Below are 56,683 nucleotides of genomic sequence, written 5' to 3'. Positions count from 1 at the left end.
CCTACTATTCCCCAAACCGTGGCGCTTTTTCGTCAAGGAGAGCGTTGACGGCAGCAATTACATGCGGCGCCTGCGCGGGATCGGCAAACACCGCCTTGTCGAGCGCCACGAACTCCGCGCCGGTCTCGGCTGCGGCAAGCGCCGACTGCGGATCCGTGCCGCCGAGCACGATGCAGGGAATTTCCACCATCGAGGCCCACCATTCGGCAAGCGCCAGGTTCTTCGGGTGCGCTTCCGGCTTGATGTCACCGCCGATCTTGCCGAAGAAGATGTAATCCGGCTGCACATCGCCGATCTCCAGCGCCTTGTGCCGGTCGGTGGCGTTGCCGCCGCCGACGATAAGCTGCGGCGTGAACTTCTCCACGGCCTCGGCCAGCTCCCCGATGGCACCCGTCACATGAATGCCATCGGCCTTCACACGGCCCGCGACCCGCGTATCGCCGGCGACAAGGGCCGCGGCGCCAGCATTCTGCACGATCGCCACCAGCACTTCGGCATGTTTCTGGAACAGGCCGTCATCGAGACCGTATTGCGGCAGGATCACCGAGGCAACGTCACCGCCCTTCAGCGCGCCTTCCAGCATTGCGGCGCGCGCGGAAAGGTCGTCGCCCTCGGGCAGGATCAACACCAGGCGGCAGCGGTTTTCGACGTCGGACATGAATGGGCACTTCCCTTGGGTTCAGATAGTCGGGGCTCGTCATAACAGATCAAAGCGGTTAGACGGAAGAACGAACAGGATCAATCGCCCTCCATGTCCATCGACCCCTCCATCTACTACGCTGCCATCCCTGCGGTTCTCCTGGTCGGCCTGACGAAGGGCGGGATGGGTGAGGCGCTGGCACTGATGGGCGTACCGCTGCTCGCCATGGCCGTGCCGCCGGTGCAGGCCGCCGCGATCCTGCTGCCGATCCTCGTCGTGATGGACTGCGTCTCGCTCTGGATCTGGCGCGAGCACAACGACCGCACGCTCTTGAAAATGCTGCTGCCCGGCGCCCTGCTCGGCATCGCCATCGGCTGGGCGACCTCGGCCTATGTGCCGCGCGATGCGTTGCGCCTCATCATCGGCCTCATCACCGTGCTCTTCGCCGTTCGCTATTTCTATATCAGCTGGCGTGCGCGCCACGGCCATATCGTGCAGGCGAAACCGCATCGCCTCCTCCCCGCCGCCTTCTTCGGCACGCTTTCCGGCTACGGCAGTTTCGTCGCGCATGCCGGCGGCGCACCTTTCCAGGTCTATGGCCTGCCGCTGAAACTGCCGCCGCGCGACTATACCGGCGCCGCCGTACGCTTCTTCGCCATCCTCAACTTCATCAAGCTCGGCCCCTATTTCGCGCTCGGCCAGCTCGACACGACAAATCTCACCATCTCTGCCACGCTCGTGCCGCTTGCCATCGTGGCGACGGCTCTCGGCGGGTTCATGGTCAAGCGCATGAAGCCGGAAGTCTTCTATCCCTTCATGTACGCCATGGCCTTCATCGCCGGCCTCAAGCTTGTCTATGACGGCGTGGGCGCCTTCGTCTAAAGCGTTACTTTGCAGCGCACAAAATACTTGCCGCAAATGCTGCTTTGCCATAGCGTTCAGCCATGGCGCACCCCGATCCCTTCGCTGCGATTGCCGATCCAAACCGCAGGTTCCTGCTGGAGGAACTGCGGCGTGCACCGCGCACCGTCAATGAACTCTCCGAAGGTCTGCCGATCAGCCGCCCGGCCGTCTCCCAGCACCTGAAGGCGCTGCTCGATTCCAATCTCGTCAGCGTGAAATCCCAGGGCACAAAGCGCATCTACGCGATCAACGCCAAGGGTTTCGATGGGCTCAATCTCTGGCTCGACCAGTTCTGGGCCTGAACAGAGCCCACCGCCCCGTCTTAAAACAGAACGCCCCGGCGCGCGTTTCAAGCGGGCCAGGGCGTCTCGACGTCTACGATTTCATTTTACGGAAGTGGTTTCGCGAAACGGGCTCCTACCCTGGTCCTCCCATACAGACCATGTGTATTCGCGACATGCCTCCCTTTAAATTTCTGGAAAAATCCCTGTCTTTTCAGTGAGCTGAGGAGCGAAGACGCTCAATCTCATCTTTGATGCGCAGCTTGCGACGCTTGATGTCCGCGATCGTCTGGTCCTCCGAGGAGGGGCGGATAACTGCAGCATGCAGCTCTTCCTCCAGAGCAAAATGCTTCTTTTCCAGCGTAGCCAGATGGGCCTCAATCGTCATGTGACAGTTCCTTCCTTTTGCTTACGCCCGGTCATTCACACGCCGGGTGGTCCAGGTTGCAACAGAACTAGTGTGCCATGTCATTTTTCATTTGTCGAAGGCGAAAACGTGGCAAGGGATAACTTCCCGTTACCAGGGGTTTCGTGGTAGGAGCACCCTTTATCGAGAATGGAGACAGGTGGGCGAACCACCTCTCCGCCGAGGGGAACGAATAGCATGCCAGACCAGGACCAGGCTGAATTGCGGCTTGCCGTTGCACGGCTGCGCCAAGAACACGAGGATTATGATGCCGCGATCAACGCCATGATCCAGATCGGCAGCGAAGCCCTCAGAATCCAGCGCATGAAGAAGAAGAAACTGGGCCTGAAGGACAAGATCTCCAGACTGGAAGACCAGATCATCCCCGACATCATCGCCTGAACCGGACGAGAAGCCTTGGACACAACAGAAACGCCCCCCGTCGCCATCATCATGGGTAGCCAGTCCGACTGGGAGACGATGAAGAACGCTGCCGATACGCTGGATGCGCTCGGTGTCGACTACGAGGCCCGCATCATTTCGGCGCACCGTACCCCGGACCGGCTCTACAGCTTCGCGCGCGGCGCCAAGGCGGAAGGCTTCAAGATCATCATCGCCGGTGCCGGCGGCGCGGCGCACCTACCTGGCATGGCGGCGGCGATGACGCCGCTGCCGGTCTTCGGCGTACCGGTACAGTCCAAGGCGCTGTCTGGCCAGGATAGCCTGCTCTCCATCGTGCAGATGCCCGCCGGCATTCCCGTCGGTACGCTCGCCATCGGCCGGGCCGGCGCCGTCAACGCCGCGCTGCTGTCCGCCGCCGTGCTTGCACTGAGCGATCCGGAACTGGCCCACCGCCTCGACGAATGGCGCGAAAACCAGTCGAACGCTGTAGCCGAATATCCCGTGGACGGCCCGCTATGACGGTCCGCACGATCGGCATCATCGGCGGCGGCCAGCTCGGCCGCATGCTGGCCATGGCCGCTGCTCGCCTCAACCTGCGCACCGTCATTCTGGAACCGCAGGCCGATTGTCCGGCTGCCCAGGTCGCCAACGCCCAGATCGTCGCCGCCTATGACGACCCGGATGCGCTCACCGAGCTTGCCCGCCTCTCCGACGTCGTCACCTACGAATTCGAAAACGTGCCCGTCTCGGCCGCCGAAGCGCTGGCAAGTGCCGTTCCCGTCTACCCGCCGCCGCGCGCGCTGGAAGTCTCGCAGGACCGGCTGGTTGAAAAAAGCTTCATCCGCGATTGCGGCATCGTCACCGCCGATTTCGCCGCCGTCGACAGCCAAGCCGACCTCGAGGCAGCGCTCGATCGCTTCGGCGGCGTCGGCGTCTTGAAGACGCGCCGGCTCGGTTATGACGGCAAGGGGCAGCGCCTCTTCCGCTCGCCGGCCGAAAACCGCGACGGTGCCTTCGAGGCGCTTGGTGGCGTACCGCTGATTCTCGAAAGCTTCGTGCCCTTCGAGCGGGAAATCTCCATTATCGCCGCGCGCGACCGCGACGGCACGATCGCCTGCTATGACCCGGCGGAAAACGTTCACCTGAACGGCATCCTACACACCTCCACCCTGCCCGCCCTGGTGAACGAATCGACGGTGGACCAGGCACGCAAGGCGGCACGGGCGATTCTCGACCAGCTCGACTATGTCGGCGTCATCGGCGTCGAATTCTTCGTGCTTGCGGATGGCGGGCTCGTCGCCAACGAGATCGCACCGCGCGTGCACAATTCCGGACACTGGACGGAAGCCGCCTGCATCGTCTCGCAGTTCGAGCAGCATATCCGTGCCGTCGCCGGTCACACGCTCGGCGATCCCCGCCGCCATTCGGATTGCGTGATGCAGAATCTCATCGGCGACGACATCGACGAGGTTCCCGCCTGGCTCGCCAAACCCGGTGTGCTGGTCCATCTCTATGGCAAGACAGAAGCCCGTCCCGGTCGAAAAATGGGGCATATCACGCAGATTCTCGACTGAGACAGGCTGGAAAACCGGCCGGAAGCGCGGAAAACCCGCCGCTTACGGTTGACAGGGCAAAGGCCACAGGGTACATGCCTGCCAACCCGAAAGCGCGCCCGAAACGGCGCGTTTTTGATTGAAGAAATCCGGCGAGCTCGTATCGCCCTGCAATACGCGGATCAGAAAAATGAAGATCAAGAATTCGCTCAAGTCGCTCAAGGCTCGCCACCGCGAAAACCGCCTTGTTCGCCGCAAGGGCCGCATCTACATCATCAACAAGCAGAACCCGCGCTTCAAGGCTCGTCAGGGCTGATCAAGCGTCGCGGTCACCTGTGGTGATCGAGAAATATTGATTTGAAGTTCGGCGCTGGCGGTCTACCATGGCCGCCATGCGCTTTTTCATGCTTTGTACAATCTGCCTTTCCCTCTCTCTCATCGGCTCCGCACCGACCGCTGCTTTTGCGCAGTCGGCGGACAAGGCCTCGCTTGACGCCTCCTCCGGCGCCTTCACGACGCCTGCCCAGCGCCTCGACAAACTGTTCGGCGAACTGAAGCGCGAGGCGAATCCGGACGCGGCCACCGGCATTTCGAACCAGATCCGCCGGGAATGGCAGGATTCCGGCAGTGCCACCATCAACCTGATCATCCAATGGGCCGACAAGGCCGTGAGCGAGGAAAAGAACGCCGCGGCGCTCGATTTCCTCGACGAGGCGATCCGCCTGAAGCCGGACTATGTCGAGGGCTGGAACCGCCGCGCGACGCTGCATTTCAAGATGGGCAACTATCGCAAGTCGATGTCCGACATAAACCAGGTGCTCGCCATCGAGCCACGCCACTTCGGCGCGCTCGCCGGCATGGCGGCGATCATGCAGCAAACCGGCCGCGACGAGATGGCACTGAAGGCGTGGGAACGCTTCCTGGAGGTTTACCCCACCGAGCGACAGGCACAGAAGGAGCTGGGCGAGCTCGCGGAAAAGCTGACCGGCCAGCGGACCTGATTGCCGTGCCGGAGCGCCGGCATTGCGCCGATCGCGGCGATATCGGTATCGATACTCCAACCCGGACCCTTCCTTGCCCTCCCCTATCCGCCTCATGCTGACAGTCCTTCTCGCCGCGCCCTTTGCCCTTGCGCTCGCCGGTTTCGTCTTCACCGCGTGGAAGACGCGCGCCATCGAACGGCAGTTCCCGAACGTCGGCGAACGCGTCGACGTGGGCGGCCTCACCATGAACAGCGTGTTCGTCCCGGCCGGTGCCACGGCCGACCTGCCACCCATCGTCTTCATCCATGGCGCGAGCGGCAACCTGCGCGACCCGATGCATGCCTTCCGGCAAAAGCTTGAGGGGCGGGCGGACCTGCTGTTCCTCGACCGGCCGGGCCACGGCTACTCGGACCGGGGCGGACCGGAGAACGCCTGCCCGGACGGGCAGGCCAACGCCATCGCGCGGCTGATGGACAAGCGCGGCATTGGCAAGGCGATCATTGTCGGCCATTCCTTCGGCGGTGCCACGGCCGCAAGCTTCGCGCTGGGGCACCCGGACAAGACAGCCGGCCTGCTCTTCCTCGCGCCGGCAACCCATCCCTGGCCCGGCGGCGTCGACTGGTACTATGATCTGGCGAAGATGCCGGTCATCGGCTGGCTGTTCACCCGCATCGCGGCGCTACCCGCCGGCCTGTCGCGCATTGAGACCGGCACCCGTTTCGTCTTCGCCCCGAACCCGCGCCCGGACGATTACATCGAAGCCACAGCCCCCGCACTCGTGCTGCGGCCGGCCACCTTCCGCAACAACGCAATCGACGTCGCGAGCCTGCTTGACTATGTCGGCCGCGTGCAGCCGCGCTACCACGAGATTCACACGCCCACGGTCATCGTCACCGGGGACAAGGATGGCGTCGTCTATGAGGAAATCCACTCCCGCGGGCTGGCGCGCGACATCGCGGGATCGGAACTCGTCTGGATCCGCAATCTCGGGCACAAGCCGGATTACGTCGTGACCGACCTTGCCATCGAAGCGCTTGAGAAGATCGCCGGCAAGGATCGCGACCTCCAGGAATCAGCAAGGCGGGCCGAAGCCCGCCTTGCAAAGGATCATGAAGAGTAAAACAACTCCGATCAGACGCCGCTGACACCGTCGGCGCCGATATAGGCGATGCGCAGCATGTTCGTCGCACCCGGCGTGCGCAGCGGAACGCCGGCCGAAACGATGATGCGGTCGCCCGGCTTGCCGAATTCTTCCGCAACGACGATGCGGCAGGCGCGGTTGACCATGTCGTCAAGATTTTCCGCGTCACCCGTGACGACGCAGTGCAGACCCCAGACGACCGAGAGGCGGCGTGCCGTCTCGATGACCGGCGACAGCGCCAGGACCGGTACTTCCGGCCGCTCGCGCGCGGCGCGCAGGCCCGTCGTGCCCGATGAGGTGTAACAGACGATAGCCGACAGCTTCAGCGTTTCGGCGATCTGGCGGGCGGCGAGCGAGATGGCATCGGCGCCCGTGGCTTCCGGTGCTGCGCGCTGGGCATAGATGATGCCCGGATAATGCGGGTCGCGCTCAACCGTGCTGGCGATCGAGGCCATGGTGGAGACCGCTTCGACCGGATAGTCGCCCGAGGCGGACTCGGCCGAGAGCATGACGGCGTCCGCACCTTCGAAGACGGCGGTTGCGACGTCCGACACTTCGGCGCGGGTCGGCACCGGTGCGGAAATCATCGATTCCAGCATCTGCGTTGCGACGACCACCGGCTTGCCGGCACGGCGGCAGGCGCGGATGAGCTGCTTCTGGATGCCGGGAACGGCTTCCAACGGCATTTCCACACCGAGATCACCACGCGCCACCATCAGCGCGTCGGAAAGCTCGATGATCTCGTCGATACGCTCGACGGCCTGTGGCTTTTCGATCTTCGACATCAGGCCGACGCGGCCGCGCGCGATCTTGCGCACTTCGACCAGATCTTCCGGACGCTGGATGAACGAGAGCGCAACCCAGTCGACGCTGCCGGTCGCAAGCACGGCATCGAGATCGATGCGGTCCTTTTCCGTCAGCGCACCGACGCCGAGAAGCGTGTCAGGCAGGCTGACGCCCTTGCGGTCGGAAATCTTGGTGCCGGAGACGACCGTGCAGACGATCGACTTGCCATCGGACGATTCGGCGCGCAGGTGCAGCTTGCCGTCGTCGATCAGAAGGCGATGGCCGGGCTTGACTGCCTCGAGGATTTCCGGATGGGGCAGGTAGACGCGGTTGTTGTCGCCGGGCTCGTCCTTGTTGTCGAGCGTGAAGGTCTGGCCGGGCTTCAGCTCTTCCGAACCGTTGGCGAACTTGCCGACGCGCAGCTTCGGGCCCTGAAGGTCGGCGAGGATGCCGATCGGCCGGCCGCAGCGCGCTTCGACCGCACGAATGCGGCTGATCAGCGAGCGCATCACATCGTGGCTGGCATGGCTCATGTTGATGCGGAACAGGTCTGCTCCCGCCTCATGCAGCTTCTGGATCATCTGCTCGTCAGACGATGCCGGCCCGAGCGTGGCGAGGATTTTGACTTTTCTGTTCCGTCTCATCAGTTCTGGCTCTCCTGCGTCCCTGGCGTATCGGAAAGCTGTACCATCCAGCTTCCCTGCCGTCCTGTGTCATATTCCTTGAAGCCCATGCGCTGGAACCCGCGCGCGAAGCAATCCTCGACGCCGGTGATCTTGAACTCGTTTTCGGCGACGCACATGTTGACGTCCCCGGTCCAGCGGCCGCCGCGGGCGGCGTCTTCGGCATAGAGGTAGTAATAGCGCGACTGCAATTCGCCCTCGATCAGCGTGGCGCAGGTCGTTGCCGGCACCTGCCACCAGCCTTCGGTCATCCAGCCTTCCTTGGCGCGATAGCCGATGGCAACGCCGACAAGGTTTTGCGTACCGTTGCAGACACGGAATTCCGCCTTCGCCTCATCCGGAACGGAAAGGGCGAAGAAGCCCGCAAACAGGAAAAGCCCAGCCTGGAAAAGGCGGCTGGCTTTCGGGAAAAACGGGCGATAGCTCTTGGTTCTCACGGCTTCCGATGGAACTCCGTTGATTTGAATAAGCGCTTTCTTGCGACGCCGGGGCATGAATGTCAACGCAACATCAATCGATTACATTTTCACAAAAGGAGAAGGAATCTTTCTGCAACCGCAGGCTCCCGAACCTTGCGAGCCGGGTCGCCTCATGCAATCAGTCGCAGGCGCAGCGCACAATCGGCAAAAGACATGCACGACCATTCCCCTTTCGAGATCATTGACGGCGACACGGGTCTCGGGCTCGTCGTTCTGGCAGACCATGCCACCAATCTTCTTCCTTCGCGTTACGGCCGGCTCGGCCTGCCGGACAGCGCTTTCGAACGCCATATCGCCTACGATATCGGCGTCGAGGGCGTGGTGCGCGGCCTGAACGCCCGGCTGAACGTGCCGGTCGTCATGAGCCGCTTCTCCCGCCTGCTGATCGACCCCAATCGCGGTGAGGACGACCCGACGCTCGTCATGCGCATTTCCGACGGCGCGATTGTTCCAGGCAACCACCCAATCACATCAGAAGAATGGCAATACCGGCTGGAAAGCTTCCACCGCCCCTATCACGATGCCGTGTCCCGCACGATCGGCGCGGTGGCAAAGAAGACCAACAAGGCGCCGCTCGTCATCTCCATGCACTCCTTCACACCCGCCTGGAAAGGCGTGGCGCGCCCCTGGCAGGTGACGGTTCTCTGGGATAGCGACCACCGCGCCGTCCGTCCCCTGCTTTCCGAACTGGAAGCGCTCGGCGACGTCGTGGTGGGCGACAACGAGCCCTACGACGGCGCACTGCGCGGCGACACGATGTTTCGTCACTGCATGAAGCCCGGCATCGCGCATGCGCTCATCGAAATCCGGCAGGACGAAATCGGCAGTGATGCCGGCATTGCAAACTGGGTCGAGCGGCTTGCCCCCATCCTCGGCCGGTTGAACGCCGACGAGACCCTGCACACATACGAGATATTCCCCTCCCGCACCGGGCCCTATTGAGCCCCGAGGACGAGACGATGAGCGATCTGAGCAAAGAGCAGCAGACGGAATTTGAGGCGGCGGCGTTCCGGCGCCTCGTGAACCATCTGCGCGAACGCAGCGATGTGCAGAACATCGACCTGATGAACCTTGCCGGCTTCTGCCGCAACTGCCTGTCCAACTGGTACCGCGACGCGGCAAACGAGGCGGGCGTTCCGCTCGACAAGGAAGCCTCGCGCGAAATCGTCTACGGCATGCCCTATGAACAATGGCGCGAACGCTACCAGCGCGAGGCGAGCGATGCCCAGAAAACAGCTTTCGAGGTCAACCGCCCGAAGGAATGACGCCGCGTGCGGGAAAATCCTTAGCGTATTTCCGCTTTTCTTCGAATCGCGAAAAAGCTCTACCTCTTTGTTTTTACGCAATTCCCGACGCAAGACCGCTACGCACTTTTGCTGGGATTGCTCCAGGCAACGCGCGATAGGCCTTGATCTTGCCGGAAGTTCGCGGCAAGTCACGGCACCTTTGAATTTCTAGCCTATCCAAGGAGAACATCATGTCGGATGCCCACGGCGTCGCACGCGACCAGCTTCGCGCATTCATCGAGCGCATCGAGCGTCTCGAGGAAGAAAAGAAAACCATCGCAGACGACATCAAGGACGTCTATGGCGAAGCCAAGGGCACCGGCTTCGATGCCAAGATCCTGCGCAAGGTCATCCAGATCCGCAAGCAGGACAAGGACGAGCGCATGGAGCAGGAAGCGATCCTCGACACCTACCTCCAGGCCCTCGGCATGCTCGAACTGCCGACGGAAGCTGAATAAGCGTCTCGCGAAGCACCCAAAGAAAAACCCCGCCGGATCGCTCCGGCGGGGTTTTTTATTGGATTGTTTCCGGCGCTTAGTTTTCGCGGCCTTCGAACTTGCGGACTTCCATGAAGTTGACCGCAGTGCCGCTGAAGCGGCCGGCATCGATCGACTTCTCCTCCGGCTGGAAGCCGGCCATGTAGACGGTGGTCGGTGCAGCCCGCAGTTTCCGGCTGACGAAGCGCGGTGCTTTGACCGGCTTGGACAGCGTCGCGACGCGGTCCTGGGTCAGCGCCCACTTCGAGAGAATCTTCTGGTTCAGCTTCGGCTCGGTGCGGATCGCGCCGCGGCTTGCCGCGTCAGCATCCTTCTTCTTGGGGCGACCGCCCTTGGACGCCGTCTCCTCGGCAGGCTTGCCGTCAAAGGCATCGAGGCCGGCAATCGAACGGCTACCGCTGTCTCGCGTCGAAACGAGCGCTGCCATCTCGACCGGATTGCCCTGCGTCTCGCCCACCGTCGGGTCAGCGAGCGCCGCAAGGCCGGAGCGATCGGCAGACCGCGGCAGTGCCACATCCGCTTCCGCAGCCGCCATCAGCGCCGTCTGCGACTGGTCCAGCTCGACCTGCGGACGCAGGCCCGGAACGGGAACCATGGCCAGTTCTTCGGCATCCTCGACCGCCGCCTCGGCAGTCATGACAGCGCCAGCCTGAGCATCGCCCGGCACGGCGTCGCCGGCCTGGTTGCGTGCACCAAGCGTGACAGGAACCGGGATCTTATAGGAGGCAAGGTCCTCGAATTCAGGCTTCTGCTCTTCAACCGTCGCCGCTTCGAGGGCCGCAACGGCGCCGCTCGTCGTTGGGGCAACAAGCGCAAGCTCGCTGGTCGTCGTCTCGGCGGCCTTGAAGGCCGGACGGCTGCCTGGAACCGGCGCGGTGAACGCCAATTCCGTTTCGGCCTCGGTCGCGATCGGCTTCTTGTCTTCAACGGCTTTCGCCGTCGCACCGCCCGATGCACCACCTTCATCGAAGGAATCGGCAATCGTGACGTTGCTGCTTGCAATCATTTCGGGTTCTTCATCCTCGTCGCCACCACCGCCGAAGAGCGCAGCAAGGAAGCCGCCCTTGCGCTTGGATGCGCTCGGCGTCGAGCCGCCACCGGCAACCTCGATGGTGTTTGCGCCGACGCGACGCTTGTAATCCGCAACCGCCTGCTGGTAGCCCGGCAGCGGCTTGCCATCGGTCGGCAGGTGCATGGTCTTGCCGTCCGGGAAGATGCGGGTGAGTTCCTGGCGGCTCATGCGCGGCCAGGCGCGCACGCTGCCGACGTCGAGATGCACGAAGGGCGAACCGGACGTGGGATAATAACCGACGCCGCCGACCTGGAATTTGACCGCGGTGGCGCGCAACGTCGCGAGCTTGACGCCCGGAATATAGAAGTCCATCGCCTTGCCGAGCATGTGCTGGCTCTTCTTCGCGACACCCTTGGAACGCGAACGCAGCATGCCGTTCGTCGCGGGCGAGCGATAGGCGGAGACGACGTTGATGTAACCCGTGCCGCCAGCCTTGGTGTAGACTTCCCACACGAGGTCGAAAAGCCGCGGATCCATCTTCGTCGGCTCGTTGCGGCGCCAGTCGCGCAGGAACGTATTGAGCTGCTTCAGGCCGCGCTGGTCATAACGGCCATTGCGCTTGAAGGTGATCTCGGCCTTTTCCTTGGTATGGATGAAATAGAGCTTGAGCGTGCGGTTGCCGCTCTCGGCCTGAACCGTCGCGGGAAAGGCCGTGGGCAGAATGAGGGCGGCAGAAAGCACGGCCGTAGACAGCGCCTTGGGCAGCTTGTGCAACAGTGCTTTGCAGAGGCTGCGCAGGGAGGCCCCTGGGCGCTTCATCGATGCGAACAAATTTGCCAACTCTTTCCCCGTCCGAAGGACAACGAACGTCCGTTATCCCAAATGACTGCCAATTGCGGTGAGAGCATGGCAAATCCGCCACACTCGTCATCCCGCACCCGTTATAGTGAACAATCCACTAACAGGAAATAAACGGCAATCGAGAAATCGCAAGTGGCCGGGATTCCAAGGGTTTTTACGCAGCTTCTTTCACAGGATTGTCTGGGTCGATGCCATAGTCCTTCAGTTTGCGATAGAGAGTCGAACGGCCAATGCCCAATTTTCGGGCAACCTGGCTCATCTGGCCATGATAAAATTTCAGGGCAAAGCGGATCAATTCCTCTTCCACTTCGGCCAGTTTGCGCACATGGCCGCCCTTGTCGACGCTGAGAATGGCGTTGTCCGGGCCGGTATCGGCGCTTGCTGATTCGGCCGGCCGGAAATCCGGATAGACGCTCGGCAGGCGGGATTCCGAACCGGGATCGGGCAGGCGCTGGCTTGTCGCCTCCCAGGTGATGGCACCGTCTTCGGCGAGCCCATAGCCCGGAACCTGCGCGGCGATCTGCGGGAAGTCGGCCGCATTCAGCTCGGCACCCTCCGACAGCACGACGGCGCGGAAGATCGCGTTTTCGAGCTGGCGAATGTTGCCCGGCCAGTCATAGGAGGTCAGCAGCGCCATGGCGTCGGCGGAAACACCGAGCGGGCGGGCAAGCTTCTGCTCGCCGGCAAAGCGCTGCACGAAGGCGCGCACGAGAACCGGAATGTCCTCCTTGCGCTTGCGCAGCGCCGGAATGGTGATCGGGAAGACGTTCAGGCGATAATAGAGGTCTTCGCGGAAGCGGCCTTCGCGCACCTCGTTGATGAGGTCGCGGTTGGTCGCGGAGATGAGGCGTACGTTGACCTTCTGCGGGAAGCGCGCGCCGATCGTCTCGATCTCGCCCTGCTGCACCGCGCGCAACAGCTTCACCTGCACCTCGAGCGGCAGGTCGCCGATCTCGTCGAGGAACAGCGTGCCGCCATCGGCTTCCATGAATTTGCCGGTATGGCGCTCGGTCGCACCGGTGAAGGCGCCCTTCTCGTGGCCGAACAGGATGCTTTCGACCAGATTGTGCGGGATAGCACCGCAATTGACGGTGACGAAGGGCTTGTGTGCCCGCTCGCTCGCCGCCTGGATGGCGCGAGCCACCATTTCCTTGCCGACGCCCGATTCGCCTTCCAGCACAACCGGAATGTTCGACTGTGCGGCGCGGCGGCCGAGTTCGATGACACGCAGCATTTCGGGGCTGGCCGAAACGATGTCGTCGAAATGCACGCTCTCGGTGCGGTTGCGGCGTCCGCCGCGGCTGCGACCTTCGCGCTGGTCCATCTTCAAGGCATTGCCGACGGCAACACCGAGACGTTCCGGCGAAACCGGCTTCACCACGAAATCGAAGGCGCCGGCGCGCATGGCCATGACGACCGTCTCGATGCCGCCCTGCCCGGTCTGCACGATCACGGGAATGGTATTCTCCCGCTCGGCGAGCGCGTCGAGGAAAGCCGAGCCGTTCATTTCCGGCATCATCAGGTCGAGCAGGATCACATTGATCAGGCCGCCCTTGCGATCGAGCATATCAAGGCCGGCACGGCCGTTTTCCGCCATATGGGCGACATGGCCGGAGCGCTCGATCATGTTCTTCAACAACCGGCGCTGGACAGGATCATCGTCGATGACAAGAATATGGGCCGTCACTGGAACCTCCTTGCCTCTAGACATGCATCATGCATGCCCAAGGGAACTGAACACCAGCGAACCTTGGCAGAAAGGGTTGAACATGCCGTTTTGAGAAAGGCTTGCATTTTAACCATTGCCGACGCAAGCAAGGCGACCGATCCGACCACCTGGAAGAGAGATGGAATATGACCCGAAATTTTGTTGAACCCCGTATCGACTTCGCACCGGCCGACGCTGCCGCTGCCGCCGAGCTGGGCGATCTTCCGGGCTGGAACCTCGGTGATCTCTACCCCTCGCAGGCCTCGCCGGAATTCCAGAACGACATGAAGAAGGCGGAAGCGGATTCGCTCGCCTTCGAAGCCAAATGGAAGGGCAAGCTGGACGCCGCGACGGAAAAGACCGGTGACGACGGCATCGGTGCCGCCGTGCGCGAATTCGAAGCACTGGAAGACGTGATGGGCCGCATCATCTCGTTTGCCGGCCTTACCTATTTCACCAACACGACCGATCCGGCAAACGGCAAGTTCTACGGCGACATGCAGTCGAAGCTCACCGATCTCGGCGCGCATCTCCTGTTTTTCTCGCTTGAACTCAACAGGATAGCGGATGACCGCATTGACGCGGCGCTGAACAATGATGCGCTTGCGGGACACTATCGCCCGTGGATCGAGGACCTGCGCAAGGACAAGCCCTACCAGCTCGACGACAAGACGGAGCAGCTCTTCCTCGAAAAGTCGATGACGGGTGCGGCCGCCTGGAACCGGCTCTTCGACGAGACCATGGCGTCGCTGCGCTACACGATCGACGGCGAAGAAGTGCCGCTGGAAATCGCCCTCAACCAGCTCCAATCGCCCGATCGCGACGCCCGCCGCGCGGCGGCGCAGGCGCTGGCCGCCACCTTCAAGGAAAACATCCGCACCTTCACGCTGATCACCAACACGCTCGCCAAGGACAAGGAAATCTCCGACCGCTGGCGCGGTTTCGCCGATATCGCCGACAGCCGGCATCTCGCCAACCGCGTCGAGCCCGAAGTCGTCGCAGCCCTCGCCGCGGCCGTGCGCGAAGCCTATCCGCGCCTCTCTCACCGCTATTATGCGATGAAGGCGAAATGGCTCGGAATGGAGCAGATGGAGTTCTGGGATCGCAATGCGCCCCTTCCCGAGACATCCGACGCGACAATCTCCTGGGACGAGGCGCGCGACACCGTGCTGTCAGCCTACGGCGCCTTCGCGCCTGAGATGGCCGACATTGCCAAGGACTTTTTCGACAAGGGCTGGATCGATGCGCCGGTACGCCCCGGCAAGGCGCCGGGCGCCTTCGCGCATCCGACCGTGCCGTCTGCGCACCCCTATGTGCTCGTCAACTACATGGGCAAGCCGCGCGACGTGATGACGCTCGCCCACGAACTCGGCCATGGCGTGCACCAGGTGCTCGCCGGCGGCCAGGGCGCGCTGATGGCCTCGACGCCGCTGACGCTTGCCGAAACCGCCTCCGTCTTCGGCGAAATGCTGACCTTCCGCAGCCTGCTCGACAAGACGAAGGACAAGCGCGAACGCAAGGCCATGCTCGCCCAGAAGGTCGAGGACATGATCAACACGGTCGTGCGCCAGATCGCCTTCTATGAATTCGAGCGCAAGCTGCACACCGCCCGCAAGGAGGGCGAACTGACCTCCGACCAGATCGGTGACCTCTGGCTCTCCGTGCAGGAGGAAAGCCTCGGCCCGGCGATCCGGATTTCCGAGGGTTACGAGACCTACTGGGCCTACATCCCCCACTTCATCCACTCGCCCTTCTACGTCTACGCCTATGCCTTCGGCGATTGCCTGGTGAACTCGCTCTACGCCGTCTACAGCCAAGCCGACGCGGGCTTCCAGACCAAGTATTTCGACCTGCTCAAGGCCGGCGGCACCAAGCATCACTCGGAGCTCCTGAAGCCGTTCGGCCTCGATGCCAGCGATCCGTCGTTCTGGAGCAAGGGACTGTCGATGATCGAGGGGCTGATCGACGAGTTGGAAGCGCTTGATAAGGCCTCCTCTTAGAAGAAGCCGGACGCCCGCATGACCGACCGCGAACGCTATGTGCTCCTCAGGGACGACCGCGAGGATCGGACGGTGGTTTTCGCCGATCCGATCGCGGTCGTCACCGTGCGCGACCGCGCCGGCTTCGAGCCCGCCTTTGCGGCCCTGCAGGCGGCGCACGAAAAGGGCCATTGGATCGCCGGCTTCATGAGCTATGAGGCCGGCCATCTCTTCGAAGAGAAGCTAGCCCCGCTGGCCATCGAAAACCGGCCGACGCCGCTAATGAGTTTCGGCATTTTCGAAAAGCCGGCGAGCGACCATCCGCTGACGAAGCCGCGCCAGCGCACCGAGAACGAGCCTTTTCTCACCGAGCCGAAAGCCCAATGGGATTTCGAGACCTACCGCAGCCGCTTCGACCGCCTTCACCAGCATCTGCGACAAGGCGATTGCTACCAGGCGAACCTCACCATGCCGATCCGCGCCCGCTGGACGGGCGACCCGCTCGCCGCCTTCTGGTCGCTGATCGAGCGCCAGCCGGTGCGCTACGGCGCGTTCGTCTCGCTCGACGGGCCGCAACTGCTTTCCCGCTCGCCGGAACTGTTTTTCGATATCGACAGGGACGGCTGGATCGAGACGCATCCGATGAAGGGCACGGCGCCGCGCGGCGCCAATTCGGCGGAGGATGTCAGGATCATCGCCGCCATGCAGGCCGACCCCAAGTCGCAGGCCGAAAATCGCATGATCGTCGACCTGCTGCGCAACGACATCTCGCGCATCACCGAGGTCGGCACGCTTCATGTGCCAAAACTCTTCGCCGTCGAGACCTACCCGACCGTGCACCAGATGGTGAGCCATGTGCGGGCGAAGCTCACGCCCGGCACCTCGATCCGCGACATCTTCGCCGCCCTCTTCCCCTGCGGCTCGATCACCGGCGCGCCGAAAATGCGCGCCATGGAAATCCTGCACGACCTGGAGGACGGCCCGCGCGACGCCTATTGCGGCGCTATCGGCATGATTGCGCCGGATGGCACCATGCGTTTCAACGTCGCGATCCGCACGATCTCGCTCTACGAAGACGGCGAAGCCATCTTCAACGTCGGCGGCGGCATCGTCTTTGATTCAACCGCAGAGTCCGAATACGAGGAAGCCCTGCTGAAGGCGCGCTATGCGGTGGGGGATCAATGGATCTCTCGCTGATCGAGACCTTGCGCTGGGAGCCGGACGTTGGCTTTGTGCGGTTGGAGCGGCATCTGGCTCGGCTTGCCCAATCGGCAAGAGACTTGAAGCTCACGAACAGCGAACAAGCACGCGATGCGCTGACCGCGGCCATTCCGACCCATGCATCAGCCGCTCTGCGCGTCCGCCTCGAACTGTTTGCGGACGGTCGTATAGACGTGCAGACAGCCGCGTTCACCCCTCTCGCCTCCGACGCGACATGGCGCCTGAAGGTCGCCACCACCCGCCTCGCCTCCACCGACCCGCTGCTGCGTCACAAGACCTCCCGCCGCGCGGCCTACGCTGCGGCCCGCGCCGAATTCTCGGCAACGGAGGCCGATGAGGTGATCCTCGCCAACGAGCACGGTGAACTCTGCGAGGGCACCATCACCTCGCTCTTCCTCGACGATGGTTCAGGCACCCTGAAAACGCCGCCACTCGCTTGCGGCCTGCTCGCCGGCATATTGCGGGAAGAACTGCTCGAAAGCGGCAAGGCCGTTGAGCAGGTCCTGCGGCCGGAGGACCTTGCCCATGGCATGGTTTTCGTCGGCAATTCTTTGCGCGGACTGATCCCGAGCGAGCGTGCAGGTTGACACGTAGTTAGCCGCCATACTATACGGCGACTTATGAACATTGAACAAAAACACCGCGCCATGCTTGAGGAGGCGCAGCGCCGAGGCCACTCCGGTGTCGGCGAGCTTCGACTTTGTTTTGAATTGCTGGCGCTGACCGCCGCAATTGATCGCGATTGTGCCGCGCGCCTGGCCCCGCACCAATTGTCCGAAGGCAGGTTTGTCCTGCTGTTCCTGTTGCGGGGCAAGCCGGACGGACTTTCCCCGCATGAGTTGGCCGAACGGGCAGGCGTGACGCGCGCAACGATAACCGGGCTTCTCGATGGCCTGGAACGGGACGGTTTCCTGACCCGTCATCATGCGACCGACGATCGCCGCAAGATCACGGTGCGCCTGACGGAGAGAGGCGAAACGACGGCCGCTGCCCTTTTCCGCCAGCATGCCGAATGGATCGACTCGCTTTTTTCGGATCTGAGTACCGATGAAAGCCGACTGCTGAGCACATTGCTCGATCGTATCTGGCAGAAGACCGACGCCGCGACCCGGCAGGAGCACAGTCTCCCCCCGACAAAACGGACAATCACTTGAATCTGCAAACACGCGCTCCGGTCCATCAACCGCGACCGCTGACATGGAAGAACATTGCATGACGCACTATCTGGCCGAACTCTACACGCCGAAACCCGCATGGCTGGCTCTCGGCGCGCAAGACCGGCAGAGCTTCTTCGCTGGCATCGGCGCCGGCATGGCCGGATTGTCGGCTCTCGGTGTCGAGCCGATCGCTCTCGGGGAGGTTGACGCAAAGGTTCCGCATGCCCCGCCGCAAAGCTTTTTTGCCCTGTGGCGCTGCCCCGACGAAGCAGCGCTCGGCGCACTTGTCTCCGGCATCGCAGCATCCGGATGGCACGACTATTTCGAAACCATCAACGCAGGCGGCGCGGGAACCGATCTGCTGGGGCACCTGGCACAACTCGCTGCCGTGTGAGAATCGCAAGACCGATTGAAGCGCGACCCGGCGTGGTTTGGACGATCGTCCACCGAATCGCATTCCTGGCCGGGTCGCGTGAAAGCTCCTCGCGTAAATCCAGCCTGGCAAGCAGAGCCCTGTCGTCAAACGGGCATTAAGAATATCGCTGCCGAAGACAGCGCTCTCCCTTTATTGTGACAGAAAACTGTGCTCTAGCGCTGTCATATTATGCTATGGGGCCCTCAGAGGCCCTGTTTTTGCGAAAAGCGGGCCGTCCGCAGGAGAACCAAATGGCAGACAGCACCTATCCGGTACATGGCGAAATCACCGGTCCGATCGTGATGATCGGTTTCGGCTCCATCGGGCGCGGCACGCTGCCGCTGATCGAGCGCCACTTCAAGTATGACCGGAACCGGCTGATCGTCATCGAGCCGCGTGAAGACGCTGCCGACGCCGAAATCTACGCCCGCCACGGCGTGCGCCACGTCAAGGCGCATGTCACCAAGGAAAACTACAAGGATATCCTGAAGCCGCTGCTCACCGAAGGCGACGGCCAGGCGTTCTGCGTCAACCTTTCCGTCGATACGGGCTCCGTCGACCTGATCAAGCTCTGCCGCAAGCTCGACGTGCTCTACATCGACACGGTCATCGAACCCTGGCTCGGTTTCTACTTCGACAAGGATATGAAGAACGCCGACCGCACGAACTATGCGCTGCGCGAAACGCTTCGCCGCGAGAAGGAAAAGCATCCGGGCGGCACCACGGCCGTTTCCACCTGCGGTGCAAATCCGGGCATGGTTTCCTGGTTCGTCAAGCAGGCGCTGATCAACCTCGCCAAGGATCTCGACCTGAAGGTCGAAGAGCCGGCGCAGGACGACCGCGAAGGCTGGGCCAAGCTGATGAAGAAGGTCGGCGTCAAGGGCGTGCACATCGCCGAGCGCGACACCCAGCGCACCAAGAACCCGAAGCCGTTCAACACCTTCTGGAACACCTGGTCGGTCGAAGGCTTCATCTCGGAAGGCCTGCAGCCAGCCGAACTCGGCTGGGGCACGCACGAAGAGTGGATGCCGAAGAACGCCAAGAAGCACAAGAAGGGCTGCAAGGCCGGGATCTACCTGGAACAGCCCGGCGCAAACACGCGCGTGCGCTCCTGGTGCCCGACGCCCGGCCCGCAATACGGCTTCCTCGTCACCCATAACGAGTCGATCTCGATTGCCGACTACTACACGGTGCGCGACAAGGACGGTGACGTCACCTACCGCCCGACCTGCCACTATGCCTACCATCCGGCGAACGATGCCGTGCTGTCGCTGCACGAAATGTTCGGCAATGGCGGCCATCAGCAGCCTGTCCTGCACGTTCTCGACGAGAACGAACTGGTCGACGGCGTCGACGAACTCGGCGTGCTGCTCTACGGCCACGACAAGAACGCCTACTGGTATGGTTCGCGCCTGTCGCTGGAAGAAACCCGCCGCATCGCTCCCTACCAGAACGCAACCGGCCTGCAGGTGACCTCCGCCGTGCTCGCCGGCATGGTCTGGGCGCTTGAAAACCCGAAAGCCGGCATCGTCGAGGCCGACGAGGTCGATTACAAGCGCTGCCTCGAAGTGCAGACGCCCTATCTCGGCCCGGTCGAAGGCCACTACACCGACTGGACCCCGCTCGAAGGCCGCCCGGGCCTCTTCCCGGAAGACCTCGACACGAAGGATCCGTGGCAGTTCAAGAACGTTCTCGTTCGCTGAACAGCACGATAAAACCCGAATGCAGACGCCCGCGGCAAACCCGCGGGCGTCTTCGCTTTCAATGGGATAATGCCCGCTCGCCGGGCAGCGCGTCTTGCTTTCGCCGCCTCTTCGCGGCATGGTCTGGCGAATTGGACAGGTGGTTCGCCCCGCCGTGACCCTGGGAGATGCGAATGAAGCCGATCACAGCCCTCAGCCTGCTGGCCGCCGCCGTGGCACTTACCGCGTGCCAATCGGACCGCGCGCCACGCGACTTGCCGCCTGTCCGCCAGCAGCAGACTGGTGTGGATGGCGCCTGGGTTGATCCGAACGGCATCGTTTCCACCTTCGCAAGCGGCACGTTCACGACGCGCACGACCGACACCAACCAGCTTCTCGCATCCGGCACCTACATTAAGACCTCGCCGACGCTGGTCGAGATCAACATGACTTCGCTGGTACGCAACACGCAATCAAAGGTCAATTGTGCGCTCGTCAGCCAGAGCCAGCTCAACTGCACGACCGCCGAAGGCGCACAGTTCTCGCTCGCCCGCCGCGCCTGAACGACGGCACCATCCGGATCAAAGGGCCGCAAGGCCCTTTTTTCGTTTCCGCGCATAAACAGGCGATCGGCTCAGCCCGCCGTCTTTTCTCTTGAAGTTGCCCGCGACCGGTGAAAACATCCACCGGCCGGCTGTCATGTTTCCAGTTTACCCAGGAACGGACAGGCCTTCCCGCGCCGCCGGCAGCGGGCAAACAAGGAGAACAGGACCATGACGATTTTCCGATCCGGCCTTCTGGCCGCCTCCCTTATCGCGCTCTCCAGCGGCTCGGCGCTTGCCGATTACGAGCTGAACATCCTGCATATCAACGATCTGCATTCCCGCATCGAGGCAATCAACAAGTTCGATTCGACCTGCTCGGCCGAGGAGGAAGGCAAGGGTGAATGCTTCGGCGGCGTCGCGCGCCTCAAGGCTGCGATCGATGCCCAGCGCCAGGCGTTGACCGGCAAGAATGTGCTGCTGCTGAATGCCGGCGACAATTTCCAGGGCTCGCTGTTCTACACGACCTACAAGGGTGCGGTGGAAGCCGAGTTCCTGAACCTGATGAAGTTCGACGCCATGACCGTCGGCAACCATGAATTCGACGACAGCGAGGACGGGCTGGCGACCTTCCTCGACAAGGTGCAGTTCCCGGTCGTCACCGCCAATGTTGCGGCCAGCGCAAGCTCGAAGCTCGGCGACCGTATCAAACCGTTCATCGTACTGGACCAGGGCGGCCAGAAGATCGGCATTGTCGGTGCCGTGGCAAACGACACGGCGGAACTCTCCTCCCCCGGCCCGAACGTGCTGATCGGCGACGACGTCGCCGACATTACCGCCGCCATCGGCGAGCTGAAGAAACAGGGCGTCAACAAGATCATCGCGCTCACCCATGTCGGCTATCCACGCGACCTGGCGGCAATCGCCAAAATCCCGGATGTCGATGTCGTGGTCGGCGGCCATACCAACACGTTCCTTTCCAACACCTCGGACAAGGCGGATGGGCCCTACCCGACGCTGGTCGACAATCCCGGCGGCTACAAGGTGCCCGTCGTGCAGGCCGGCGCTTATTCGAAATATCTTGGCAACCTGAAGGTCGTCTTCGACGACGCCGGCGTCGTGAAGGCATCGTCCGGTGAGCCGATCCTGATCGACAGCTCCATCAAGCCGGATGAAGCCGTGCTGGCCCGCATCAAGGAACTCGGTGGCCCGATCGAGGAACTGAAGAACAAAATCGTCGCCGAGAGTGCCTCGCCGATCGACGGCTCGCGCGAAGTCTGCCGTGCGGCCGAATGCGCCATGGGCAACCTCGTGACGGACGCCATCCTTGACCGCACCAAGGCCCAGGGCATGACGATCGCCATCACCAATGGCGGCGGTCTGCGCGCCTCGATCGACGGCGGCCCGGTTTCGATGGGCGAAGTGCTCTCGGTGCTGCCGTTCCAGAATACCGTCGCGACCTTCCAGCTCAAGGGCTCGGATATCGTCGCTGCCCTCGAGAACGGTCTCGGCCAGATCGAGGAAGGCGCCGGGCGCTTCCCGCAGGTCTCCGGCATGAAGTATTCCTTCGACAAGTCGAAGCCACCAGGCAGCCGCGTCGTCTCCGTCGAGGTCAAGGAGGGCGACGCCTTCGTGCCGCTCGATCCGGCCAAGACCTATGGCGTGGTCTCGAACAACTACATGCGCTCGGGCGGTGACGGCTACTCCGTATTCGCCAAGGCCGGCATGAACGCCTACGATTTCGGCCCGAACCTCGAACTTGTCGTTGCCGATTATCTAGCCGCAAACCGCCCCTACAAGCCCTATACGGACGGCCGCATCACCGAGGTCGCGGCTGCCACGGTCGTTGAAACCCCGGCAACCGCCGAGACCGCAACCAGCACCGAGGCCAAGCCAGCCACGAGTGAGACAGCAACCTCCACGGACACGGCGGCAAAATCCGTCGAAGGCGCTGCGACAACGGGTGAAGCTGCGTCCGGATCTGCCACCACCGCGACCGGTTCGGAAGCCACGACGACGGCATCCGACACCGCGGCGACGACGACCGCCGGCGGCAAGCATGTCATCGCCCGCGGCGACACGCTGTGGGATCTCGCCAAGGCCGCCTATGGCGACGGTACGCTGTGGCGCAAGATTGCCGAGGCCAACAACAATCCGCGGCCGCGCGCGCTGCATATCGGCACGGAGCTGTCGATCCCGACCAAATAAGGACAATTTGTCTCCACTTTTTCTGCCGGTCCGGGCTTTCCCGGGCCGGCATTTCTTTTTAGAACGATTCTGAACCAATCGGCTGCTACCGCGTAGAAGCGCTATGACCGACACCCCGCACGCACAGGATCGCCCCATGCAGGACCTCGCCGCAAAGCCCGCCAGCCACCCGCCCGTCAAGCACGGCAAGGTGGGTGTGCTGCTCATCAATCTCGGCACGCCTGACGGCACGGACTACACCTCCATGCGCCGCTACCTGAAGGAATTCCTGATGGACCGGCGCGTCATCGAATGGTCGCGCCTCGCCTGGTATCCAATCCTGTTCGGCATCGTGCTCAACACCCGTCCCGGCAAGGTCGGCAAGGCCTATGAGACGATCTGGAACAAGGAAAAGAACGAGAGCTTTCTGCGTACCTATACGCGCAGCCAGGCCGAGTTGATGGCAAAGGCGCTTGCCGAACATTCCGAGGTCGTCGTCGACTGGGCCATGCGTTACGGCCAGCCGTCGATCGCGTCCCGCATGGACTACCTCCAGAAACAAGGCTGTGAGCGCATCCTGGTGTTCCCGCTCTATCCGCAATATGCGGCAGCGACCACTGCGACCGTCAACGACAAGGCCTTCGAGACGCTGCTCAAGCTGCGCTGGCAGCCGGCGCTGCGCACCGTACCGCCCTATCACGACGATCCGGACTATATCGACGCGCTCGCCGTCTCGATCGAAAAACACCTGGCGACGCTCGACTGGGAGCCGGAGCGGGTGCTCACCTCCTTCCACGGCATTCCGAAGAGCTACTTCGAGAAGGGCGACCCCTATTACTGCCAGTGCCAGAAGACCACGCGCCTGCTGCGCGAACGACTCGGCTGGTCCGAAGAGAAACTGATGATCACCTTCCAGTCCCGCTTCGGACCGGAAGAATGGCTGCAGCCCTATACGGACAAGACCGTGGAAAAGCTCGCACAGGACGGCATCAAGCGCATCGCCGTGCTCAATCCCGGATTCGTTTCCGACTGCCTGGAGACGCTGGAAGAGATCGCCGAGCAGGCCGCTGAAAGCTTCCACCACAATGGCGGCGAGAAATTCACGCACATTCCCTGTCTGAATGACTCTCCGGAAGGCATGGCCGTGCTGGAAAAAGTCGTGCGCCGGGAACTCGGCGGCTGGGTTTGATCGATAAATCTTGTTCCCGTCCAAATAGACTGGCGTCGCGGCCCGTATTCCTTACAGTGGCGCCGCGCCGCATCTAAAGCGTTCGCACGCTTTAGCTTTTGGATTGACGCTTGTCGCTGCCGCAACCGCTGTGCACCGACCTGCTTTTGGGGAGAACGCCATGAATTTGGCCGGATTGGATATCGTCGTCATCGCCCTCGTGGTCCTGGTCATCCTGATCCTGTTTGCCGGGATCAAGACGATCCCGCAGGGCTATCAGTACACGGTGGAGCGCTTCGGCCGTTATACGCGCACGCTTGAACCCGGCCTCAATCTGATCGTCCCCTTCATCGACCGCATCGGTGCGAAGATGAACGTGATGGAGCAGGTGCTCGATATCCCGACGCAGGAAGTCATCACCCGTGACAATGCCAGCGTCGCAGCCGACGGCGTCGCCTTCTATCAGGTGCTCAACCCCGCCCAGGCCGCCTATCAGGTCGCCAATCTGGAAAATGCCATCCTCAACCTCACCATGACCAACATCCGCTCGGTCATGGGCTCGATGGATCTCGACGAACTGCTCTCCAACCGCGACGTGATCAACGACAAGCTGCTGCGCGTCGTCGACGAAGCCGCCAATCCCTGGGGCATCAAGATCACCCGCGTCGAGATCAAGGACATCGCGCCGCCGAAGGATCTCGTCGATTCGATGGGCCGGCAGATGAAGGCCGAGCGCGAGAAGCGCGCGCAGGTGCTGGAAGCCGAGGGCGCGCGCAACGCGCAGATCCTGCGGGCTGAAGGCGCAAAACAATCCGCGATCCTCGAGGCCGAGGGCCAGCGCGAAGCCGCCTTCCGCGACGCCGAAGCCCGCGAACGCCTCGCGGAGGCCGAAGCCAAGGCAACGAAGATGGTGTCGGAGGCGATCGCCGCCGGCAATGTGCAGGCGATCAATTACTTCGTCGCGCAAAAATACACCGAAGCCATGGCCGCGATCGGCAAGGCCCCGAACTCGAAGATCGTGCTGATGCCGATGGAGGCCTCCGCGCTCGTCGGCTCGCTCGGCGGCATCGGTGCGATCGCGCGGGAAGTGTTCGGTGACGGCTCGGCGCCTGCCGGCACCCCGGCGCGCACACGCCAGGCGACGTCGGCCGCGACCACCACAGCCTCGACGCCTGCCTTCCGCAACCCGTTTGATCCGACGTCGCAGGGAAGCTGAGCATGATCCAACGCATCGTCACCGAACTCGGCCCCTGGGCCTGGTGGGTGCTCGGCATCGTCCTGCTGATCCTCGAAGTGCTGATGCCCGGCGTCTTCCTCGTCTGGATCGGCATCGCGGCGATCGTGACGGGTGCCCTGTCGCTTCTCCTGTGGGAGCAGACGTTCTGGGCCTGGCAAGTGCAGTGGTTGGTCTTCGCGGTGCTGTCGCTGATCGCAGCCGTCATCGGCAGACGCATCGTCAGCGCCCGTGGACAAGTGACCGACCAACCGCATCTCAACCAGCGCGGCCAAAGCCTCATCGGCCGCACCGCCACGCTGGAGCATCCGATCACCGAAGGCCGCGGCCGCATTCGTCTCGACGATACGATGTGGAGCGTTCAGGGACCGGACCTGCCGGTCGGCGCGCGCGTGCGCGTCACGGCCAGCAATGGCCGTGATCTCATGGTCGAGGCGATCTGAGAAGGCTCAGGCGACGCCGATCCGGAGCAAGTCGTGGAAGTGCACGATACCGATGGGGCGGAAGGTCTCGTCGGTGACGATCAGCGCCGAAATGTTGTGCTGGTTCAACAAGCCGAGGGCAGCGGTCGCCAGTGTCGTCGGCTTCACCGTCTTCGGGCTGCGCGTCATGATATCGTCGACGTCGAGCTCGGCGAGGTTGCGCGAGAGATTGCGCGCTATGTCGCCGTCCGTCACGATACCGACGAGGGTGCCGTCGTCATCGATGACGCCAACGCAGCCATAGCGCTTCTGCGCAAGCAGCATGACGGCATCCGGCATCGAGGTGCCGAGCGCCACGAGCGGCATGTTTTCGCCGCTGTGCATGATGTCGCCGACATGCGACAGGCTCGCCCCCAGCTTACCGCCGGGGTGGAAGGTCTTGAAATCCGTTGCCGTAAACCCGCGCGCCTCGAGAAGGGCGACGGCGATCGCATCGCCAAGCGCGAGCTGCATCAGCGTCGATGTCGTGGGCGCCAGTCCGTGCGGGCAGGCTTCCTGCGCCTTCGGCAGCAGCAGCAGCGTATCGGCCTCGCGCGCCAGCGCCGAGCGCTCGCCCGAGGTCATGGCGATCAGCGGGATCGAGAAGCGGCGGGAATAGGAAACGATGCCTTGAAGTTCGGCGGTCTCGCCGCTCCAGGAGATGGCGAGGATGACGTCGTCGCGCGCGATCATGCCGAGGTCGCCGTGATTGGCTTCCACGGGATGCACGAAGAAGGACGGCGTGCCGGTCGAGGCGAAGGTCGCTGCGATCTTCGCGCCGATATGACCGGACTTGCCGATACCGGTGATGACAACGCGTCCGCTGATGTCGCCGATCAGACGCACGGCCTCACAGAAGGCGTCGTAAAGGCCGCCTTCAAGGGCTGCCGAAAGGGCAACAAGGCCGGCTTTTTCTGTTTCAACGGTCCGTAGCGCGGAGGCGATGGCGCCGTCGCTCTCGATTTTTGCCTGTCTTTTGATCATGCGCCTCGTTAACGCTTTTGCAGGGAACTGTCCATGCACGAATGAAGGCAGAGCGTTACCGCGAGTGAATCGCCAATAGCAACCAAGCGTTAACCACGACGGTTTACGTTCGTTTAGGAAATTCTCGAGGATTCGCAGGCCCATCATGGCATTGGCAAATGGAATGGATCGCGGAGCAGCACAGCTCCGCCTGTCGCGGCGGGTGGCCGGGCTTTTGCTCGCCGGCACCGTGCTCGCGTCCGTTCCGGCCTTCGCACAGGAACAGACGCCCGCTGATCCCACCGCCTTGACCGACCCGCTTGCCCTGCCGCCCGCCGATGGCGGCGATGCTACGCCGGATACCGCCACCACCACGAACAGCGTTCCGGCCCTGACCGACGAACAGCAGGACGCCCTCGCCACGGCGGCCGACGATGGCGCGGTCGGCCGTGTCGGGAGCGAGACGGAACGGCTGAACGCGCCGGAAGGCAGCGTAGGCGGTGCCCGCAGCGCGTTCGGCGATCCCTATGAGCCGACCGGCATCCGGCTCGGCAGCTTCGTGCTGCGGCCGTCGGTTTCCCAGGGCATCGGCTACGAGAAGACGAAGGTCGGCTCGTCCTCCACCAGCCGGACCTTCTCCACGACGGGGTTCCGGGGATCGTTGACCTCCGACTGGTCGCGCCATCAGTGGACCATCGACGCCGAGGGCGTCTATCAGCGAAACATCAGCGGTGTGGGCGAAACCGAGCCGGAGTTGCGCATCAACAGCGACCTGAGACTGGACCTCAGTGGCGACACGATCGCCAATCTCACGGCCGGCTACAGCTTCGAGCGCGAAAGTACGACGGACCCCAATGCCATCAACGGCGCGAGGTCCACGGTGCACGGTTTCACCGGCGGCGCGCGTGTGACACGGGATTTCGGGTTGATCCGCGGCACGATCGGCGTCGATCTCCAGCGCGAAGTCTATGGTTCCGCGACAGCCTCCAATGGCACCAGGTTCGTCATGTCGGATCGGAATTATACCGAAGGCACGTTGACCGGCCGCATCGGCTATGAACTCTCGCCGGCCCTGATCCCCTATCTCGAAGCCTCGGTCGGCAAGTCGATCTATGACGAGAAGCGCGATCGGGAAGGCTTTGCCCGCTCCTCCTCCACGCTCGGCGGTCGTGCCGGCATGGAAATCGATCTCGGGGAAAAGCTGCGCGGCGATCTCGGCATCGGCTTCAAGCGCGCGACGTTCGAAGACCGCGACCTAGCGGCAATCGAGGCGGTGACGATAGACGGTTCGGTCTTCTGGTCGCCGCGGCGCGGCACGGACCTGCGTCTCGGCTTGCGCTCGGAAATCGAACCGTCGACCACGGCCCTCGAGAGCGGTTATGTGACCTACGAAACGAATGCCGAACTGACGCACGAACTGCGCGACAACTTGGTCGCGCGCCTCAGCGGCATCTATACGTGGCGTGATTTCTCGTCGTCAGCGACCGAAGACCAATATGTCTACCAGATCGGCACCGGCCTCACCTGGAACCTCAATCGCTGGCTGGCGATGACCGGCGACGTGTCCTACGAACTGACCAAGCAGTCCGGCGCATCCGACACCGGCATCACGCGTGCCGGTATCGGTCTCGTTCTGCGCCGCTGACCTTTACTTCAGCTTGGCGACTAGGTCCTTGAGCGGCCCTTCCACCGAGGGGCGGATGTCCGCGCGGGCAAGGGCGAAGGCGATGTTGGCGAGAATGAACCCGTCCTTCGCACCACAGTCATAGGTCTCGCCGCGGAAGTGGTAGGCGGCGAACGCCTGGTCGCCCGCAAGCTTCACCATGGCATCGGTGAGCTGGATCTCGTTGCCGGCACCGCGCTCCTGATTGGCGAGGATCGGGAAGATTTCCGGCTGCAGGATGTAGCGGCCGTTGATGAAGAAGTTGGAGGGTGCCGTGCCCGGCGCCGGCTTTTCCACCATCTTGGTAATGGCAAAACCATCGCCGACCTTCTCGCCGACGCCGACGATGCCGTATTTGTGGGCCTGGTCGGGCGCGCATTCCTCAACGGCGATGACATTCGCACCGCTGTGCTCGAAAAGCTCGACCATGCCCTTCATGCAGCCCTTCTCGGCCTTCATGATCATGTCGGGCAGAAGAAGTGCGAACGGCTCGTTGCCGACCAGTTCGCGGGCGCACCACACGGCGTGGCCGAGACCGAGCGGTTCCTGCTGGCGGGTAAAGCTCGTCGAGCCGGCGACCGGCAGGATGCTTTCGAGCAGCGTCAGCTCGGCCGTCTTGTTGCGCTGGCGCAGCGTCTGTTCGAGCTCGACCTGGATGTCGAAATAATCCTCGATGACCGCCTTGGAGCGGCCGGTCACGAAGATCAGGTGCTCGATGCCGGCGTCCAGCGCCTCGTCGACCACGTACTGGATCACCGGCTTGTCCACGACGGTCAGCATCTCCTTCGGCACGGCTTTCGTTGCCGGAAGGAAGCGCGTGCCGAGGCCCGCCACTGGAAAGACTGCTTTGCGAACCTTACGTGTCTGGGACATTATTCACCTCTTTGAGCCCGTTACCCTCATGGTCAGGGCGCATCTGTGCCGGAATAGAAGCCAATTGCTATTTTTTTGCAAAGGAAGACGAGACAAAAGTTTGATGGTAAAGAATTTGTTGACTTCGTTTTTATAAGTTTTGCGTTCAGCCGGTGGTTTCAAGCCATCGTACCGAAATTTAAGAAACGGACATGATAGCCGATGACCCAGAATCTGAAGACCGTTCTGCGCCGATCTGCGCTCACCCTCCTTCTCTCGGCCGGGCTTTTCGCCCAGGCCGGCGTCGCGCGCGCGGACGCCCGCTTCCAGAAGTGGGTCGCCGATTTCTACGCGACGGCAGCCGAGGCCGGCATCACCAAGTCGACCTACCAGAAGGCGTTTTCCGGCGTCAAGACACCCGATCCCGACGTGCTGGAGAAGGCGGCCTACCAGCCTGAATTCAAGCACAAGATCTGGGACTATCTCGACTCGCGCGTCAACCCCTACACGGTACGCATCGGCCAGGAGATGGCGGCAAAACACGGCCGCACGCTGGCAGCGCTTGAGCGCCATTTCGGCGTCGACCGCAACATCCTGCTCGCCATCTGGTCGATGGAATCGAACTACGGCGCAGTGCTCGAGAAGAGCGAACGGCTGCATTACGTGCCGCGCGCGCTGGCAACGCTTGCCTATGCCGACAAGAAGCGTGCGAAATTTGCCCGCACGCAGCTGATAGCCGCCCTCAAGATCATCCAGCGCGGCGACATCGATGCTGCCGACATGACCGGATCCTGGGCTGGCGCGATGGGCCACACCCAGTTCATTCCGACGAGCTACCTGATCTATGCCGTCGATGCCGACGGCAATGGCCACCGCGACATCTGGAACTCCGTGCCGGATGCGCTGGCGACCGCCGCGAACCTGCTTGCCAAGAACGGCTGGCAGGCCGGCAAGACCTGGGGCTACGAGACCATCGTGCCCAAGGGCGGCAGCAAATATTCCGGCCAGACGAAGACGCTCGCCCAATGGGCGAAGCTCGGCTTCACGCGTCCGAACGGCAGCGGCTTCAAGAACGGCGCCGACCGCGCGGAACTGAAGCTACCGGCCAATGGCGGCCCGGGCTTCCTGATGACCAAGAACTTCTTCGTCATCAAGCGCTACAATGCCTCCGATTCCTACGCCATGGGCGTCGGTATGCTGGCAGACCAGCTCGCCGGCTATAGCGGCGTCAAGCAGCGCTGGCCGCGCCCGGACGGCACGCTCGACATCACGGAAAAGTTCGAGCTTCAGACCCGCCTTAAGGAGCTTGGCTACTACGAGGGTGAGGTCGACGGCAACTTTGGCTCCGGCTCGAAAGCCGCGATCCAGGCCTTCCAGAACCGCATGGGCCTGGCGGCGGACGGAGAGCCAAGCCAGCAGCTTCTCAAGGCGCTGCGCCGCTAATATCGGCCTGCTATGAGATCAGGGGCGCTGCGGCGCCCCTTTTTGCTGTCGGCCGCTTCCGTTCGCCGCCTGCTTTTGCCATCATGCCGCCACCGAAATCCTTCAGGATCGCGGTGGAGGCTGGAGTTCATGAGCATGAAGACGATAGTGCGGTTCGTACGCCTGGGCTTTGCCCTCGCCGTCTCGGCAAGCGTCGTCGTGACCGCTATGCCGGCCATCGCGCAGGAGCGCACCGAACGCAAGACGATCCTCCAGCTGCTCTTCGGTACACCGAAGCGCAAGGAGGTGATCCGCGAACCGGAAATCAGGAAGCCGCGCACCGTCACGCGCAAGAAGAGACAGCCGACGGCCGTCGTCGCCAAGCCGGCGCCGGTCGAGATCGAAAAACTGCCAGACGCCAAGGTCGTGCTGGTCGTCGGCGACTTCATCGCCGGCAGCCTAGGCGAAGGTCTGGCCACCGCCTTCGAGACAACGCCCGGCATCGTCGTCGAACGCCACACGAACGGCTCCTCCGGCATCGTGCGCGATGATTATTACGACTGGCCCGCTTCGCTTCCCGGCCTGATCGCCGAAACCAAGCCCGCCCTCGTGGTCATCAGCATGGGGGCCAACGACCGCCAGCAGATGCCCGTTGCAGGGGAAAAGGAAAAATTCCGCTCCGAGGCGTGGACGAAGGAATACGAGGCGCGTGTCGCCCTGCTTGCGACCCTGGCGCGCGATAGCGGCAAGCCAATGCTCTGGGTCGGCATGCCGGCCTTCCAGTCCTCTGCGCTCACCGCGGACATGACCACGCTCAACACGATCTACCGCGCAAGCGTCGAGAAGACGGGCGGCGAATTCGTCGATATCTGGGATGGCTTCGTCGACGAGAACGGCAAGTTCGTGACCTCTGGCTCCGATATCAACGGTCAGCAGGTGCGCCTGCGCGGCTCGGATGGCATCAACTTCACGAAGGCCGGCAAACGCAAGCTCGCCTTCTACGTCGAAAAGGAAATCCGCCGCTTGCTGGGGGATGCCGCCGCAGACGGCCCCGGCCTGCAGGGCGACCTTAAGGATCTCGTGGTCGCCACACCCCCGGTCGAGGATGCGGAGATTACCAAGACGCAGCCGATCAGCCTTGCCGACCCGGCGCTCGACGGCGGCACCGCCCTGCTCGGCGGCGTGACGACCAAGGGTAATGGCAAGAGCCTGCGCGAAAAGCTGGTCGAGAAGGGCGAGATCGCCGATGCGCCGCTCGGCCGCGTCGACGATTTCCGTCTGGACAAGACCGCGACGCCTTGATCGAGCGGCTTAAAATAAAAGGGCGCGTCGGTTTCCCGACGCGCCCTTTTCTGTTTCTTGAGACTCAACGCGGCAGCGTGGTCGCGCCCATCAGCGCTTCGTCAATCGCGCGTGCGGCCTGGCGGCCTTCACGGATCGCCCAGACGACGAGCGACTGGCCGCGGCGCACGTCGCCGGCAGTCCAGAGCTTGTCGACCGAGGTCTTGTAGTCACGCTCGTTGGCGATGACGTTGGATGAGCCGCGCTTGTCGGTGTTGATCGCAAGCTTGTCGCCGAGGTCCTTCAGCACGCTGTCGGTGAAGGGACCGCGGAAACCGATGGCGATGAAGGCGAGGTCGGCCTTGATGATAAACTCCGTGCCGGCGATCGGCTTGCGGCGGTCGTCTACCTGGCAGCACTTCACGCCGATCAGGACACCATCCTCGTCGCCGACGAATTCGAGCGTACCGACCTGGAACTCGCGCACGGCGCCTTCGGCCTGCGAGGAGGAGGTGCGCATCTTCGTCGCCCAGAACGGCCAGACGGCGAGCTTGTCTTCCTTTTCCGGCGGCTGCGGACGGATGTCGAGCTGGGTGACCTTCACCGCACCTTGGCGGAACGCCGTGCCGACGCAGTCGGACGCGGTATCGCCACCGCCGACGACGACGATATGCTTTCCACCGGCAAGGATCGGATCGGACGGCCAGCCGACGCTGTCGATGTTCTCGCGACCGACACGACGGTTCTGCTGCACGAGATAGGGCATGGCATCATGCACGCCTGCGAACTCGACGCCCGGAATGCCTGCATCGCGCGGCGTTTCGGAGCCGCCGCAGTAGAGAACAGCGTCATGCTCGGCGAGCATCTCGTCCATCGGCTTGTCGACGCCGACATTGACGCCGTAATGGAAGGTCACGCCCTCGCCGCGCATCTGGTCGACGCGACGGTCGATGAAGTTCTTCTCCATCTTGAAGTCCGGAATGCCATAACGCAGCAGGCCACCGGCCTTGGATTCGCGCTCGTAGAGATGAACTTCGTGGCCGGCGCGGGCGAGCTGCTGGGCAGCCGCCATGCCGGAAGGGCCGGAACCGATGACGGCGACCTTCTTGCCGGTCTTCACCGTCGCCGGCTGCGGCACGATGTAGCCCATTTCATAGGCCTTGTCGGCAATCGCCTGCTCGACGGTCTTGATGGAGACCGGCGCGTCCTCGAGGTTCAGCGTGCAGGCCTCCTCGCAGGGTGCGGGGCAGACGCGGCCGGTGAACTCCGGAAAATTGTTGGTCGAATGCAGGTTGCGGATCGCCTCTTCCCAGTTGCCGTTATAGACGAGGTCGTTCCAGTCGGGAATCTGGTTGTGCACCGGACACCCGGTCGGGCCGTGGCAATAGGGAATGCCGCAGTCCATGCAGCGTGCGGCCTGCTTCTGGACCTCCGGGTCCGACATGGGGATGGTGAATTCGCGGAAATGGCGGATGCGGTCGGAGGCCGGCTGATACTTCGCCACCTGTCGGTCGATTTCCATGAAACCAGTTACCTTGCCCACTTCAAAAATCCTTGCTCAAGACGGTGCCTTCAAGGCCCCGGACCGGTGCGCAGCTCCGCTGTCGCGCCGGTTAAGATGAATTCGATCCTGATTTCGCTGTCCTTACGGCGCGCAATCAGTCGGTGAAGGTCGAAAACCGCTGCCTCACTCGGCAGCGACCCCCATCCTCATGCGCTCCATCTCTTCGAGAGCGCGGCGATACTCGACCGGCATCACCTTGCGGAATTTCGGGCGATACTCGACCCAGTTGTCGAGGATCTCCTTGGCCCGCGGCGAGCCCGTATAGTGCAGGTGGTTCGAGATCAGCTGATAAAGCCGCTCCTCGTCATGGCGTGTCATGTCGTCGGACACGTCGACCATGCCCTTGTGCATGAGGTCGCCACCGTGGTGGTGCAGCTTCTCCAGCATGTCGTCCTCTTCCGGCACCGGCTCGAGTTCGACCATCGCCATGTTGCAGCGGCGGGCGAAATCACCGGCCTCGTCCAGCACGTAGGCAACGCCGCCCGACATGCCGGCCGCGAAGTTGCGCCCGGTCTGGCCCATAACGACGACGACACCGCCCGTCATGTATTCGCAGCCATGGTCGCCCACGCCCTCGACGACGGCCACCGCACCGGAGTTGCGCACCGCAAAACGCTCGCCAGCAACGCCGTTGAAGTAGCACTCACCGGCGATCGCCCCATAGAGAACCGTGTTGCCGACAATAATCGACTCATGCGGTACCGCCCGGTTGCCTTCCGGCGGACGCACGATGATGCGGCCACCCGAAAGACCCTTGCCGACATAGTCGTTGCCGGCGCCGACGAGGTCGAAGGTGATACCCCGGGCCAGGAACGCGGCGAAGGACTGGCCGGCCGTGCCATGCAGCTTCACCGAGATCGTATCGTCCTTCAGGCCCTTGAAGCCATAACGCTTGGCGACGGCCCCGGAGAGCATCGCGCCGGCCGAGCGATCGACGTTCTTGATATCGACCTCGAAGGCGACGGGCGTCTTCGATTCCAGCGCGGGCTTGGCCTGCTCGATGAGCTTGCGGTCGAGGATGTCGTGGATCGGGTGGTTCTGCCGCTCGGTCCAGTAGGTCGCCTCCTTCGGCGCATCGACCTTGTGGAAGATGCGGCTGAAATCGAGCCCGTTCGCCTTCCAGTGCGAAATCATCGTCTCCTTCTCGAGCAGTTCCGAGGCGCCGATGATCTCGTTCAGCGAGCGAACGCCGAGCGAAGCCAGGATTTCGCGCACCTCTTCGGCAACGAAGAAGAAGTAGTTGATGACATGCTCCGGCGCGCCCTTGAAGCGCTTGCGCAGAACCGGGTCCTGCGTCGCAACCCCCACCGGACAGGTGTTGAGGTGGCACTTACGCATCATGATGCAGCCGGCCGCAATCAGCGGCGCGGTGGCAAAGCCGAACTCATCGGCGCCCAGCAGCGCACCGATGACGACGTCGCGGCCGGTCTTCAGGCCACCATCGACCTGCAGCGCAATGCGCGAACGCAGCTTGTTCAGCACGAGCGTCTGGTGCGTTTCGGCAAGGCCGATTTCCCAGGGGGAACCGGCATGCTTCAGCGAGGTGAGCGGCGAAGCACCCGTGCCACCGTCGAAACCGGCGATCGTGATATGGTCCGCGCGCGCCTTGGCAACACCGGCGGCAACCGTGCCGACGCCGACTTCCGAGACGAGCTTGACCGAGATATCGGCCTCGGGGTTGACGTTCTTCAGGTCATAGATGAGCTGCGCCAGATCCTCGATCGAGTAGATATCATGGTGCGGCGGCGGCGAGATGAGACCGACGCCCGGCGTGGAGTGACGGGTTTTTGCGACCGTCGCATCCACCTTGTGACCGGGCAGCTGGCCGCCTTCGCCGGGCTTGGCACCCTGCGCGACCTTGATCTGCAGCATGTCCGCGTTGACCAGGTATTCCGTCGTCACGCCGAAGCGGCCGGATGCGACCTGCTTGATCGCCGAACGCTCGGGGTTGGCGGAACCGTCCGGCCGCGGCAGATAGCGGTCGGCTTCCTCGCCGCCCTCGCCGGTGTTCGACTTGCCGCCGATCCGGTTCATGGCGACGGCAAGCGTCGTATGCGCTTCGCGGGAAATCGATCCGAAGGACATGGCGCCCGTCGAGAAGCGCTTGACGATGTCCGCCGCCGATTCGACCTCGTCGATGGAGATCGGCTTGCGGCCGGCAGCCTCGGCGCCCTTGATGGCGAAGAGGCCGCGGATCGTGTTCATACGCAGCGACGAGGCGTTCACCAGTTCGGCGAATTCCTTGTAACGGTCGGCCGCATTGCCACGCACCGCATGTTGCAGCGAGGCGATGACATCCGGCGTCCAGGCATGATCTTCACCGCGCATGCGATAGGCATATTCGCCGCCGATATCGAGCGTGTTGGCGAGCAGCGGATCGCGACCGAAGGCGGCCTTGTGGCGATTGAAGGTCTCCGTGGCGATCTGTTCAAGGCCGATGCCCTCGATGGTCGTCGCCGTGCCGAAGAAATACTTGTCGACCAGCTCGGACGACAGGCCGATGGCGTCAAAAATCTGCGCGCCGCAATAGGACTGGTAGGTCGAGATGCCCATCTTGGACATGACCTTCAGGATACCCTTCCCGATCGCCTTGATGTAGCGGTAGACGATCTCTTCCCCGTCGACCTCCTTCGGGAACTCGCCGCGCTTGTGCATGTCGGTGAGCGTGTCGAAGGCGAGATACGGGTTGATCGCTTCCGCGCCATAACCGGCGAGAAGGCAGAAATGATGGACCTCGCGCGGTTCGCCGGTTTCAACGACGAGGCCGACCGAGGTGCGCAGGCCCTTGCGGATCAGGTGGTGGTGCACGGCGGCGGTCGCCAGCAGCGCCGGGATCGCCACGCGGTCCGGCCCGATCTGGCGGTCGGAGAGCACGATGATGTTGTAGCCGCCGTTGACCGCATGCTCGGCGCGTTCACACAGCCGGGTGAGCATTTCCGGCATGCTTTCGGCGCCGCGCGAGACGTCATAGGTGAAGTCCAGCGTCTTGGTGTCGAACAGGTCCTCGACATGGCCGATGGAGCGGATCTTTTCGAGATCGCCGTTGGTGAGGATCGGCTGGCGCACTTCCATGCGCTTGGCCTTCGCCGCACCGCCATGGTCGAGAATGTTCGGACGCGGCCCGATGAAGGAGACGAGGCTCATGACCAGTTCCTCGCGGATCGGGTCGATGGGCGGGTTCGTCACCTGCGCGAAGTTCTGCTTGAAATAGGTGTAGAGCAGCTTGGTCTTGTCGGACATGGCCGAGATCGGCGTGTCCGTACCCATGGAGCCGATCGCCTCCTGCCCCGTCGTCGCCATCGGCGACATCAACAGCCTGGTGTCCTCCTGGGTGTAGCCGAAGGCCTGCTGGCGATCGCGCAGCGACACGTCGCGGCGCAACGCCCGCGGTTCGACCGGGCCGAGTTCTTCCAGGATGATCTGGGTGTTGCCCAGCCAGTCGCGGTAGGGATGCTTGGAGGCGAGCGCAGACTTCACCTCGTCGTCGGAGATGACGCGGCCCTCTTCCATGTCGATGAGCAGCATCTTGCCCGGCTGGAGACGCCACTTCTTGATGATGCTCTCTTCCTTGACCGGCAGCGTACCGGCTTCGGAGGCGAGGATGACGCGATCGTCATCGGTCACGAGATAGCGGGCCGGGCGCAGGCCGTTGCGGTCGAGCATCGCGCCGACCTGCCGGCCATCCGTGAAGGCGACGGCGGCCGGGCCGTCCCACGGCTCCATCAGGGCCGCGTGGTACTCGTAGAACGCCTTGCGCTCGGGGCTCATCAGCTGGTTGCCGGACCAGGCTTCCGGGATCAGCATCATCGCCGCATGGGCCATGGAGTAACCGCCGCGCACGAGGAACTCGAGCGCGTTATCAAAACAGGCGGTGTCCGACTGGCCCTCATAGGAGATCGGCCAGAGCTTGGTGATGTCGTCGCCGAAGAGCGGTGAGGACACGGAGGCCTGGCGGGCCGCCATCCAGTTGACGTTGCCGCGCAGCGTGTTGATTTCGCCGTTGTGGGCGACCATGCGGTAGGGGTGCGCCAGCTTCCAAGACGGGAAGGTGTTGGTGGAAAAGCGCTGGTGCACGAGGGCGACGGCCGATTCGAAGCGCGGGTCGGCCAGGTCCTTGTAGTAGGCACCCACCTGATAGGCGAGGAACATGCCCTTGTAGACGATCGTCGTCGAGGACAGCGAGACCGGGTAGAAGTTGCTCTCCTCGCCCTCGTATTCGTCATAGATGCGGTTGGAGATCACCTTGCGCAGGGTGAAGAGGCGACGCTCGAATTCCGCATTGGTCGCGGCTTCGCGGCCGGCGCCAACAAACACCTGGACATGGCGCGGCTCGGTGGCGGCGATTTCCGGCGCCTTCGAGAGCGAGGCATTGTCGACCGGCACGTCGCGGAAGCCGATGAGGACCTGGCCCTCCTCGGCAATGACGTCGCCGATGACCTTCTTGAAATAATCGACGAGCTTTTCGTCCTGCGGCATGAAGATATGGCCGACGGCATATTCGCCGGCCTTCGGCAGGGTGATGCCCTGTATCGCCATCTCCTCGCGGAAGAAGCGGTCCGGGATCTGCACGAGGATGCCGGCACCGTCACCCATCAGCGGATCGGCGCCGACAGCGCCACGATGCGTCAGGTTTTCGAGCATGAAGAGCCCGTCCTTGACGATCTGGTGCGACTTCTGGCCCTTCAGGTGCGCGACGAAGCCGACGCCGCAGGCATCGTGTTCGTTGCGCGGATCATAAAGGCCCTGTCGTTTCGGCATGCCTGTCGTGGAGGGACGCGTTTTGGCGTCCGTCGCAGTAATCTGCGTCCGGTTCTGCCTAAACCCGTTTGATGGCGTCATGTCCGTCATCGTCGTCCCTCCTTCTAGGCCCGGCATCGTGCGGGCAACCGTTTTCGCCCACGTGGCAGCCGTTTGCCTTGTCGCAAGTACGGCCACGCGAGCGTCTCTTGTATGGACCTGATCCGACCGTAAAAAGACGACGGCCGACCAGACATGTCATCGGAACCGTCAAGGCGGCGGGCTTTTCAGGAGAGAACCTCTCCATCACCCGGCGCCGTGTGCGGCACTCTCTCGCGGTCGCGGGAGGCGCCTGCTCGGTCTCTTGACCGAAATAGGACAGCAACACTGTCCTATTTCATGTGTTCTATGCCAGAAACACCCCAGCCCTGCAAGGCCATCATGCCAAATAATCACCATGTCATGAAGAAAAATTGCCCGCACCGTCGAAGGCTTGAAATTAAATTACGACACTTCGACGTTTTGTTTCCGTTCCTTTCATTCTTCGGGAGGATGGCGCTTTCTGCCGATTCCGGCGATTGATCGCCATCATTTCTCCATTATGGTCCCTCGAAGACCCATTTTCGCATTGGAAACCGCATGTTTTTCGCTTCCGACAACTGGGCAGGCGCCCATCCCGACATCGCAAAGAGCCTGGTCGATGCGGCCGGCGGCTTTGCCTCCGCCTATGGTACCAGTGATCTCGACAAGCGTGTGGAAAAGACGTTTTCCGAAATTTTCGAGCGCGACGTCGCGGTGTTCTTCGTCGGCACCGGCACGGCGGCGAATTCGCTGGCGCTCGCGAGCTTCAACCGTCCCGGCGGGCAAGTTTTCTGCCACCGCGAAGCCCATGTGAATGTCGACGAATGCAACGCCCCGGAATTCTTCGCGACCGGCGCCAAGCTCGTGCCGATCGACGGCCAGGCGGGCAAGCTGTCGCCGCAGGCGCTCGCAGCCGCGATCGGCCGCTTCCCGCCGGATTTCGTGCATGGCGGACAGCCGATGGCCGTCACCATAACGCAGGCGACGGAAGCCGGCACCGCCTATACGCTGGACGAAATCGCCGCCCTCTCCGGCGTCACGAAGAAGGCCAACCTGCCGCTGCACATGGACGGCGCGCGTTTCGCCAACGCGCTTACTCATCTCGGCACGACACCGGCAGACATGACCTGGAAACGCGGCGTCGACATCCTGTCCTTCGGCGGCACGAAGAACGGCTGCTGGTGCGCGGAAGCCCTGGTGCTCTTCGATCCGGGCAAGGCGCAGCAGATGCATTTCCTGCGCAAGCGCTCGGCCCAGCTCTTCTCAAAATCCCGCTTCATCGCCGCGCAGTTCGACGCCTATTTCCGCGATGGCCTGTGGCTCACCCTCGCCCGCCACTCCAACGGCATGGCCGCCCGCCTCGCGGCCGGCTTCGCCACGTCCGACAAGGCCCGCCTCGCCTGGCCGACCGGTTCGAACGAACTGTTCGCCATCATCCGCAACGACGCGATGAAGGCTTTGCAGGACAAGGGCGCCGTCTTCTACGACTGGCCGGCCGGCCCGGACGTGAAGGCGACCATGCGCGACGACGAGACCCTGATCCGCCTCGTCACCAGCTTCGCCACCACCGAAGCGGATGTCGACAATTTTCTCTCGGCACTTTGAGACACAAAAAGTCCGCGCCCTCTCCTCCGTCATGGTCGGGCTTGACCCGACCATCCACCTTCGAAGACGTCGATGGATCCTCGGGTCAAGCCCGAGGATGACGTGGTGGGCGGGGGATCGCCTTGCACACCAAGAAGACCGACAACAAAAAAGGCGGCGCCCTGCGGCACCGCCCTTCTTCATTCCCGAACGAAGCAGAGATTAGCTGGTCTGCGCTTCGATCTGCTTGGCTTCGCGGTTGACGGCTGCAATCTCGATACGGCGCGGCTTGGCGGCTTCCGGGATTTCGCGCAGGAGATCGATGTGGAGAAGGCCGTTCTTCAGCGAAGCGGCGCGCACTTCCACGTGATCGGCGAGTTGGAAGCGGCGCTCGAAGGCGCGTTTGGCAATGCCGCGGTAAAGAAACTGGGTTTCCTCGGCCGCATCATCCTTCTTCTCGCCCTTGACGGTCAGCGCATGTTCGCGCGCTTCGATCGACAGTTCGCTTTCGTCGAAACCGGCAACCGCCATGGTGATACGGTAGGTGGTCTCACCGGTGCGTTCGATGTTGTAGGGCGGATAGCTCGGGGCCTGCTCGGGCTGGCCGAGGCTGTCGAGCATGGTGAAGAGACGGTCGAAACCAACGGTGGAACGGTAGAGGGGGGAGAAATCGACGTGACGCATGGTGTCCTCCTTCAGAGCAACGGTTGCGATCTTTCTGAAGGCTGCCCCTGATTTCCGAAGGTGCAGCCCGGTTAACCGGTCCCCGACCCTTTTTGGCGACGAAGACCTCGACGGACCCTTTCGGCGCCCGTGAGGATGAGATGGGAATGCCGTTTTCGCTGTTCAAGGGGGCAAACAACGGGCGAATCAGAACATATTTGCCGTGCGACGGAGGGATGCTCGAAAATGACTGTTTTGCAGACGACGCAGTTGACGCTCAGTCCCTGCTGCCCGCGTGACCGCACTGACTTCATGGCGCTTGAACTCGATCCGGAGGTGATGCGCTTTCTCAACGGTGGACACGCCGTAAACCACCAGGAGATCGATCCGAACGCAACGTTCCTTATGCCGAGGGGAACGGAGCCCTATGTCTGGGCGGCGCGCCGCACCACGAACGACGCGTTCGTCGGCTGGTTTTGCCTGTGGCCGGAAAACGAGACCCTCGCCGAACTCGGCTACCGCCTGCATAGGGCGGATTGGGGTCAGGGATTGGCCTCGGAAGGGGCTTCTGCACTTGTCGACTGGGGATTCAGGAATGGTGGATACGAGAAGGTCGTCGCGACCACGATGGCGGTAAACCAGGCGTCGCGCCGCGTCATGGAAAAGATCGGCATGCACCACGCACGCACGGTCTCCGTCGACTGGCCCGACCCCATTCCCGGCAGCGAGCACGGCGAGGTTTGGTACGAGGTGACGCGCGAGCAATGGGTCGGCGGTTAACCGCTCCCCCACCTTGGCAGCGATCGTCCCGAATTCTTTACGGATGAACGCCGGATGAACGATGGCTTCGGACAGCGTTCAGCTTGCCCTTGCTAAAACCGCAGCATCGGAAGCGAAAACTTTCGACGACTGGGGTGTAACGTCCCTTCCTCCCCGGTCAAATTGCGCCGGACTGCATGTGTTGTACCCCCGTGCCGCATGCAGCCGGCTTTTTTCTTTGACGGCTCAAGGGCGAGCGCCTATCCATCAATCATCGACGCCTGCCGAGACCTCATCGCCCGATGGATTCCATCCTGCACGCCACCGCCGACAATCCCGTTCCGGAAAACCACGTCGCGGGTTTCCTGGAAGGTCGCGGCGGCGTGAAAATCCGCTATGCCGTGTTCCGCTCGAAGGAACGCCAGGCGAAGGGCACGGTCGTGCTGCTGCAGGGTCGCAGCGAGTGCATCGAGAAATATTTCGAGACGATCAACGACCTCACCGCCCGCGGCCTCTGGGTCGCGACATTCGACTGGCGCGGCCAGGCCGGTTCCGACCGGCTCATCACCGGCAGCCGGGCGGGCCATGTCGCGCGCTTTGCCGATTACGAGGCAGACCTCTCGCTCTTCCTTGAAAAGATCGTGCTGCCGGACGCCCGCCTGCCCTTCTTCATCGTCGCGCATTCCACCGGCGCGCTCGTCGCACTCTCGCAGGCGCCGGCGCTGGAGAACCGCATCGAGCGCATGGTTCTCGCCGCACCCTTCGTGGCGCTTGCCGGGCAATCGATGAGCCAGCGCAAGATCGCGATCATCGCGCGCCTCGCCTCGCTCACCGGCCTTGGCAACCACACCTTCCGCAAGGGTGATCCGACATTCGATTTCGCCAACAACGTCGTGACGTCCGACGCGCGCCGCTTTGCCCGCAACGCCGCTATCTACGCCGAACATCCCGAGCTTTCGATCAGCTGGCCGAGCGCGCGCTGGCTGAACGAGACCATCGCGACCATGGCCCGCGTGACGCATCAGGACCACCTGACACGCATCCGCATCCCCACGCTGCTGCTGTGCCCGACGGCCGACATCCTCGTCCCGCGCAAGGCAATCGGCAATCTCGCACGCATCTTCCGCGCCGCACGCCTGATCGAGATCGACGGCGCACGCCATGAGCTCTTTCAGGAAGCCGACCGGTTCCGCGCGCAGGCGCTTGCCGCAATCGAGGCCTTCATTCCGGGAAGCGACGCCGAGGAAACCGGCCTCGGCGCCTGAGTTGAATCAGCTTCTCAGAAGCGCCATTGCCTCGTCATAGACCTTGCGGCTGCCGGCCGCGATGATCTCGCCGCCCATTTCCGCCGGACCGCCGTCCCAATTGGTGATGATGCCGCCCGCCTGCTCGATGACCGGAATGAGGCCGCCGACGTCATAGGGCTTCAGTCCGCATTCGACCACGAGGTCGATATGGCCGGCGGCGAGCAGCGCATAGGCGTAGCAATCGCAGCCATAACGGAAGAGCCGCACCTTGTCCTGCACCGCCTCGTAGCGGGTCTTGGCCGTATCGGTGAAGAGATGCGGCGAGGTGGTGAACATGATCGCATCCGACAGGCTGTTGCACGGCCGCGTCGAGAGTTTCCTGGTGCCATCCGGCCCGGAATAGTGCGAGACCTTGCCGTCGGCGAAGTAGCGCTCCCCCGTGAAAGGCTGATCGATCAGGCCCATGATCGCCTCGCCGTTGCGGTAGAGCCCGATCAGCGTCCCCCAGACCGGCACGCCGGAAATGAAGGCGCGCGTGCCGTCGATCGGGTCGATGACCCAGATATATTCGCGGTCAAGACCAACCGAACCGTGCTCTTCGCCGAGGATGCCATGGTTGGGAAAATGCTGCTCGATGAGCACGCGGATTGCGGCTTCCGCCGCGCGGTCGCCCTCCGTCACCGGATCGAAGCCGGAGGCCTCCTTGTTGACGACATCGGCACCAACGCGGAAACGCGGCAGGGTTTCTTGCCTTGCAGCATCGGCAAGGCGGTCGAAGAAGGCGCGATCAGGCAGCATGGGGATCTCTCGGAGGGACTGTGGATGCCATTGACATACTGCATCGGCCCGGAAAACGGAACCGCAATGCGCATCGAGGCGAAGAAGTGTGCGAGCAAGAAAATTGCTTAACGGATCACAAATTTATTCCGCAGTTGCGCTTGACACTTGTGCAGCGCAACATTACACTTTTCTTACAGTCACTCGTGGCTGTAAATACCCTCCTTGGGTGTTTCCTCCCTAGACTTGAACCGCGCCACAAGCGCGGTTTTTTTTGAGAGGAAACCGGGCCTATTCGGCCGCCAGTGCCCGGTCCGCGGCATAATCTTCCACATGGTCGGAAAAATCCTGCAGGAACGCGGCAATCGCCGTCTGCAGCACCGCGAAATCCGGCTTCTTGGCAAGCGTCGTTTCATCGACGTAGAGGCCGCGGTTTACCTCGATCTGCAGCGCGTGCAGCCCCTTGGCGGGCCGCCCATAGTGCTCGGTGATGAAGCCGCCCGCATAGGGCTTGTTGCGTACGACGGAAAAACCCATGTCCTCAAGAAGCCGCATCGCGGTGCGCGACAACTCACCCGAGGCGCTGGTGCCGTAGCGGTCACCGATGATGAAATCCGGCCGCAACCCCGAACCGGACACCCGGATATTACCCGGCATGGAGTGGCAATCGATCAGCACCGAGAAGCCGAAGGCCACATGGGTGCGCACGACAAGCCGGCGCAGGCACGCGTGATAGGGCTTGTAGACCGTCTCGACCCGCTCCAGCGCCTCCTCGACGGGGAAACGGTGGCGGTAGATTTCCATGTTTTCGGCCACGACGCGCGGCACCGTGCCGAGCCCGCCGGCGACCCGGATCGAGCTGATATTGGCATAGGACGGCAAGGATCCTTCGAACATGCGCGGATCGAGTTCATAGGGCTCGCGGTTGACGTCGAGCCAGGCGCGCGGGAAATGCGCAATCAACATCGGCGCGCCGAGCGCGGGCGCCACCGAAAACAGCTCATCGACATAATGGTCTTCCGAACGGCGGATGCCGAGTGCATCGAGACGCGACTGATCGAGGAAGCCCTGTGGATAACGCCGCCCGCTGTGTGGCGAGTTGAAGACGAGGGGCACGCTCTGCGAAACCGGCTCCAGCACTTCGAAGTGGCTGTTTTCGCTCAGAGCCTCCGCCATTGCCGTCCTTTACCATGCCTCGAAATCATTACGTCGTTCATGTTGCCAGCGGCCTCACCCCGTGTCCATACTGAGAAACGAGGGATAAGGCCTTGCCATGCCCCATTCACCGGATATTTACCGGAATACGCTCTCTTAACAGAACCGCCCGTTCGCGGGCAGACACCCTTTTAGCAATGGTTCCCGAATTCCATGACCCCCAAGATTCTCCTCGCTGAAGACGACAACGACATGCGCCGCTTTCTGGTGAAGGCGCTCGAAAAGGCGGGCTACCAGGTGCTGTCTTACGACAACGGCGCCAGCGCCTACGACCGGCTTCGCGAAGAACCCTTCTCGCTACTCCTCACCGATATCGTGATGCCGGAGATGGACGGCATCGAGCTGGCACGCCGCGCCACCGAGCTCGATCCGGACCTCAAGGTGATGTTCATCACTGGCTTCGCCGCCGTCGCGCTCAACCCGGATTCCAAGGCTCCGAAGGACGCAAAGGTCCTCTCCAAGCCGTTCCACCTGCGTGATCTCGTCGACGAGGTCAACAAGATGCTGGCCGCCTAAGCCCTGGAAAAGACCACAAAATCGGCGCGCAAAAAAAGCTAAAAAAGCCTATTGACGCCGCCAGATGTTTTGTGGTCTATGCGGCTCATCGGATGGGCGTGTAGCTCAGCGGGAGAGCACTACGTTGACATCGTAGGGGTCACAGGTTCAATCCCTGTCACGCCCACCATCCGATCTTCTGATGATTTTGAGAAATCCGCCGTGGCGGATTTTTCCGTTTCTGGGGCCTAGCACGTTGGTGCCTTAGCTATGAGATGCTGGGACCGGACCAGACTTCACCCAGTACCTCCCATTCGCCTGCAAGCGCCCCTTGGGGAAAGGTGACCAGACCACGCTCATTGCAGATGCGGTCGCCCTCCACAAAGGAGGCGAGGCGGTCGTACAATTCCATCTCATCGGCGCAACAGCCGCACCAAAACAGGACGGTGTGCCCATCCGCTTTCGCGCGTCGTGCGAATGTAGGGCGGTCTTGGCCGGCTCCGCTCTTTGTTAAGATTAACGCGAACTAGATTTGCCGATTCCTTTCCAGCCGCACGCATAGGCGCTAGTGCTTCGGCCAGGCGCTTGCTTTAAAAGGATCGGCGGACCATGTCTCGCATCGTAACAGGGACCCAGCTCAACGATACCGTATACGGTACCGACTTGAACGAGACCTATATGGCGCTTGCCGGCGATGACAAGCTTGTCGTCAGCGGCGGTAACGACTCCATGTATGGCGGCGCAGGGTGGGACACCCTCTCCTATTTCCATTACACGGGCAGCGTGAGCGTGACGCTGAACGGAGAGGGCAAGGGCATTGCGAAGGGCTCGCTCGGCGACGTCAAAAGCCTCTACTCGATCGAAGCCGTGATCCTGAGCAACAGCAACGACCTCGCGCGCGGCGATGCCGGCGCCAACACGTTCTTCGGGCGCGACGGCGACGACAGATTCATCTTCAGCGCGGGCGAAGACACCTTCTATGGTGACGGGGGCTGGGACACCCTCGACTACTTCGACTACAAGGGCAACGCGGTTGTAACGCTCAAGGGAGCGGCCGCAGGTACCGCGAAAGGCTCGCTCGGCGACATCCAGCATCTGTACTCCATTGAGGCCGTGATCCTCGGCGCGGGCAACGACACCCTTCGTGGCGATGCCGGTGCCAACACGGTCTGGGGTAACGGCGGCAACGACAACCTCAATGGGGGAGCCGGTGCGGACAAGCTTTCCGGCGGCGCTGGCGCCGACAAATTGACCGGTGGGCTTGGCGCCGACCAGTTCATCTTTTCTAACCTTAGCGATTCGACCCTCTCCACGTCCGGTCGGGACTTCATCGTCGACTTCAATCGCAGCCAGGGCGACAAGATCGACCTGGCGGCCATCGATGCCAATACGAAGATTGCCGGCAACCAGGCCTTCACATTTGTCGGCGAAAAGGCCTTCGGCAACAAGGCCGGTGAACTGCGCTACACCAATACCAATGGCGATACCTATCTCCACGGTGACGCCAACGGTGACGGCAAGATCGATTTCTCGGTTTGGCTCGACACGACGATCGAGTTTGTCAAAGGCGATTTCATTCTGTGATTTTCAGGGCGGGGAAGACGTCCTCAAACGCTCTGCCCTGCCGTACCCCAGTCCGGTAAGTAGCCGCCTATCTCTGGACAATCCTCATACCGCGGATTTGCGTCACACTTTCGGTGGCGGCGCGCTGCAGGTCGGCGCGTTGAGTGCGCTTTTCTCTTTTCGGCTTAGTTGTCCGACGTTTCGACCCACTCCTTCATAACCGCCTCACCGACCAGGCTGCGGGCGAGATCGATATGGGTCTGCGCCGCGGCGTGATCACCCAACCGGCGATAGCATCTGGCCATCGTCAGCGCAGGCAGTGGACGCTTGTGAGAAGAACACCAGTCGAGCGCCAGCTTTGCAACGGAAATGCTTTTCTCGTATGCGCCGACATCATAGAGAGCCGCGCCAAAGCCGCTCTTGATCCAGTAATAGATATCGGCGCCCGGCAAGTGGGCATCCACGTAGTCCGAGGCGGCCTTCCAATGCTCGGCCGCCTCTTCATAGCGTTCGTCGGCGCCCGCCTCGATCCCCTTCTGCGCGAGAGTGAGCGCCTCGGCCTCCCTTGGATTTTCCGGCTGTTTGCGCGCCATGCTTCGCTCCTTCGGCTATTTTCGCACCGCAGCAGGTGGCACGGCGGAAAGACACATATGCCGTGCAGGAAACAGTTGACGGCGGTGGGTGTTTTGCGCTCAAATGATGGCTGGTTCAAGTCGATCCTTGCGCCGGGAACCGATGCCAACCATGTGAAAAGGCATTCGAATTCGCTAGCGAAGGCGCATGCTGCGAATACTCCCCATCGCACGATTACCCCTGGAATACGTAAAGTGTTTATTGCCTGGCTATGCTTGTAGCGCTCTACCGCAGCGCGAGAGATAGCGCACCCCGTTGGAGGACGGGACAGGTAGGGTCGACGTGATAGGAGGAGTATCCATGAACGACGCATCCAGCATACATCCGGTGGACGAGAAGCTGCCCGTCGGCAGGCTCGCAACGCTCGGCATTCAACATGTTCTCGTCATGTATGGCGGCGCCGTCGCGGTGCCGCTGATCGTCGGGCGGGCCTTGCAGCTCAGCCCGCAAGACGTCGCATTCCTGATTTCCGCCGACCTTTTCGTCTGCGGTCTCGTCACGATCATTCAGTCGCTGGGCGTCGGCCGCCATGTCGGCATCCGGCTGCCCGTCATGATGGGCGTCACCTTCGCCTCGGTCGGCCCGATGGTTTCGATGGCCACCATGGCGCCCGGCCAGGAGGGCGCCCGCATGATCTTTGGCGCCATCATAGGGGCCGGTTTCCTGGCGCTATTGATCGCGCCGCTGATGGGGCGGCTGCTCCGCTTCTTCCCGCCCGTCGTGACCGGCACGATCATCCTCGTCATCGGCGTGTCGCTGATGCGCGTCGGCATCAACTGGACCTTCGGCAACCCCTTCGGCCCGACCGCCCCCAAACTGATCAACCCGACGCATGCCGAGTGGCTGGCCCAGATGAAGACGCTCGCCGAGAGCGGCGGCCCGGCGGTTCCGGACGGCTTCGCCATCGCGCCGACCGTCTCCAACCCGGTCTATGCCGAACCGAGCCACATCGCGCTGTCGGCGCTGGTGCTCGTCTCCATCCTGCTCATCGCCCGCTTCGGTCGCGGCCTGATCAGCAACATCGCGGTGCTCGCCGGCGTCATCATCGGCTGCCTTGCGGCATCCGTGCTCGGCATGATGCATTTCGACCGCGTCGGCGATGCCGGCTGGTTCGCCGTCGTCACGCCCTTCCGCTTCGGGGTGCCAATCTTCGATCCGGTGCTGATTGCCACCATGACGCTGGTGATGATCGTCGTGATGATCGAATCGACCGGCATGTTCCTCGCGCTTGGTGAAATCACCGACAAGCCGGTGTCCCAGCGGCAGTTGACCGCCGGCCTGCGCGTCGACGGCATCGGAACGATGATCGGCGGCCTGTTCAACACCTTCCCCTATACGAGCTTCTCGCAGAATGTCGGTCTCGTCGGCGTCACCGGTGTCAAGAGCCGCTACGTGTGTGTCGCTGCCGGCGTGATCATGATCGCGCTCGGCCTCATCCCGAAGATGGGTGCGCTGGTCGAAGCCGTGCCGACCTTCGTGCTCGGCGGTGCGGGTCTGGTTATGTTCGGCATGGTCGCTGCAACGGGCGTGCGCATTCTTGCGAATGTCGATTTCAAGTCGTCGCGCAACAACCTCTTCGTGGTTGCCGTGTCGGTCGGCTTCGGCCTCATCCCGTTGCTTGCACCGAACTACCTGATGTGGATGCCGCATGCGATCCATCCCATCATCGAATCGGGCATCGTGCTCGCCTCGATTGCCGCCGTGCTGCTGAATGCCTTCTTCAACGGTACGAGCTTCGCGCAATCCGACGCCGTCGAAGCCGCACGCCTGGCTGACTCGCACTGAGCCTACGGCTTTCAAACAAACCCGGCTTGCAGGTCGCAAGCCGGGTTTTTCCGTGAACAATGTCTGCTCCGGCATTTTCCTGCGGCCGCTTCCGAGGCATAGCAGGGACATGGCAGTTAGAGCGCCAGGAAACGGCGGCTTCGGGAGCATTCATGGTCGGCATATGGAATTGGCGCGAGGCCCTCGTTCTGGCCGTCACCCTGTGGACGGCGCTTTCCATCAACGACATCCTGATGCTGCCCGGCGGCCTGCCGATCATCGTGCCCGGTTGGTTGAGCTGCATTCTGCTCGCCCTCGTCCTGGCAAGGCTGCTCCACCATCTTCAAACCCTGCCGAAAAAGCAGGCCATCGGCTTCGGCGTTCTCGCCGTCTTCTTTGCCGCTGTCAGCCAGGCCGTGTTCGATATCGCGGTGATCATGATGGTCGGCCCGCATGCATTGCCAGGCGGCCTGAGCGTGCCGGGTTTTGCCCTCGCCGATACATGGGGCAAGGCCATTCTGCAGTTCCGCTTCAGCTTCATATGGAATGCCATCGTTTTCGGCTTCTATGTGGCGGCGCTCTCGCTGCTCAATGCGCAGCGCCGCAAGCTGGATGCGGAATTGCGGGCGCTGCGTTACGAACTCAATCCGCATTTCCTCTTCAACACGCTGAATTCCATTGCCGGTCTGATCGAGGAAGGATCGGGCGGTCGGGCGGACCGCATGGTGCTGTCGCTCTCGCGTTTCCTGCAAACGACACTCTCACTCGACCCGTTGCATGACGTGCCACTGGCAGAAGAGATCGCCCTTCAGCGCGACTACCTCGAAATCGAGCATGAGCGGTTCGCCGACCGCATGGCCTTCGACATCCGCCTTCCGGCAGATCTCGGGCCGGCGCTTGTTCCCAACCTCATCCTTCAGCCGTTGATCGAGAACGCGGTCAAGCACGGCGTTGCTCCGGCGCGAAAGCGCGTCACCATCGTGCTGGAGACGAAACGGGAGGGAGATCGGCTGGTGCTGAGCGTCGAAAACGATCTGCCGGACGCCCAGGGAGCGCGTAAGCCCGCCGGCATGGGTGTCGGTCTCAGGAATATCAGCGACCGGCTGCAAGCGCGTTTCGGCAGCCGGTGGCGCTTCTCGTCAGGTCCGGTGGATGGGGGCCGCTACCAGGCCGTCATCACATTGCCGTTCCGGACGGCCTGAAGGCCTGCGGGCCTCCAGGCGGATCGCAAGCCGCTATCGGCTCAGTTCAGCGGAACACTCAGGCCGCCACCGGAGACCGGCGGACGGGCATAGGTCGTGTTGCTGCTGGCCCCAGTCGTGTTGCAACCCGCAAGGGTCAGAACCGCAAATGCGACGACGACGAAACCGGAAATGGGACGCATGGACCTCTCCTTTATGGTGTGCCCGTAACACATAGGCATGCCGGATGATTCCGTCCACCACGACCCGAATAGAAAAGCCCGGCGCGATGCCGGGCTTTTGCAAGTCTACCACTCGGCGACGCTGCCATCCTCGTGACGCCAGACGGGATTGCGCCAGCGATGGCCTTCCTTGGCCCGCTCGATGACGTATTGCTCGTCCACCTCGATGCCGAGACCTGGCCCCTGCGGGATCGACACGAAGCCATCCGCATAATGGAACACCTCCTTGTTCGAGATGTAGTCGAGGATGTCGTTGCCCTTGTTGTAGTGGATGCCGAGGCTCTGCTCCTGGATGAACGCATTGTGCGAGACGGCATCGATCTGCAGGCAGGCGGCAAGCGCGATCGGCCCCAGCGGGCAATGCGGCGCCAGCGCCACGTCATAGGCTTCCGCCATCGCCGCGATCTTGCGGCATTCCGTAATGCCGCCGGCATGGCTGAGGTCCGGTTGGAGGATATCGACATAGCCGTCCGACAGCACCGACTTGAAGTCCCAGCGCGAATAGAGGCGTTCACCCAAAGCAATCGGCGTCGAGCAATGGTTGGCGATTTCCTTCAGCGCCTCGCGGTTTTCGGAAAGCACCGGCTCCTCGATAAACAGCAGCTTGAACTGCTCGAGTTCCTTCGCCAGCACCTTGGCCATCGGCCGGTGCACGCGGCCGTGGAAATCGACGCCGATGCCGATATAGGGGCCGATCGCCTCGCGGATCGTCGCGATGGTCTCGACCGCCTTTTCCACCTTGTCCCAGGTGTCGACGATCTGCATTTCCTCGCAGCCGTTGAGCTTGATGGCCTTGAAGCCGCGGGCGACGACCTCCTTGGCATTGTTGGCGACGTCGGCCGGCCGGTCGCCGCCGATCCAGGAATAGACCTTGATCTTGTCACGCACCTGGCCACCGAGCAGCGCATGGACCGGCTGGCCATAGGCCTTGCCCTTGATGTCCCACAGCGCCTGGTCGATGCCGGCGATCGCCGACATGTGCACGGCGCCGCCGCGGTAGAAGCCGGCGCGGTACATGACCTGCCAATGGTCCTCGATCAGCAGCGGATCCTTGCCGACAAGGTAGTCCGACAGTTCATGCACGGCCGCTTCCACGGTCAGCGCACGCCCCTCCACCACCGGCTCGCCCCAGCCGACGATGCCCTCGTCCGTCTCTATCTTCAGGAACATCCACCGCGGCGGCACGATGTAGGTCGTCAGCTTGGTGATCTTCATGTCGTTTCATCCCTCGTCGGTTTGTCTTCCGTCACGGGCTTTTCGCCCGCGGAGTTCATCAGCCGGCCTTGCCAATCAGGCCGGAAAGATCACGCGCGGCGAGATCGAGAATGTTGCGCGAGCACGTCTCTGCCCGCGTGGCGTCCCGCATGCGCAGCGCATCGACCAGCTCGCGGTGCACGCCCAACGCCTCGTCGCGTTTCCCCGAGGCCCGATTGGAAGCGTGCAGCGCATGAGAGAGGGCCGCATGAATGATCGACGAGAGCTGATGAAACACCTTGTTGTGGCTCGCCTTGAGGAGGGTCTCGTGAAAGCGGGTGTCCGCCGCCGTGAAGGCCTCCAGATCGCCTTCCGCGTCTCCCATCTCGTCACAGGCACGTTCGAGGTCGGCGATTTCCTGCGCCGTCGCGCGGGATGCGGCAAGAAAGGCGGCCGCAGGCTCCACCGTGCGGCGCGCCTCCAGGATCGAGCTTAAGAGCTCTGCCGACAGCACGTCCGGCCCCATCCATTCGAGAATCTGCGCGTCGAGCACATTCCATTCGGACCGGTCCAGGACGAGCGTTCCGACGCGCGGCCGGCCATGCACAAGGCCTTTCGTCTCCAGCACCTTCAGTGATTCGCGAATGACGGTGCGGCTGACGCCATAGGTCTCACAAAGGTCGCTCTCGCGCGGCAAAACCGTGCCCGGCGGAAAACGCCCGCCGCAAATGTCCGCGCCGATCGCCGCCGTCACGTTGTGGCGCACACGCGGGCGACGCGATTGTGGCCGCTGCGCCTGTCTCTTTGCCTTGTCCGCCACGCCATCCCCATCGGTTGGAATTAATCATCGTACAATTACAAACAAATCATATGACAAATTGATGGCGAAGACCATGACCCACCCCGTTCATTCGAACCAATATTCGCATTATTGACTTTTGCTGACAAAGTGCATAATGTACCGAACCCAACCGCAGGAGCCGCCATGCTCGCCGAACTCCCCGCCGTGCTCGTCCTCAACGCGAAAGACAATGTCGGGGTCGTGCCCGCCAATATCGATACCGGCCGGGCGCTGGTGAACGGCGTCACGGCGATCGAGCGCATTCCGCGCGGCCACAAGGTGGCGATCGCGCCGATCGCGGAAGGCGCGGCGGTCCTGAAATACGGCCAGATCATCGGCTATGCGACGAAGGCGATCCGCCCCGGCGAGCATGTGCACCTGCAGAACCTCGCCATTCTCGATGTGGCACTGAAACACGAATTCTGCATCGACAACGCCCCGCCCGTGATGGTGCCGGAAGCCGAGCGCCGCACCTTCGATGGCTATGATCGCGGCAATGGCCGCATCGGCACACGCAACTATATCGGCATCCTCTCAACGGTGAACTGTTCCGCCACGGTCTCGCGCTATGTGGCGGAGCATTATGCCCGCAAATTCCGCGAGACCGGTCACGACAATATCGACGGCGTAGTGGCGCTCACCTATGGCGGCGGCTGCGCGCTGAACCTGAAATCCGAGGGCGGGCGCATCCTCACCCGCACCTTCAAGGGCTATGCCCGCAACCCGAATTTCGGCGGCATCCTGATGATCGGGCTGGGCTGCGAGACCTTTCAATATGGCCCTCTTGTCGAGGAAGCCGGGCTGGAGGAAGGAAAAACCTTCCGCAAGATGATGATCCAGGAACAGGGCGGCACGCGAAAGACCATCGAGGCCGCCTGTGCGATGATCGACGACATGCTGCCGGATGTCGGCCGCATCCGCCGCACCCCGCTGCCCGTCTCCGGCATCAAGCTGGCATTGGAATGCGGCGGCTCGGACGGCTATTCCGGTATTTCCGCCAACCCCGCACTCGGCATCGCCTCCGACCTTCTCGTGCAGGAAGGCGCCACCACCGTGCTGTCTGAGACACCGGAAATCTATGGCGCCGAGCATCTTCTCACCCGCCGCGCCGCCCGTCCGGAGGTCGCGGAAAAACTGCTCGCCCGTATCGACTGGTGGCGGGACTACACGGCGAAAAACGACGCCGAACTCAACAACAACCCCTCCTTCGGCAACAAGGCCGGCGGGCTTACGACCATTCTGGAAAAGTCGCTGGGCGCCGTCGCCAAAGGCGGCTCGATGCCGCTCAACGCCGTCTATGAATATGCCGAAGAGGTGACGGAGCCCGGCTTCGTCTTCATGGATACGCCCGGCTACGACCCGGCCGCCGTGACCGGCCAGATCGCCGGCGGCTGCAACCTCGTCGCCTTCACCACCGGCCGCGGTTCGGTCTCCGGTTACAAGCCGGCACCCTGCATCAAGATCGCCACCAACACGCCGATGTACGAGCACATCAAGGAAGACATGGACATCAATTGCGGCACGATCGTCGACGGCACCGAGACGATCGAACAGGCCGGCCGCCGCATCTTCGAATTCGTCATCGCGACCGCCTCCGGCCGCAAGACCGCAAGCGAAGCCTTCGACTACGGCGACAACGAATTCGTGCCCTGGCAGGTCGGCGCGATTACCTGACCGTCAGGCGTGCATGAGGATATTGACGAGCGTGCCAGCTGGATCGCGCACGAAAAAACGCCGCACGCCCCAGGGCTCGTCCGCCGGCCCGTATTCGATCGCATAACCGGCCGCGAGCACGGCACGATGAACGGCGTCCACGTTATCCACCTCGATCGACAGCCCCGGCACCGGCGTGCCCGCACCGCCTTCGGAGGCGAAGCTCACCTGCAAGGGCATAGTACTGCCCGCGACCCCATAGGTGGCGATCCAGCCGTGATCCATCAGCAGGTCCAGCCCGAGAACATCCTTGTAGAACCGCGCGACCGCTGCAGGCTCGGCCGTTTCGATGTTCGCGACAATGCGTTTGACCTTCATTCCAATCTCCTCAGCGCGAGGCGGGTGCCGCATAGACCGGCATCTCCGGCCGGTGCGCGTCGCGCAGTTCCGCGACGCGTGCAATGACCTTGGGTAGCGAGACGGTGATGTGGTGGCGCAGCGTCTCAGCCGCGCGCTCGCTATCGTCCACGTCCAGCGCCCGGAACACCGCCAGGTGCTCGGCGATGAACGGCTCGTCGGCGGGCATGCGGTGCGAGACGCCGATGATATGCTTGCTGACATTGAGCATGAAGCGCGCCCGGCGCAGCGCGATCAGCAGCTCCCGGTTCGGGCAATAGCCGAGGCAGGTGATGTGCAGGTCGGTTTCGAGATCGTCCATCGCCTCGACGGAAAGGTCGGGATAGACGGCGAGCGCCTCTTCCAGCCGATGCGTCATGGCGTGCCGCTCGACGGGCGGGATGAAGGGTGCTGCCCTGTTCAACGCCATCGGCTCCAGCGCCACGCGGATATCATGCAGGTCGCGCATGCGGCCCTCGTCGAGCGGCACCAGCGTCCAGCGCATGCGCTCGTCCTTTTCCATGATGCCGAGCGCTTCGAGCCGGGTCAGTGCATCGCGCGCCACCTGCCGGCCGACGCCGCGCGCACGCGCCAGTTCCACCTCGTTGATCCGATGCCGCCCGAAGACGGAGAGGTGCACCAGTTCCCGCTCCAGGCTCTCGTAGATCGCCTCCCAGGCCGGCGCCTTGCGCAGGCCCGGCGCCTCCTCGTCGAGGCCGAGCATGTCCGGCGTCAACGCCACGCGTTTCGGCCCGCTACGCCCCTGCCCCACCAGAAAACCGCGCCCGTCGAACCGCCGGATCTGACCGGCCGTTTCGAGAAGTGCGAAAGCCTGGCGAACGGGAGTGCGCGTCGAGGCGAAGACGATCGCGACCGGCCCTTCGAGCAGCAGCGCACCCTTGGGCAGCCGGCCCGAGGAGATGGCATCTGCCAGCACATCGCGAATACGCAGATAAAGCGGGCTCTTGTCGAGCGCCGCTTCGGGGCTTTCCGCGCCCGCTTCTGCCAAAACCTGACCCGTGCCGTTCATGGCGCGGACCATGGCATGAATGCCTTGTGGCGACAACGGTCATGTCCGGCACCGATCATCAGCAAGGAAATTGCGCCGCAGCGTCAAAAAATCGTCATTCCTTTCGTGACGCCGGAGGCATTTTGCGCTAGGGAAACCCTTCCAAGGCTCGCAATCCGGCCCTCCAAGGGCCATATGCGGACCATGCCCGATGTCAAGGAATAGACCCATGCCTGCATATCGCTCCCGAACCACCACCCACGGCCGCAACATGGCCGGTGCCCGCGGCCTCTGGCGCGCGACCGGCATGAAGGATTCGGATTTCGGCAAGCCGATTATTGCGGTGGTGAACTCCTTTACGCAGTTCGTGCCCGGCCACGTGCATCTGAAGGACCTCGGTCAGCTCGTCGCGCGCGAAATCGAGGCTGCCGGCGGCGTCGCCAAGGAATTCAACACGATCGCCGTCGACGACGGCATCGCCATGGGCCATGACGGCATGCTGTACTCGCTGCCGTCGCGCGAGATCATCGCCGACTCGGTCGAGTACATGGTCAATGCGCATTGCGCCGACGCCATGGTCTGCATCTCGAACTGCGACAAGATCACCCCCGGCATGCTGAATGCCGCCATGCGCCTCAACATCCCGTCGGTCTTCGTCTCCGGCGGCCCGATGGAGGCTGGCAAGGTCGTGCTGCACGGCAAGACCCACGCACTCGACCTCGTCGACGCCATGGTCGCTGCGGCGGATGACAAGATTTCCGACGAGGATGTCGCCGTCATCGAGCGCTCCGCGTGCCCGACCTGCGGCTCCTGCTCCGGCATGTTCACCGCCAACTCGATGAACTGTCTGACCGAAGCCCTCGGCCTGTCGCTGCCGGGCAACGGCTCGACGCTGGCGACGCATGCCGACCGCAAGCGCCTCTTCGTCGAGGCCGGCCACCTGATCGTCGATCTCGCCCGCCGCTACTACGAGCAGGAAGACGACAGCATCCTGCCGCGCTCGGTTGCCAACAAGCGCGCCTTCGAAAACGCCATGTCGCTCGACGTCGCCATGGGCGGCTCGACCAACACGGTGCTGCACATCCTCGCAGCCGCCTATGAAGGCGGTATCGATTTCGACCTTGATGACATCGACCAGCTGTCGCGCCGGGTGCCGTGCCTCTCCAAGGTCGCGCCCGCCAAGCAGGACGTGCACATGGAAGACGTGCACCGTGCCGGCGGCATCATGCGCATCCTC

General features: G+C 62.8%; 53 protein-coding genes and 1 tRNA gene (1 of these 54 cut by a window edge). 35 read left to right on the top strand and 19 right to left on the bottom strand.

All coding sequences use genetic code 11. From position 1 onward, the window contains the following. Positions 1–4: 4 nt before the first annotated feature. Positions 5–658 (bottom strand): thiamine phosphate synthase, encoded by a 654-nt coding sequence (locus tag BSY16_RS19345; protein WP_069061185.1) that lies wholly within the window; start codon positions 656–658, stop codon positions 5–7. Positions 659–751: 93 nt separating this feature from the next. Here BSY16_RS19345 and BSY16_RS19340 point away from each other — a divergent pair, with 93 nt between their 5' ends. After that, a complete protein-coding gene (locus BSY16_RS19340) occupies positions 752–1,522 on the top strand; it encodes a sulfite exporter TauE/SafE family protein (RefSeq protein ID WP_069061184.1) in 771 nt (256 codons plus the stop codon). 62 nt (positions 1,523–1,584) lie between these two features. Beyond that, positions 1,585–1,845 carry an ArsR/SmtB family transcription factor gene (locus BSY16_RS19335; protein ID WP_069061183.1) on the top strand — a complete coding sequence of 87 codons (261 nt, stop codon included), beginning with the start codon at positions 1,585–1,587 and terminating at the stop codon, positions 1,843–1,845. A 193-nt stretch (positions 1,846–2,038) separates the two neighbouring features. Here the strand turns inward: BSY16_RS19335 and BSY16_RS19330 are convergent, their stop codons facing one another. Continuing rightward, positions 2,039–2,212: a YdcH family protein gene (locus tag BSY16_RS19330; RefSeq protein ID WP_069061182.1), complete on the bottom strand. Its 174-nt coding sequence runs from the start codon at positions 2,210–2,212 to the stop codon at positions 2,039–2,041. Between the two features lie 216 nt (positions 2,213–2,428). Here BSY16_RS19330 and BSY16_RS19325 point away from each other — a divergent pair, with 216 nt between their 5' ends. The 6 genes from BSY16_RS19325 (at position 2,429) to BSY16_RS19300 (ending at position 6,288) form a co-directional block, all read left to right on the top strand. Beyond that, positions 2,429–2,632 carry a YdcH family protein gene (locus BSY16_RS19325; RefSeq protein ID WP_069061181.1) on the top strand — a complete coding sequence of 68 codons (204 nt, stop codon included), beginning with the start codon at positions 2,429–2,431 and terminating at the stop codon, positions 2,630–2,632. 51 nt (positions 2,633–2,683) lie between these two features. Further along, positions 2,684–3,151, top strand: coding sequence for a 5-(carboxyamino)imidazole ribonucleotide mutase (purE, locus tag BSY16_RS19320; RefSeq protein ID WP_069061632.1), 468 nt, complete (start codon positions 2,684–2,686; stop codon positions 3,149–3,151). After that, complete coding sequence (locus BSY16_RS19315; RefSeq protein ID WP_069061180.1) at positions 3,148–4,206, top strand: 5-(carboxyamino)imidazole ribonucleotide synthase; 1,059 nt, start codon at positions 3,148–3,150, stop codon at positions 4,204–4,206. Before purE ends, BSY16_RS19315 begins: the two co-directional genes overlap by 4 nt. Before the next feature lie 169 nt (positions 4,207–4,375). Continuing rightward, positions 4,376–4,501 (top strand): type B 50S ribosomal protein L36, encoded by a 126-nt coding sequence (gene ykgO / locus BSY16_RS19310; RefSeq protein WP_024271182.1) that lies wholly within the window; start codon positions 4,376–4,378, stop codon positions 4,499–4,501. Between the two features lie 67 nt (positions 4,502–4,568). After that, positions 4,569–5,186 (top strand): tetratricopeptide repeat protein, encoded by a 618-nt coding sequence (locus tag BSY16_RS19305; protein WP_069061179.1) that lies wholly within the window; start codon positions 4,569–4,571, stop codon positions 5,184–5,186. Positions 5,187–5,280: 94 nt separating this feature from the next. Next, complete coding sequence (locus tag BSY16_RS19300; protein ID WP_069061178.1) at positions 5,281–6,288, top strand: alpha/beta fold hydrolase; 1,008 nt, start codon at positions 5,281–5,283, stop codon at positions 6,286–6,288. An 11-nt stretch (positions 6,289–6,299) separates the two neighbouring features. Here BSY16_RS19300 and pyk read toward each other — a convergent pair whose 3' ends face one another. Both pyk and BSY16_RS19290 read right to left on the bottom strand, forming a co-directional pair. Next, positions 6,300–7,739: a pyruvate kinase gene (gene pyk, locus BSY16_RS19295; RefSeq protein WP_069061177.1), complete on the bottom strand. Its 1,440-nt coding sequence runs from the start codon at positions 7,737–7,739 to the stop codon at positions 6,300–6,302. After that, entirely contained in the window at positions 7,739–8,149 is a 411-nt protein-coding gene (locus BSY16_RS19290) for a DUF1036 domain-containing protein (RefSeq protein WP_493101824.1), read from the bottom strand. The genes pyk and BSY16_RS19290 overlap by 1 nt, the downstream gene beginning before the upstream one ends. A gap of 261 nt (positions 8,150–8,410) precedes the next feature. Between BSY16_RS19290 and BSY16_RS19285 the strand changes: the two genes are divergently transcribed. The 3 genes from BSY16_RS19285 (at position 8,411) to BSY16_RS19275 (ending at position 10,001) form a co-directional block, all read left to right on the top strand. Further along, positions 8,411–9,199: an N-formylglutamate amidohydrolase gene (locus BSY16_RS19285; RefSeq protein ID WP_069061176.1), complete on the top strand. Its 789-nt coding sequence runs from the start codon at positions 8,411–8,413 to the stop codon at positions 9,197–9,199. 17 nt (positions 9,200–9,216) lie between these two features. After that, the gene (locus BSY16_RS19280) at positions 9,217–9,522 is read left to right on the top strand and encodes a DUF1244 domain-containing protein (RefSeq protein ID WP_069061175.1); all 306 of its coding nucleotides are present in this window, start codon (positions 9,217–9,219) and stop codon (positions 9,520–9,522) included. Positions 9,523–9,734: 212 nt separating this feature from the next. Beyond that, a complete protein-coding gene (locus tag BSY16_RS19275) occupies positions 9,735–10,001 on the top strand; it encodes a DUF2312 domain-containing protein (RefSeq protein WP_069061174.1) in 267 nt (88 codons plus the stop codon). 76 nt (positions 10,002–10,077) lie between these two features. On the opposite strand, the gene mepK is transcribed toward BSY16_RS19275, so the two are convergent. Continuing rightward, positions 10,078–11,892 carry a peptidoglycan L,D-endopeptidase MepK gene (gene mepK, locus BSY16_RS19270; protein ID WP_069061173.1) on the bottom strand — a complete coding sequence of 605 codons (1,815 nt, stop codon included), beginning with the start codon at positions 11,890–11,892 and terminating at the stop codon, positions 10,078–10,080. A 175-nt stretch (positions 11,893–12,067) separates the two neighbouring features. After that, the gene (locus tag BSY16_RS19265; protein WP_069061172.1) at positions 12,068–13,600 is read right to left on the bottom strand and encodes a sigma-54-dependent transcriptional regulator; all 1,533 of its coding nucleotides are present in this window, start codon (positions 13,598–13,600) and stop codon (positions 12,068–12,070) included. Between the two features lie 167 nt (positions 13,601–13,767). On the opposite strand from BSY16_RS19265, the gene BSY16_RS19260 reads away from it, so the two are divergent. From BSY16_RS19260 to BSY16_RS19210, 11 genes are all read left to right on the top strand, one after another. After that, a complete protein-coding gene (locus BSY16_RS19260) occupies positions 13,768–15,621 on the top strand; it encodes a M3 family oligoendopeptidase (protein ID WP_069061171.1) in 1,854 nt (617 codons plus the stop codon). An 18-nt stretch (positions 15,622–15,639) separates the two neighbouring features. Next, on the top strand, positions 15,640–16,797 hold the full coding sequence (locus BSY16_RS19255; protein ID WP_069061170.1) for an aminodeoxychorismate synthase component I: 1,158 nt from the start codon (positions 15,640–15,642) through the stop codon (positions 16,795–16,797). Next, a complete protein-coding gene (locus tag BSY16_RS19250; protein WP_069061169.1) occupies positions 16,782–17,408 on the top strand; it encodes an aminotransferase class IV family protein in 627 nt (208 codons plus the stop codon). The genes BSY16_RS19255 and BSY16_RS19250 overlap by 16 nt, the downstream gene beginning before the upstream one ends. A 33-nt stretch (positions 17,409–17,441) precedes the next feature. Continuing rightward, on the top strand, positions 17,442–17,975 hold the full coding sequence (locus BSY16_RS19245) for a MarR family winged helix-turn-helix transcriptional regulator (RefSeq protein WP_069061168.1): 534 nt from the start codon (positions 17,442–17,444) through the stop codon (positions 17,973–17,975). 58 nt (positions 17,976–18,033) lie between these two features. After that, positions 18,034–18,372: a DUF6616 family protein gene (locus BSY16_RS19240; RefSeq protein WP_069061167.1), complete on the top strand. Its 339-nt coding sequence runs from the start codon at positions 18,034–18,036 to the stop codon at positions 18,370–18,372. Between the two features lie 272 nt (positions 18,373–18,644). Next, the gene (locus BSY16_RS19235; RefSeq protein WP_069061166.1) at positions 18,645–20,096 is read left to right on the top strand and encodes a homospermidine synthase; all 1,452 of its coding nucleotides are present in this window, start codon (positions 18,645–18,647) and stop codon (positions 20,094–20,096) included. A 173-nt stretch (positions 20,097–20,269) separates the two neighbouring features. Beyond that, entirely contained in the window at positions 20,270–20,638 is a 369-nt protein-coding gene (gene omp10 / locus BSY16_RS19230; RefSeq protein WP_069061165.1) for an outer membrane lipoprotein Omp10, read from the top strand. A 210-nt stretch (positions 20,639–20,848) separates the two neighbouring features. Next, positions 20,849–22,825, top strand: a complete 1,977-nt coding sequence (locus tag BSY16_RS19225) for a 5'-nucleotidase C-terminal domain-containing protein (RefSeq protein WP_069061164.1) — start codon at positions 20,849–20,851, stop codon at positions 22,823–22,825. 136 nt (positions 22,826–22,961) lie between these two features. Further along, complete coding sequence (gene hemH, locus BSY16_RS19220; protein ID WP_069061630.1) at positions 22,962–23,993, top strand: ferrochelatase; 1,032 nt, start codon at positions 22,962–22,964, stop codon at positions 23,991–23,993. Between the two features lie 160 nt (positions 23,994–24,153). Then, complete coding sequence (locus tag BSY16_RS19215; RefSeq protein WP_069061163.1) at positions 24,154–25,188, top strand: SPFH domain-containing protein; 1,035 nt, start codon at positions 24,154–24,156, stop codon at positions 25,186–25,188. 2 nt (positions 25,189–25,190) lie between these two features. After that, positions 25,191–25,649, top strand: a complete 459-nt coding sequence (locus tag BSY16_RS19210) for an NfeD family protein (protein WP_069061162.1) — start codon at positions 25,191–25,193, stop codon at positions 25,647–25,649. Between the two features lie 6 nt (positions 25,650–25,655). Here the strand turns inward: BSY16_RS19210 and BSY16_RS19205 are convergent, their stop codons facing one another. Continuing rightward, positions 25,656–26,651, bottom strand: a complete 996-nt coding sequence (locus tag BSY16_RS19205) for a KpsF/GutQ family sugar-phosphate isomerase (protein WP_069061161.1) — start codon at positions 26,649–26,651, stop codon at positions 25,656–25,658. 145 nt (positions 26,652–26,796) lie between these two features. On the opposite strand from BSY16_RS19205, the gene BSY16_RS19200 reads away from it, so the two are divergent. Further along, complete coding sequence (locus BSY16_RS19200; RefSeq protein WP_069061160.1) at positions 26,797–28,275, top strand: outer membrane beta-barrel protein; 1,479 nt, start codon at positions 26,797–26,799, stop codon at positions 28,273–28,275. 3 nt (positions 28,276–28,278) lie between these two features. Here BSY16_RS19200 and galU read toward each other — a convergent pair whose 3' ends face one another. Further along, complete coding sequence (gene galU, locus BSY16_RS19195; RefSeq protein WP_069061159.1) at positions 28,279–29,166, bottom strand: UTP--glucose-1-phosphate uridylyltransferase GalU; 888 nt, start codon at positions 29,164–29,166, stop codon at positions 28,279–28,281. A 201-nt stretch (positions 29,167–29,367) separates the two neighbouring features. Here galU and BSY16_RS19190 point away from each other — a divergent pair, with 201 nt between their 5' ends. Both BSY16_RS19190 and BSY16_RS19185 read left to right on the top strand, forming a co-directional pair. Continuing rightward, entirely contained in the window at positions 29,368–30,588 is a 1,221-nt protein-coding gene (locus tag BSY16_RS19190; RefSeq protein WP_069061158.1) for a lytic murein transglycosylase, read from the top strand. A 135-nt stretch (positions 30,589–30,723) separates the two neighbouring features. Next, the gene (locus BSY16_RS19185; protein WP_286157155.1) at positions 30,724–31,869 is read left to right on the top strand and encodes an SGNH/GDSL hydrolase family protein; all 1,146 of its coding nucleotides are present in this window, start codon (positions 30,724–30,726) and stop codon (positions 31,867–31,869) included. Positions 31,870–31,933: 64 nt separating this feature from the next. On the opposite strand, the gene BSY16_RS19180 is transcribed toward BSY16_RS19185, so the two are convergent. Then, positions 31,934–33,391 carry a glutamate synthase subunit beta gene (locus BSY16_RS19180; RefSeq protein WP_069061156.1) on the bottom strand — a complete coding sequence of 486 codons (1,458 nt, stop codon included), beginning with the start codon at positions 33,389–33,391 and terminating at the stop codon, positions 31,934–31,936. A 144-nt stretch (positions 33,392–33,535) separates the two neighbouring features. Next, entirely contained in the window at positions 33,536–38,260 is a 4,725-nt protein-coding gene (gltB, locus tag BSY16_RS19175) for a glutamate synthase large subunit (RefSeq protein WP_069061155.1), read from the bottom strand. 528 nt (positions 38,261–38,788) lie between these two features. On the opposite strand from gltB, the gene BSY16_RS19170 reads away from it, so the two are divergent. Then, a complete protein-coding gene (locus BSY16_RS19170) occupies positions 38,789–39,835 on the top strand; it encodes a threonine aldolase family protein (RefSeq protein ID WP_069061154.1) in 1,047 nt (348 codons plus the stop codon). 201 nt (positions 39,836–40,036) lie between these two features. Here BSY16_RS19170 and BSY16_RS19165 read toward each other — a convergent pair whose 3' ends face one another. Further along, the gene (locus BSY16_RS19165; RefSeq protein ID WP_069061153.1) at positions 40,037–40,498 is read right to left on the bottom strand and encodes an Hsp20 family protein; all 462 of its coding nucleotides are present in this window, start codon (positions 40,496–40,498) and stop codon (positions 40,037–40,039) included. A 225-nt stretch (positions 40,499–40,723) separates the two neighbouring features. On the opposite strand from BSY16_RS19165, the gene BSY16_RS19160 reads away from it, so the two are divergent. Together BSY16_RS19160 and BSY16_RS19155 are read left to right on the top strand one after the other, a co-directional pair. After that, positions 40,724–41,257, top strand: a complete 534-nt coding sequence (locus BSY16_RS19160) for a GNAT family N-acetyltransferase (RefSeq protein ID WP_069061152.1) — start codon at positions 40,724–40,726, stop codon at positions 41,255–41,257. A gap of 281 nt (positions 41,258–41,538) precedes the next feature. Next, positions 41,539–42,501: an alpha/beta fold hydrolase gene (locus BSY16_RS19155; RefSeq protein ID WP_069061151.1), complete on the top strand. Its 963-nt coding sequence runs from the start codon at positions 41,539–41,541 to the stop codon at positions 42,499–42,501. Positions 42,502–42,507: 6 nt separating this feature from the next. On the opposite strand, the gene hisN is transcribed toward BSY16_RS19155, so the two are convergent. Both hisN and BSY16_RS19145 read right to left on the bottom strand, forming a co-directional pair. Then, positions 42,508–43,281 (bottom strand): histidinol-phosphatase, encoded by a 774-nt coding sequence (gene hisN / locus BSY16_RS19150; protein ID WP_069061150.1) that lies wholly within the window; start codon positions 43,279–43,281, stop codon positions 42,508–42,510. Positions 43,282–43,551: 270 nt separating this feature from the next. After that, positions 43,552–44,436, bottom strand: coding sequence for an N-formylglutamate amidohydrolase (locus BSY16_RS19145; protein ID WP_069061149.1), 885 nt, complete (start codon positions 44,434–44,436; stop codon positions 43,552–43,554). Between the two features lie 192 nt (positions 44,437–44,628). Between BSY16_RS19145 and cpdR1 the strand changes: the two genes are divergently transcribed. From cpdR1 to BSY16_RS19130, 3 genes are all read left to right on the top strand, one after another. After that, positions 44,629–44,991, top strand: a complete 363-nt coding sequence (gene cpdR1, locus BSY16_RS19140; protein WP_069061148.1) for a response regulator CpdR1 — start codon at positions 44,629–44,631, stop codon at positions 44,989–44,991. Between the two features lie 94 nt (positions 44,992–45,085). Beyond that, positions 45,086–45,160, top strand: a tRNA-Val gene (locus BSY16_RS19135). Between the two features lie 488 nt (positions 45,161–45,648). Beyond that, the gene (locus BSY16_RS19130; protein ID WP_069061147.1) at positions 45,649–46,554 is read left to right on the top strand and encodes a calcium-binding protein; all 906 of its coding nucleotides are present in this window, start codon (positions 45,649–45,651) and stop codon (positions 46,552–46,554) included. Positions 46,555–46,718: 164 nt separating this feature from the next. Here the strand turns inward: BSY16_RS19130 and BSY16_RS19125 are convergent, their stop codons facing one another. Then, positions 46,719–47,126: a hypothetical protein gene (locus BSY16_RS19125; RefSeq protein ID WP_069061146.1), complete on the bottom strand. Its 408-nt coding sequence runs from the start codon at positions 47,124–47,126 to the stop codon at positions 46,719–46,721. A gap of 340 nt (positions 47,127–47,466) precedes the next feature. Here BSY16_RS19125 and BSY16_RS19120 point away from each other — a divergent pair, with 340 nt between their 5' ends. Continuing rightward, on the top strand, positions 47,467–48,951 hold the full coding sequence (locus tag BSY16_RS19120; RefSeq protein ID WP_069061145.1) for a nucleobase:cation symporter-2 family protein: 1,485 nt from the start codon (positions 47,467–47,469) through the stop codon (positions 48,949–48,951). Between the two features lie 152 nt (positions 48,952–49,103). Continuing rightward, positions 49,104–50,132, top strand: coding sequence for a sensor histidine kinase (locus tag BSY16_RS19115; RefSeq protein WP_069061144.1), 1,029 nt, complete (start codon positions 49,104–49,106; stop codon positions 50,130–50,132). Between the two features lie 41 nt (positions 50,133–50,173). On the opposite strand, the gene BSY16_RS32475 is transcribed toward BSY16_RS19115, so the two are convergent. The 3 genes from BSY16_RS32475 to BSY16_RS19105 all read right to left on the bottom strand — a co-directional run bounded on the left by BSY16_RS32475 (position 50,174) and on the right by BSY16_RS19105 (position 52,367). Then, positions 50,174–50,314: a hypothetical protein gene (locus BSY16_RS32475; RefSeq protein WP_171902433.1), complete on the bottom strand. Its 141-nt coding sequence runs from the start codon at positions 50,312–50,314 to the stop codon at positions 50,174–50,176. Between the two features lie 105 nt (positions 50,315–50,419). Continuing rightward, positions 50,420–51,568 carry a galactonate dehydratase gene (gene dgoD / locus BSY16_RS19110; protein WP_069061143.1) on the bottom strand — a complete coding sequence of 383 codons (1,149 nt, stop codon included), beginning with the start codon at positions 51,566–51,568 and terminating at the stop codon, positions 50,420–50,422. 58 nt (positions 51,569–51,626) lie between these two features. Continuing rightward, positions 51,627–52,367, bottom strand: a complete 741-nt coding sequence (locus BSY16_RS19105; RefSeq protein ID WP_069061142.1) for a FadR/GntR family transcriptional regulator — start codon at positions 52,365–52,367, stop codon at positions 51,627–51,629. Between the two features lie 165 nt (positions 52,368–52,532). Between BSY16_RS19105 and BSY16_RS19100 the strand changes: the two genes are divergently transcribed. After that, entirely contained in the window at positions 52,533–54,062 is a 1,530-nt protein-coding gene (locus BSY16_RS19100; protein WP_069061141.1) for a UxaA family hydrolase, read from the top strand. A 3-nt stretch (positions 54,063–54,065) separates the two neighbouring features. Here BSY16_RS19100 and BSY16_RS19095 read toward each other — a convergent pair whose 3' ends face one another. Next, positions 54,066–54,419, bottom strand: a complete 354-nt coding sequence (locus BSY16_RS19095; protein ID WP_069061140.1) for a VOC family protein — start codon at positions 54,417–54,419, stop codon at positions 54,066–54,068. Positions 54,420–54,429: 10 nt separating this feature from the next. Continuing rightward, a complete protein-coding gene (locus BSY16_RS19090; RefSeq protein ID WP_083242949.1) occupies positions 54,430–55,479 on the bottom strand; it encodes a GntR family transcriptional regulator in 1,050 nt (349 codons plus the stop codon). Positions 55,480–55,675: 196 nt separating this feature from the next. Here BSY16_RS19090 and ilvD point away from each other — a divergent pair, with 196 nt between their 5' ends. Continuing rightward, on the top strand, positions 55,676–56,683 hold the 5' portion of the coding sequence (gene ilvD, locus BSY16_RS19085; protein WP_069061139.1) for a dihydroxy-acid dehydratase. It continues 828 nt past the right edge of the window; only the first 1,008 of its 1,836 coding nucleotides appear in the window; the start codon lies at positions 55,676–55,678; the stop codon falls past the right edge of the window.

It is taken from the genome of Sinorhizobium sp. RAC02, from assembly GCF_001713395.1.
GTDB lineage: Bacteria > Pseudomonadota > Alphaproteobacteria > Rhizobiales > Rhizobiaceae > Shinella.
Note: the sequence above shows the minus strand (reverse complement) of the source record. Positions and strands in the feature narration are given on the sequence as shown.

Coding starts and splice junctions, on each gene's coding strand:
- BSY16_RS19225 (WP_069061164.1), top strand. CDS start 20,849: ATGACGATTTTCCGATCCGGCCTTCTGGCCGCCTCCCTTATCGCGCTC.
- BSY16_RS19090 (WP_083242949.1), bottom strand. CDS start 55,479: ATGGTCCGCGCCATGAACGGCACGGGTCAGGTTTTGGCAGAAGCGGGC.
- BSY16_RS19190 (WP_069061158.1), top strand. CDS start 29,368: ATGACCCAGAATCTGAAGACCGTTCTGCGCCGATCTGCGCTCACCCTC.
- BSY16_RS19120 (WP_069061145.1), top strand. CDS start 47,467: ATGAACGACGCATCCAGCATACATCCGGTGGACGAGAAGCTGCCCGTC.
- BSY16_RS19215 (WP_069061163.1), top strand. CDS start 24,154: ATGAATTTGGCCGGATTGGATATCGTCGTCATCGCCCTCGTGGTCCTG.
- BSY16_RS19325 (WP_069061181.1), top strand. CDS start 2,429: ATGCCAGACCAGGACCAGGCTGAATTGCGGCTTGCCGTTGCACGGCTG.
- BSY16_RS19200 (WP_069061160.1), top strand. CDS start 26,797: ATGGCATTGGCAAATGGAATGGATCGCGGAGCAGCACAGCTCCGCCTG.
- BSY16_RS19130 (WP_069061147.1), top strand. CDS start 45,649: ATGGCGCTTGCCGGCGATGACAAGCTTGTCGTCAGCGGCGGTAACGAC.
- BSY16_RS19340 (WP_069061184.1), top strand. CDS start 752: ATGTCCATCGACCCCTCCATCTACTACGCTGCCATCCCTGCGGTTCTC.
- galU (WP_069061159.1), bottom strand. CDS start 29,166: ATGTCCCAGACACGTAAGGTTCGCAAAGCAGTCTTTCCAGTGGCGGGC.
- BSY16_RS19335 (WP_069061183.1), top strand. CDS start 1,585: ATGGCGCACCCCGATCCCTTCGCTGCGATTGCCGATCCAAACCGCAGG.
- BSY16_RS19185 (WP_286157155.1), top strand. CDS start 30,724: ATGAAGACGATAGTGCGGTTCGTACGCCTGGGCTTTGCCCTCGCCGTC.
- BSY16_RS19205 (WP_069061161.1), bottom strand. CDS start 26,651: ATGATCAAAAGACAGGCAAAAATCGAGAGCGACGGCGCCATCGCCTCC.
- BSY16_RS19100 (WP_069061141.1), top strand. CDS start 52,533: ATGCTCGCCGAACTCCCCGCCGTGCTCGTCCTCAACGCGAAAGACAAT.
- BSY16_RS19250 (WP_069061169.1), top strand. CDS start 16,782: ATGGATCTCTCGCTGATCGAGACCTTGCGCTGGGAGCCGGACGTTGGC.
- BSY16_RS32475 (WP_171902433.1), bottom strand. CDS start 50,314: ATGCGTCCCATTTCCGGTTTCGTCGTCGTCGCATTTGCGGTTCTGACC.
- BSY16_RS19260 (WP_069061171.1), top strand. CDS start 13,768: ATGACCCGAAATTTTGTTGAACCCCGTATCGACTTCGCACCGGCCGAC.
- BSY16_RS19300 (WP_069061178.1), top strand. CDS start 5,281: ATGCTGACAGTCCTTCTCGCCGCGCCCTTTGCCCTTGCGCTCGCCGGT.
- BSY16_RS19095 (WP_069061140.1), bottom strand. CDS start 54,419: ATGAAGGTCAAACGCATTGTCGCGAACATCGAAACGGCCGAGCCTGCA.
- BSY16_RS19145 (WP_069061149.1), bottom strand. CDS start 44,436: ATGGCGGAGGCTCTGAGCGAAAACAGCCACTTCGAAGTGCTGGAGCCG.
- BSY16_RS19245 (WP_069061168.1), top strand. CDS start 17,442: ATGAACATTGAACAAAAACACCGCGCCATGCTTGAGGAGGCGCAGCGC.
- BSY16_RS19275 (WP_069061174.1), top strand. CDS start 9,735: ATGTCGGATGCCCACGGCGTCGCACGCGACCAGCTTCGCGCATTCATC.
- BSY16_RS19235 (WP_069061166.1), top strand. CDS start 18,645: ATGGCAGACAGCACCTATCCGGTACATGGCGAAATCACCGGTCCGATC.
- BSY16_RS19315 (WP_069061180.1), top strand. CDS start 3,148: ATGACGGTCCGCACGATCGGCATCATCGGCGGCGGCCAGCTCGGCCGC.
- BSY16_RS19240 (WP_069061167.1), top strand. CDS start 18,034: ATGACGCACTATCTGGCCGAACTCTACACGCCGAAACCCGCATGGCTG.
- cpdR1 (WP_069061148.1), top strand. CDS start 44,629: ATGACCCCCAAGATTCTCCTCGCTGAAGACGACAACGACATGCGCCGC.
- BSY16_RS19155 (WP_069061151.1), top strand. CDS start 41,539: ATGGATTCCATCCTGCACGCCACCGCCGACAATCCCGTTCCGGAAAAC.
- BSY16_RS19125 (WP_069061146.1), bottom strand. CDS start 47,126: ATGGCGCGCAAACAGCCGGAAAATCCAAGGGAGGCCGAGGCGCTCACT.
- dgoD (WP_069061143.1), bottom strand. CDS start 51,568: ATGAAGATCACCAAGCTGACGACCTACATCGTGCCGCCGCGGTGGATG.
- purE (WP_069061632.1), top strand. CDS start 2,684: ATGGGTAGCCAGTCCGACTGGGAGACGATGAAGAACGCTGCCGATACG.
- omp10 (WP_069061165.1), top strand. CDS start 20,270: ATGAAGCCGATCACAGCCCTCAGCCTGCTGGCCGCCGCCGTGGCACTT.
- BSY16_RS19160 (WP_069061152.1), top strand. CDS start 40,724: ATGACTGTTTTGCAGACGACGCAGTTGACGCTCAGTCCCTGCTGCCCG.
- BSY16_RS19330 (WP_069061182.1), bottom strand. CDS start 2,212: ATGACGATTGAGGCCCATCTGGCTACGCTGGAAAAGAAGCATTTTGCT.
- BSY16_RS19210 (WP_069061162.1), top strand. CDS start 25,191: ATGATCCAACGCATCGTCACCGAACTCGGCCCCTGGGCCTGGTGGGTG.
- BSY16_RS19305 (WP_069061179.1), top strand. CDS start 4,569: ATGGCCGCCATGCGCTTTTTCATGCTTTGTACAATCTGCCTTTCCCTC.
- hemH (WP_069061630.1), top strand. CDS start 22,962: ATGCAGGACCTCGCCGCAAAGCCCGCCAGCCACCCGCCCGTCAAGCAC.
- BSY16_RS19345 (WP_069061185.1), bottom strand. CDS start 658: ATGTCCGACGTCGAAAACCGCTGCCGCCTGGTGTTGATCCTGCCCGAG.
- BSY16_RS19165 (WP_069061153.1), bottom strand. CDS start 40,498: ATGCGTCACGTCGATTTCTCCCCCCTCTACCGTTCCACCGTTGGTTTC.
- hisN (WP_069061150.1), bottom strand. CDS start 43,281: ATGCTGCCTGATCGCGCCTTCTTCGACCGCCTTGCCGATGCTGCAAGG.
- BSY16_RS19170 (WP_069061154.1), top strand. CDS start 38,789: ATGTTTTTCGCTTCCGACAACTGGGCAGGCGCCCATCCCGACATCGCA.
- gltB (WP_069061155.1), bottom strand. CDS start 38,260: ATGACGGACATGACGCCATCAAACGGGTTTAGGCAGAACCGGACGCAG.
- BSY16_RS19255 (WP_069061170.1), top strand. CDS start 15,640: ATGACCGACCGCGAACGCTATGTGCTCCTCAGGGACGACCGCGAGGAT.
- ykgO (WP_024271182.1), top strand. CDS start 4,376: ATGAAGATCAAGAATTCGCTCAAGTCGCTCAAGGCTCGCCACCGCGAA.
- BSY16_RS19285 (WP_069061176.1), top strand. CDS start 8,411: ATGCACGACCATTCCCCTTTCGAGATCATTGACGGCGACACGGGTCTC.
- BSY16_RS19280 (WP_069061175.1), top strand. CDS start 9,217: ATGAGCGATCTGAGCAAAGAGCAGCAGACGGAATTTGAGGCGGCGGCG.
- BSY16_RS19115 (WP_069061144.1), top strand. CDS start 49,104: ATGGTCGGCATATGGAATTGGCGCGAGGCCCTCGTTCTGGCCGTCACC.
- pyk (WP_069061177.1), bottom strand. CDS start 7,739: ATGAGACGGAACAGAAAAGTCAAAATCCTCGCCACGCTCGGGCCGGCA.